The 56144-nt window shown below is 70.9% G+C and carries 54 protein-coding genes and 2 other RNA genes (1 of these 56 running past the window's edge); 38 read left to right on the top strand and 18 right to left on the bottom strand.

The window, feature by feature from the left end; translation table 11 throughout:
- Nucleotides 1-13: 13 nt before the first annotated feature.
- The 5 genes from MWM08_RS05435 to miaA form a co-directional block, all read right to left on the bottom strand.
- Nucleotides 14-643, bottom strand: a complete 630-nt coding sequence (locus MWM08_RS05435; protein WP_244458453.1) for an aspartate/glutamate racemase family protein — start codon at nucleotides 641-643, stop codon at nucleotides 14-16.
- A 57-nt stretch (nucleotides 644-700) separates the two neighbouring features.
- On the bottom strand, nucleotides 701-1717 hold the full coding sequence (gene ilvC / locus MWM08_RS05430; RefSeq protein ID WP_244458452.1) for a ketol-acid reductoisomerase: 1017 nt from the start codon (nucleotides 1715-1717) through the stop codon (nucleotides 701-703).
- 39 nt (nucleotides 1718-1756) lie between these two features.
- Nucleotides 1757-2275 carry an acetolactate synthase small subunit gene (ilvN, locus tag MWM08_RS05425; RefSeq protein WP_244458451.1) on the bottom strand — a complete coding sequence of 173 codons (519 nt, stop codon included), beginning with the start codon at nucleotides 2273-2275 and terminating at the stop codon, nucleotides 1757-1759.
- A gap of 10 nt (nucleotides 2276-2285) precedes the next feature.
- The gene (locus MWM08_RS05420; protein WP_244458450.1) at nucleotides 2286-4085 is read right to left on the bottom strand and encodes an acetolactate synthase 3 large subunit; all 1800 of its coding nucleotides are present in this window, start codon (nucleotides 4083-4085) and stop codon (nucleotides 2286-2288) included.
- Nucleotides 4086-4169: 84 nt separating this feature from the next.
- A complete protein-coding gene (gene miaA, locus MWM08_RS05415; RefSeq protein ID WP_244458449.1) occupies nucleotides 4170-5135 on the bottom strand; it encodes a tRNA (adenosine(37)-N6)-dimethylallyltransferase MiaA in 966 nt (321 codons plus the stop codon).
- 23 nt (nucleotides 5136-5158) lie between these two features.
- Between miaA and serB the strand changes: the two genes are divergently transcribed.
- Nucleotides 5159-6052, top strand: coding sequence for a phosphoserine phosphatase SerB (gene serB, locus MWM08_RS05410; RefSeq protein WP_244458448.1), 894 nt, complete (start codon nucleotides 5159-5161; stop codon nucleotides 6050-6052).
- Here serB and MWM08_RS05405 read toward each other — a convergent pair.
- The 5 genes from MWM08_RS05405 to hflK form a co-directional block, all read right to left on the bottom strand.
- Nucleotides 6022-7680, bottom strand: coding sequence for a DUF6311 domain-containing protein (locus MWM08_RS05405; RefSeq protein ID WP_244458447.1), 1659 nt, complete (start codon nucleotides 7678-7680; stop codon nucleotides 6022-6024). The genes serB and MWM08_RS05405 overlap by 31 nt on opposite strands.
- A gap of 96 nt (nucleotides 7681-7776) precedes the next feature.
- A complete protein-coding gene (locus MWM08_RS05400; protein ID WP_244458446.1) occupies nucleotides 7777-9300 on the bottom strand; it encodes a DegQ family serine endoprotease in 1524 nt (507 codons plus the stop codon).
- A 106-nt stretch (nucleotides 9301-9406) separates the two neighbouring features.
- The gene (locus MWM08_RS05395; RefSeq protein ID WP_279323235.1) at nucleotides 9407-9574 is read right to left on the bottom strand and encodes a DUF2065 domain-containing protein; all 168 of its coding nucleotides are present in this window, start codon (nucleotides 9572-9574) and stop codon (nucleotides 9407-9409) included.
- A 23-nt stretch (nucleotides 9575-9597) separates the two neighbouring features.
- Nucleotides 9598-10533: a protease modulator HflC gene (gene hflC, locus MWM08_RS05390; RefSeq protein ID WP_244458445.1), complete on the bottom strand. Its 936-nt coding sequence runs from the start codon at nucleotides 10531-10533 to the stop codon at nucleotides 9598-9600.
- A complete protein-coding gene (gene hflK, locus MWM08_RS05385; RefSeq protein WP_423816012.1) occupies nucleotides 10530-11618 on the bottom strand; it encodes an FtsH protease activity modulator HflK in 1089 nt (362 codons plus the stop codon). The genes hflC and hflK overlap by 4 nt, the downstream gene beginning before the upstream one ends.
- Before the next feature lie 325 nt (nucleotides 11619-11943).
- Here hflK and MWM08_RS05380 point away from each other — a divergent pair, with 325 nt between their 5' ends.
- Nucleotides 11944-13050, top strand: coding sequence for an Mrp/NBP35 family ATP-binding protein (locus MWM08_RS05380; RefSeq protein ID WP_244458443.1), 1107 nt, complete (start codon nucleotides 11944-11946; stop codon nucleotides 13048-13050).
- A gap of 66 nt (nucleotides 13051-13116) precedes the next feature.
- Complete coding sequence (ilvD, locus tag MWM08_RS05375; protein WP_244458442.1) at nucleotides 13117-14973, top strand: dihydroxy-acid dehydratase; 1857 nt, start codon at nucleotides 13117-13119, stop codon at nucleotides 14971-14973.
- Between the two features lie 9 nt (nucleotides 14974-14982).
- Here ilvD and MWM08_RS05370 read toward each other — a convergent pair whose 3' ends face one another.
- Nucleotides 14983-15441, bottom strand: a complete 459-nt coding sequence (locus tag MWM08_RS05370) for a hypothetical protein (RefSeq protein ID WP_244458441.1) — start codon at nucleotides 15439-15441, stop codon at nucleotides 14983-14985.
- 133 nt (nucleotides 15442-15574) lie between these two features.
- Here MWM08_RS05370 and MWM08_RS05365 point away from each other — a divergent pair, with 133 nt between their 5' ends.
- The gene (locus MWM08_RS05365) at nucleotides 15575-16771 is read left to right on the top strand and encodes a glycerate kinase family protein (protein ID WP_244458440.1); all 1197 of its coding nucleotides are present in this window, start codon (nucleotides 15575-15577) and stop codon (nucleotides 16769-16771) included.
- A 90-nt stretch (nucleotides 16772-16861) separates the two neighbouring features.
- Here the strand turns inward: MWM08_RS05365 and MWM08_RS05360 are convergent, their stop codons facing one another.
- Genes MWM08_RS05360 through thyX form a run of 3 tightly spaced genes read right to left on the bottom strand, consistent with a single transcriptional unit; the run spans nucleotide 16862 to nucleotide 18631 of the window.
- Nucleotides 16862-17098 (bottom strand): hypothetical protein, encoded by a 237-nt coding sequence (locus tag MWM08_RS05360; RefSeq protein WP_244458439.1) that lies wholly within the window; start codon nucleotides 17096-17098, stop codon nucleotides 16862-16864.
- Entirely contained in the window at nucleotides 17095-17700 is a 606-nt protein-coding gene (locus MWM08_RS05355) for an HD domain-containing protein (RefSeq protein WP_244458438.1), read from the bottom strand. The genes MWM08_RS05360 and MWM08_RS05355 overlap by 4 nt, the downstream gene beginning before the upstream one ends.
- Nucleotides 17690-18631: an FAD-dependent thymidylate synthase gene (gene thyX, locus MWM08_RS05350; protein WP_244458437.1), complete on the bottom strand. Its 942-nt coding sequence runs from the start codon at nucleotides 18629-18631 to the stop codon at nucleotides 17690-17692. The genes MWM08_RS05355 and thyX overlap by 11 nt, the downstream gene beginning before the upstream one ends.
- 210 nt (nucleotides 18632-18841) lie before the next feature.
- On the opposite strand from thyX, the gene MWM08_RS05345 reads away from it, so the two are divergent.
- From MWM08_RS05345 to MWM08_RS05270, 16 genes are all read left to right on the top strand, one after another.
- Nucleotides 18842-19420, top strand: a complete 579-nt coding sequence (locus MWM08_RS05345; RefSeq protein WP_244458436.1) for a TRAP transporter small permease — start codon at nucleotides 18842-18844, stop codon at nucleotides 19418-19420.
- Nucleotides 19420-20697 (top strand): TRAP transporter large permease, encoded by a 1278-nt coding sequence (locus MWM08_RS05340; protein WP_244458435.1) that lies wholly within the window; start codon nucleotides 19420-19422, stop codon nucleotides 20695-20697. The genes MWM08_RS05345 and MWM08_RS05340 overlap by 1 nt, the downstream gene beginning before the upstream one ends.
- 13 nt (nucleotides 20698-20710) lie before the next feature.
- Complete coding sequence (locus tag MWM08_RS05335; protein WP_244458434.1) at nucleotides 20711-21685, top strand: TRAP transporter substrate-binding protein; 975 nt, start codon at nucleotides 20711-20713, stop codon at nucleotides 21683-21685.
- A gap of 13 nt (nucleotides 21686-21698) precedes the next feature.
- Nucleotides 21699-22598 carry a TauD/TfdA dioxygenase family protein gene (locus tag MWM08_RS05330; protein ID WP_244458433.1) on the top strand — a complete coding sequence of 300 codons (900 nt, stop codon included), beginning with the start codon at nucleotides 21699-21701 and terminating at the stop codon, nucleotides 22596-22598.
- 55 nt (nucleotides 22599-22653) lie between these two features.
- Nucleotides 22654-23814: a M20 aminoacylase family protein gene (locus tag MWM08_RS05325; RefSeq protein ID WP_244458432.1), complete on the top strand. Its 1161-nt coding sequence runs from the start codon at nucleotides 22654-22656 to the stop codon at nucleotides 23812-23814.
- Between the two features lie 7 nt (nucleotides 23815-23821).
- Nucleotides 23822-24141, top strand: a transfer-messenger RNA (tmRNA) gene (ssrA, locus tag MWM08_RS05320).
- Between the two features lie 40 nt (nucleotides 24142-24181).
- On the top strand, nucleotides 24182-24691 hold the full coding sequence (locus MWM08_RS05315) for an SspB family protein (RefSeq protein ID WP_244458431.1): 510 nt from the start codon (nucleotides 24182-24184) through the stop codon (nucleotides 24689-24691).
- A 309-nt stretch (nucleotides 24692-25000) separates the two neighbouring features.
- Nucleotides 25001-26662, top strand: coding sequence for a fumarate hydratase (locus MWM08_RS05310; protein WP_244458430.1), 1662 nt, complete (start codon nucleotides 25001-25003; stop codon nucleotides 26660-26662).
- Nucleotides 26659-26895 carry a DUF2798 domain-containing protein gene (locus MWM08_RS05305; RefSeq protein ID WP_244458429.1) on the top strand — a complete coding sequence of 79 codons (237 nt, stop codon included), beginning with the start codon at nucleotides 26659-26661 and terminating at the stop codon, nucleotides 26893-26895. The genes MWM08_RS05310 and MWM08_RS05305 overlap by 4 nt, the downstream gene beginning before the upstream one ends.
- The gene (locus MWM08_RS05300; RefSeq protein ID WP_244458428.1) at nucleotides 26895-27152 is read left to right on the top strand and encodes a DUF1272 domain-containing protein; all 258 of its coding nucleotides are present in this window, start codon (nucleotides 26895-26897) and stop codon (nucleotides 27150-27152) included. Before MWM08_RS05305 ends, MWM08_RS05300 begins: the two co-directional genes overlap by 1 nt.
- A gap of 89 nt (nucleotides 27153-27241) precedes the next feature.
- Nucleotides 27242-27430 (top strand): hypothetical protein, encoded by a 189-nt coding sequence (locus MWM08_RS05295; RefSeq protein WP_244458427.1) that lies wholly within the window; start codon nucleotides 27242-27244, stop codon nucleotides 27428-27430.
- The gene (locus MWM08_RS05290) at nucleotides 27427-27813 is read left to right on the top strand and encodes a RidA family protein (RefSeq protein WP_244458426.1); all 387 of its coding nucleotides are present in this window, start codon (nucleotides 27427-27429) and stop codon (nucleotides 27811-27813) included. The genes MWM08_RS05295 and MWM08_RS05290 overlap by 4 nt, the downstream gene beginning before the upstream one ends.
- A gap of 116 nt (nucleotides 27814-27929) precedes the next feature.
- Nucleotides 27930-28247 carry a hypothetical protein gene (locus MWM08_RS05285; RefSeq protein WP_244458425.1) on the top strand — a complete coding sequence of 106 codons (318 nt, stop codon included), beginning with the start codon at nucleotides 27930-27932 and terminating at the stop codon, nucleotides 28245-28247.
- Nucleotides 28248-28424: 177 nt separating this feature from the next.
- Nucleotides 28425-28832, top strand: coding sequence for a VOC family protein (locus tag MWM08_RS05280; protein ID WP_244458424.1), 408 nt, complete (start codon nucleotides 28425-28427; stop codon nucleotides 28830-28832).
- Between the two features lie 17 nt (nucleotides 28833-28849).
- Complete coding sequence (locus tag MWM08_RS05275; RefSeq protein ID WP_244458423.1) at nucleotides 28850-30250, top strand: class II fumarate hydratase; 1401 nt, start codon at nucleotides 28850-28852, stop codon at nucleotides 30248-30250.
- The gene (locus MWM08_RS05270; RefSeq protein ID WP_244458422.1) at nucleotides 30247-30465 is read left to right on the top strand and encodes a ribbon-helix-helix domain-containing protein; all 219 of its coding nucleotides are present in this window, start codon (nucleotides 30247-30249) and stop codon (nucleotides 30463-30465) included. Before MWM08_RS05275 ends, MWM08_RS05270 begins: the two co-directional genes overlap by 4 nt.
- A gap of 170 nt (nucleotides 30466-30635) precedes the next feature.
- Here the strand turns inward: MWM08_RS05270 and MWM08_RS05265 are convergent, their stop codons facing one another.
- Nucleotides 30636-33479, bottom strand: coding sequence for an AsmA family protein (locus MWM08_RS05265; RefSeq protein ID WP_244458421.1), 2844 nt, complete (start codon nucleotides 33477-33479; stop codon nucleotides 30636-30638).
- Nucleotides 33476-37078, bottom strand: coding sequence for a hydantoinase B/oxoprolinase family protein (locus MWM08_RS05260; RefSeq protein WP_244458420.1), 3603 nt, complete (start codon nucleotides 37076-37078; stop codon nucleotides 33476-33478). The genes MWM08_RS05265 and MWM08_RS05260 overlap by 4 nt, the downstream gene beginning before the upstream one ends.
- A 122-nt stretch (nucleotides 37079-37200) precedes the next feature.
- Here MWM08_RS05260 and MWM08_RS05255 point away from each other — a divergent pair, with 122 nt between their 5' ends.
- From MWM08_RS05255 to MWM08_RS05245, 3 genes are all read left to right on the top strand, one after another.
- Nucleotides 37201-37968, top strand: coding sequence for a TerB family tellurite resistance protein (locus MWM08_RS05255; RefSeq protein ID WP_244458419.1), 768 nt, complete (start codon nucleotides 37201-37203; stop codon nucleotides 37966-37968).
- A gap of 124 nt (nucleotides 37969-38092) precedes the next feature.
- Nucleotides 38093-38719, top strand: a complete 627-nt coding sequence (locus tag MWM08_RS05250; RefSeq protein ID WP_244458418.1) for an N-acetylmuramoyl-L-alanine amidase — start codon at nucleotides 38093-38095, stop codon at nucleotides 38717-38719.
- A gap of 4 nt (nucleotides 38720-38723) precedes the next feature.
- Complete coding sequence (locus MWM08_RS05245; RefSeq protein ID WP_244458417.1) at nucleotides 38724-39278, top strand: nucleotidyltransferase family protein; 555 nt, start codon at nucleotides 38724-38726, stop codon at nucleotides 39276-39278.
- Between the two features lie 10 nt (nucleotides 39279-39288).
- On the opposite strand, the gene MWM08_RS05240 is transcribed toward MWM08_RS05245, so the two are convergent.
- Nucleotides 39289-39549: a YjiS-like domain-containing protein gene (locus tag MWM08_RS05240; RefSeq protein ID WP_244458416.1), complete on the bottom strand. Its 261-nt coding sequence runs from the start codon at nucleotides 39547-39549 to the stop codon at nucleotides 39289-39291.
- Between the two features lie 116 nt (nucleotides 39550-39665).
- On the opposite strand from MWM08_RS05240, the gene MWM08_RS05235 reads away from it, so the two are divergent.
- A complete protein-coding gene (locus tag MWM08_RS05235; protein ID WP_244458415.1) occupies nucleotides 39666-40562 on the top strand; it encodes a LysR substrate-binding domain-containing protein in 897 nt (298 codons plus the stop codon).
- 128 nt (nucleotides 40563-40690) lie between these two features.
- Here MWM08_RS05235 and MWM08_RS05230 read toward each other — a convergent pair whose 3' ends face one another.
- Nucleotides 40691-41083, bottom strand: coding sequence for a hypothetical protein (locus tag MWM08_RS05230; RefSeq protein WP_244458414.1), 393 nt, complete (start codon nucleotides 41081-41083; stop codon nucleotides 40691-40693).
- 143 nt (nucleotides 41084-41226) lie between these two features.
- On the opposite strand from MWM08_RS05230, the gene rnpB reads away from it, so the two are divergent.
- From rnpB to MWM08_RS05160, 14 genes are all read left to right on the top strand, one after another.
- Nucleotides 41227-41629, top strand: an RNA gene (gene rnpB, locus MWM08_RS05225) — RNase P RNA component class A.
- Nucleotides 41630-41943: 314 nt separating this feature from the next.
- Nucleotides 41944-42411, top strand: coding sequence for a division/cell wall cluster transcriptional repressor MraZ (locus tag MWM08_RS05220; protein ID WP_244458413.1), 468 nt, complete (start codon nucleotides 41944-41946; stop codon nucleotides 42409-42411).
- Nucleotides 42408-43346 (top strand): 16S rRNA (cytosine(1402)-N(4))-methyltransferase RsmH, encoded by a 939-nt coding sequence (gene rsmH, locus MWM08_RS05215; protein ID WP_244458412.1) that lies wholly within the window; start codon nucleotides 42408-42410, stop codon nucleotides 43344-43346. The genes MWM08_RS05220 and rsmH overlap by 4 nt, the downstream gene beginning before the upstream one ends.
- Nucleotides 43343-44116 (top strand): cell division protein FtsL, encoded by a 774-nt coding sequence (gene ftsL, locus MWM08_RS05210; protein WP_244458411.1) that lies wholly within the window; start codon nucleotides 43343-43345, stop codon nucleotides 44114-44116. Before rsmH ends, ftsL begins: the two co-directional genes overlap by 4 nt.
- A 2-nt stretch (nucleotides 44117-44118) precedes the next feature.
- A complete protein-coding gene (locus tag MWM08_RS05205) occupies nucleotides 44119-46047 on the top strand; it encodes a peptidoglycan D,D-transpeptidase FtsI family protein (protein ID WP_244458410.1) in 1929 nt (642 codons plus the stop codon).
- 1 nt (nucleotide 46048) lies between these two features.
- Nucleotides 46049-47494 carry a UDP-N-acetylmuramoyl-L-alanyl-D-glutamate--2,6-diaminopimelate ligase gene (locus MWM08_RS05200; RefSeq protein WP_244460064.1) on the top strand — a complete coding sequence of 482 codons (1446 nt, stop codon included), beginning with the start codon at nucleotides 46049-46051 and terminating at the stop codon, nucleotides 47492-47494.
- Entirely contained in the window at nucleotides 47491-48870 is a 1380-nt protein-coding gene (locus MWM08_RS05195; protein ID WP_244458409.1) for a UDP-N-acetylmuramoyl-tripeptide--D-alanyl-D-alanine ligase, read from the top strand. The genes MWM08_RS05200 and MWM08_RS05195 overlap by 4 nt, the downstream gene beginning before the upstream one ends.
- A complete protein-coding gene (gene mraY, locus MWM08_RS05190) occupies nucleotides 48867-49955 on the top strand; it encodes a phospho-N-acetylmuramoyl-pentapeptide-transferase (protein WP_244458408.1) in 1089 nt (362 codons plus the stop codon). Before MWM08_RS05195 ends, mraY begins: the two co-directional genes overlap by 4 nt.
- A complete protein-coding gene (murD, locus tag MWM08_RS05185; RefSeq protein ID WP_244458407.1) occupies nucleotides 49952-51340 on the top strand; it encodes a UDP-N-acetylmuramoyl-L-alanine--D-glutamate ligase in 1389 nt (462 codons plus the stop codon). The genes mraY and murD overlap by 4 nt, the downstream gene beginning before the upstream one ends.
- The gene (locus tag MWM08_RS05180) at nucleotides 51340-52518 is read left to right on the top strand and encodes an FtsW/RodA/SpoVE family cell cycle protein (RefSeq protein WP_244458406.1); all 1179 of its coding nucleotides are present in this window, start codon (nucleotides 51340-51342) and stop codon (nucleotides 52516-52518) included. Before murD ends, MWM08_RS05180 begins: the two co-directional genes overlap by 1 nt.
- Nucleotides 52515-53648: an undecaprenyldiphospho-muramoylpentapeptide beta-N-acetylglucosaminyltransferase gene (gene murG / locus MWM08_RS05175; RefSeq protein WP_244458405.1), complete on the top strand. Its 1134-nt coding sequence runs from the start codon at nucleotides 52515-52517 to the stop codon at nucleotides 53646-53648. Before MWM08_RS05180 ends, murG begins: the two co-directional genes overlap by 4 nt.
- Nucleotides 53648-55090 (top strand): UDP-N-acetylmuramate--L-alanine ligase, encoded by a 1443-nt coding sequence (gene murC / locus MWM08_RS05170; protein ID WP_244458404.1) that lies wholly within the window; start codon nucleotides 53648-53650, stop codon nucleotides 55088-55090. The genes murG and murC overlap by 1 nt, the downstream gene beginning before the upstream one ends.
- On the top strand, nucleotides 55087-56019 hold the full coding sequence (gene murB / locus MWM08_RS05165; protein ID WP_423816011.1) for a UDP-N-acetylmuramate dehydrogenase: 933 nt from the start codon (nucleotides 55087-55089) through the stop codon (nucleotides 56017-56019). The genes murC and murB overlap by 4 nt, the downstream gene beginning before the upstream one ends.
- Nucleotides 56016-56144 carry the start of a D-alanine--D-alanine ligase gene (locus tag MWM08_RS05160; RefSeq protein WP_244458403.1) on the top strand. 789 nt of this gene lie beyond the right edge of the window, so 129 of the gene's 918 nt are visible here — the first part of the coding sequence; it begins with the start codon at nucleotides 56016-56018; its stop codon lies beyond the right edge, outside the window. The genes murB and MWM08_RS05160 overlap by 4 nt, the downstream gene beginning before the upstream one ends.

Here is a 56144-nt window from a genome sequence, read left to right as displayed (position 1 = left end):
TGGCGCGGGGGCGTCAACGCCCCCCGGCGGCCAGCGCCGCTGCAAGACCGACCGGCGGGCTCGCCAGCGGCTTGCGGCCGCGCGCCAGCGCCACCGCACCGGACATGCTGGCCTGGGCGAGCGCGACCTCCGTCGCGCCGTCGGCGAAGGCGCCGTCGGCGGCCGCGGCGACGATGGCGTGGTAGCGGGCAGTCTCGCCGGCGCGGAAGGCAGCCCAGGCGTTCGGCACGAGCCGCACGTCGATCGTCGCGCCGGTCCGCGCGGCCGCCTCGGCGAAGATCGCGCGCGTCGGCTCGACGGTGGTCTCGACCGCGCAGAGCACGATCACCGTGCCGCCGCGCCGCGTCGCCGTATCGGCCAGCGCAGCATCCACCCGGAGCACGGGGACCGCGCCGCGCGCGATCGCAGCGCCGGGCCCGATGGTCGAGCAGGTGAGCAGAACGGCATCAATCCCGGGCGTGGCCAAGGCCTCCAGCGCGGCCGCGGTGCGCTGGGCGATCTCGGGCGTGAGGCCGCCCGAGGCCTCGGCGTCCTTGAGAAGATCCTCGCGCAGGACATGGGTCAGCTGCGCCTCCGGCGGGCAGGCCGCGTCGAAGACCGCGATGTTCCCTGCGGCCGTATGCAGGCACGCGATGGTCGTCACGCTCACACCCCCGCAAGCGCGAAGGGCGGCAGCCTGCGCCACCGCCCCCGACGTGGCTCAGTTCTTCGCCTTGTCGACCAGCTGGTTCTTGCTGATCCAGGGCATCATCGCGCGCAACTTCGCACCGACTTCCTCGATCGGGTGCTCGGCCAGGCGGCGGCGCGTCGCCTTGAAAGACGCCTGGTTCACCTTGTTCTCGAGCATCCAGTCGCGCGCGAAGCGGCCGGATTGGATGTCATCGAGCACGCGCTTCATCTCGGCCTTGGTCTCGGACGTGATGATGCGAGGGCCGGTGACGTATTCGCCGTACTCGGCGGTGTTGGAGATCGAGTAGTTCATGTTGGCGATGCCGCCCTCGTAGATCAGGTCGACGATCAGCTTCACCTCGTGCAGGCACTCGAAATACGCCATCTCGGGGGCGTAGCCGGCTTCCACCAGCGTCTCGAAGCCGGCCTTGATCAGTTCGACCAGGCCACCGCACAGGACGGTCTGCTCGCCGAACAGGTCGGTCTCGCATTCCTCCTTGAAGGTGGTCTCGATCACGCCCGAACGCCCGCCGCCGATGGCCGACGCATAGGACAGCGCGATCTCGAGCGCATTGCCCGACGGGTTCTGGTGGACGGCCACCAGGCAGGGCACGCCGCCGCCCTTCTGGTATTCGCCGCGCACCGTGTGGCCGGGGCCCTTCGGCGCGATCATGAACACGTCGATGTCCGGGCGCGGGTCGAGCAGGTTGAAGTGCACGTTGAGGCCATGCGCGAAGGCGATCGCGGCACCCGGCTTCATGTTGGCGTGCAGGTGGTCGCGGTACAGGTCGCCCTGGAGTTCGTCGGGCGTCAGCACCATCACCACGTCGGCCCAGGCCGCGGCCTCGGCCGGGGTCATCACCTTGAAGCCGGCGGCCTCCGCCTTCTTCCAGGACCCGCCCGGGCGCAGGCCGATCACCACGTCCTTCACGCCGGAATCGCGCATGTTCATCGCATGCGCATGGCCCTGGCTGCCGAAGCCGATGACCGCGACCTTCCGGGCCTTGATCAGGTTCACATCCGCATCGCGGTCGTAGTAGACGCGCATGATTGCGCTCTCCCTTCTTCTACAAATCGTCCAACAGGTTCAGTTCAGTCCGCGCGGCCCGCGCGCGATCGCCACCGCGCCGGTGCGCGACACCTCGACCAGCCCGACGGGGCGCATCAGCGCGCAGAAGGCGTCGATCTTGTCGGCATTGCCGGTCATCTCGAAGACGAAGCTCTCGGTGGTGGCGTCGACGACGCGGGCACGAAACGCGTCCGCCAGGCGCAGCGCCTCCATACGGTGCTCGCCCTTGCCCACCACCTTGATCAGCGCCAGTTCGCGCGTCAAATGCGGGCCCTCCAGCGTGAGGTCGCTGACCTTGTGCACCGGCACCAAGCGATCGAGCTGCGCCTTGATCTGGTCGATCACCATCTCGGTGCCCGACGTCACGACCGTGATGCGGCTGACGCGCCCCGTCTCGTCCACCGGCGCGACCGTCAGGCTGTCGATGTTGTAGCCGCGGCCGCTGAACAGGCCGATCACACGGGCCAGCACGCCGGCCTCGTTCTCCACCAGCACGGCGATGGTCGCCGCGCGCTGCGCGTTTCCTGCTTCCGACATGTTCGTAGCCTCAGACCAGGACCTTGCCTTCGTCGGTGACGCCCTTGACGCCACCCTCCTGCTCAGGCCCGAGGATCATCTCGTTGTGCGCGGCGCCCGACGGGATCATCGGGAAGCAGTTCTCGTCCTTCGCCACCGCGATATCGGCGATGACGGGGCCGGGATAGGCGATCATTTCGCGGATGCCGGCGTCGAGATCTGCCGCGTCGGTCACCCGGATGCCCTTGGCATGGAAGGATTCCGCCAGCTTCACAAAGTCGGGCAACGCCGAGGAATAGCTCTCGGAGTAGCGGCCGCCATGCAGCAGTTCCTGCCACTGGCGGACCATGCCCATGTATTCATTGTTCAGGATGAAGACCTTCACCGGCAGGCGGTACTGCGCGAGCGTGCCCATCTCCTGGATGTTCATCAGGATCGAGGCCTCGCCGGCGATGTCGATGCACAGCGCATCCGGATGCGCGATCTGCACGCCCATCGCCGCCGGCAAGCCATAGCCCATCGTGCCGAGCCCGCCGGAGGTCATCCAGCGGTTTGGCTTGGCGAAGCCGAAGTACTGCGCCGCCCACATCTGGTGCTGGCCGACCTCGGTGCTGATGAAGGTCTCGCGCCCGAGTTCCTGCGTGATCTCGTAGAGCCGCTTTACCGCGTGCTGCGGCTTGATGATCTTGCCTTCCTGGCGGTAGCGCAGGCAGTCCTTGGCACGCCATTCGTCGATCTGGCGCCACCAAGCGGTCAGCACATGCTTGTCCTGCGGCGCTTCTTCGGACTTCCAGCATTCGATCATCGCGGCCAGCACGCGTCCGGCATCGCCCACGATCGGCACCTCGACCGGCACGTTCTTGTTGATCGAGGACGGGTCGATATCGACGTGGATCTTCCGCGAATTCGGCGAAAAGGCATTGAGCCGCCCCGTCACGCGATCGTCGAACCGCGCACCGATGTTCAGCATGACGTCGCAGCCATGCATCGCGAGGTTCGCCTCGTAGGTCCCGTGCATGCCGAGCATGCCGACGAACAACGGATCGCCCGCCGGATAGGCGCCGAGCCCCATCAGCGTGTTCGTGCAGGGAAAACCCGTCATGCGCACGAATTCGACCAGCAGGCGCGAGGCCTCGGGCCCGGAATTGATCACGCCGCCGCCGGCATAGACGATCGGCCGCTTGGCAGCCTTCAGAAGGCGCACCGCCTTTCGCACCTGATCCATGTCGGGCTCGGTCTGCGGGCGATAGGACCGGTGCGCGGCGACCGGCGGCTCGGTGTAGGGCGCCTTGTTGATCAGGATGTCCTTGGGCAGGTCGACCACCACGGGGCCGGGCCGGCCGGACTTCGCCACATAGAAGGCCTCGTGCATGACGCGCGCGAGGTCACCCGACTTCTTGACCAGGTAGTTGTGCTTGGTGGCCGGGCGCGTGATGCCGGTGGTGTCGGCTTCCTGGAAGGCGTCGTTGCCGATCAGGTGGGTCGGCACCTGGCCGGTCAGGCAGACGATCGGGATCGAATCCATCAGCGCGTCCACCAACCCTGTCACGGCGTTGGTCGCGCCAGGGCCGGAGGTGACCAGCACGCAGCCCACCTTGCCGGTCGACCGCGCATAGCCCTCGGCCGCATGCACCGCGGCCTGCTCATGCCGCACCAGGATGTGGCGGATGGCGTTCTGCTGGAACAGCGCGTCGTAGATCGGCAATACCGCGCCGCCGGGGTAGCCGAAGATGACCTCCACGCCCTGGTCCTTCAGCGCGCGCAGTACGACCTCGGCGCCTGACATGGTCAGGGCGGCGTCGGTGCTGGCGGGCTTGATGGCGGCGGACATCGGTCGGTCATTCCTTGCAAACGGCACCGCCCGCGGGGTTCTCCCGCGGGCGTGGCGGTTCCTTAGACCCGCCGCCGAAGGGCGTCAATGCATCCGATCAACAAAAGACAAGATTCCCGCCCTATCGCTTTCCGATAATTGCGCGATGCCCGCAATCCGCGCATGGATCGTATGCACGCGCGGCGTATCGGCCAGCGGATGGTGCCGGAACCAGGTCGCCTGCCGCTTGGTGTATTGCCCGGTGTTCAGGATGGCCCGACGCGAGGCGTCCTCGGGCGTCATCCGCCCCGCCAGCATCGCCGCCAGTTCCGGCACGCCATGCGCGCGCATCGCCGGCAGGGCCGGATCCAGGCCCTGCTCCGCCAGCGCGCGGACCTCCTCGATGGCGCCTGCCGCAAGCATGGCCGCCCAGCGCGTCGCGATCGCCGCGCGCAGAGCCTCGCGCGGCGGATCGATCAGGATGGTCGCGAAGCGCCAAGGCGCCGGCCCGGTCCCGCCCCCCGCCTGCCAGGCCACGAGGCCACGCCCGGTGCCGTGCCAGACCTCATAGGCGCGGGCGACGCGCTGGCTGTCCGAAGGGCGCAGGCGAGCGGCGGTGTCGGGATCGACCTCGGCAAGCCGCGCATGCAGGGCCGCCGGGCCATGTGCGGCAAGCAACCGCCGCGCCTCCTGCCGCGCCCGTGCCGGCACCGGTGGGATGTCAGTCAGCCCCTGCACCAGGGCGGCGAAATACATCCCGGTCCCACCGCACAGGATGGGCAGGCGGCCCGCGGCGCGCGCCCGCGCCATCTCGGCCAGCGCGGCGCTGCGCCACCAGGCGACGCTTGCAGCCTCCGCCGCCGGCCGCACGCCGTAGAGGCCGTGCGGCACGCGCGCTTCTTCCTCCGGTGTCGGGCGCGCGGTCAGCACGCGCAGTTCGCGATACACCTGCATGCTGTCGGTATTGATCACCGTGCCGCCGAGACGTTCCGCCAGCGCCAGCGCCAGCGCCGACTTGCCGCTGGCGGTGGGGCCCGCGACCAGCAGGGCGGGCGGTTGATCGACGGTCATGGTGCGGGCATACCGCGGCCCGCATGGACCATGTTCTCACCCTGATCGCGCCGCCGGGCGGCATCTCCACCGCGACGCTGCACGCCGCACGGGATGCGCTGGCCGCGCTCGGCGCCGCCACCGGCACGCCGGACTGGCTGGCGCCGGACGAAGCGGCCGACCTGCCCTTCAGCGGCCTCGCGGCCGAGCAGGCGGATGCCGCCGCGCGCGTGGCACTGGCGGGTGCAGCGGTCGACATCATCGCCCAGGCCTCGGCAGGCCGGCGCAAGCGCCTGCTGATCGCCGACATGGACAGCACCATCGTCACCACCGAGACGCTGGACGAACTCGCCGGTCAGGCCGGCATCAAGGACCGCATCGCCGCCATCACGAAGCGGGCGATGAATGGCGAACTGGATTTCGAAGGCGCCCTTCGCGAACGCGTCGGCATGCTGGCCGGCCTGCCGGTCGAGGCCATGCAGCGCACCTGGGAAGAAACCGAATTGATGCCCGGGGCGCGCGAACTGGTTGCGACCATGCGGGCGAACGGCGCGCGCTGCGCGCTGGTCTCCGGCGGCTTCACCTTCTTCACCGGCCGCGTCGCGGCGCTGGTGGGTTTCCACGAACATCACTCCAACACCCTGCTGGAGGCGGAGGGCCGCCTCACCGGCCATGTCGCCGACCCGATCCTCGGGCGCAACGCGAAACTCGTGACATTGAAGCGCCTGGCGGCGGAGGAAGGCATCGGGCTCGACGCCACGTTGGCGGTAGGTGATGGCGCCAATGACCTCGACATGATCCAGGCGGCGGGTCTGGGCGTGGCGTTCAGGGCAAAGCCGGTGGTCGCGGCCGCGTCGCGCGCGCGCGTCGATCACGGCGACCTGCGCGCGCTGCTGTTCGCGCAGGGCTACCGCGTGGGTGAATTCGCCGCGGGCTGAAGCCGCCAGCCGGGGGCCAGCACCCACCGGTCGTTGAAGCGCTCCAGCAGGTCGCGCGCCGGATCCATCCCCGCACGGGCGCGTGCCAGCGCGGCATCGTCGCCCAGGACGTAGAAGGTGCGCGCTTCGTGCGCGCCGCGTTCCAGCAGGCCCGCCACGCGCGCATTCACTGCCTCCACCGCGCGCGGATCGAGCCGTGCAAGGTACACGGCATCGGTCTGCAACTCGAGCGTTGCGGCATAGACCGCGACCTCCTCCCAGTTCGGCGCCTGCATGCCGGTGGGCACAACCCGCACGAAGTCGTAGCGCCGGGCCGCCTCCAGCCAGAACGGATCGGACAGGCGCAGCGACACGGTGGGCGGCTGAACCACGAAGTAATGGTGCAGCCGCGCGAATCCCGGGCGCAGGTCGACCGCCTGCAGCATCAACCCGGCGAGCAGCACGAAACCCGCGCGTCGGCCGAGCCTGCGCACCAACGCCACCGCGGCACCGAACAGCGCGGCGTAGAGCACCGGCCAGAAGAAGCGCTCCGAGGCACGCAACGCATCGGCACGGGAGACGATCCAGTCCGGCAGCGGCAGCACCTCGAATTCCCGCCCGCCGATCGCCACGCGATGCGTCACGGCGAGCATCAGCAGCCCCGCCAGAACCAGCAGCAGCGCCCAGTGCCGCCGCAGCGCGCCGCGCGGCCCGGTCGCCCAGGCCAGCGCGCCCAATCCGATAACCGCGAGCGCGCCGAGCCCCGGATAGGAATTGCCGGCCTCGAGGTGCCCCGCGGTCTCGATGTCCGGCAGCAGCGCACCCCAGTAGCCGCGGTCGAACGGGGCAAGCAGGTCGAGTTGCATCTTCCCGTACCCGCCCCAGGTCCCCCCGAAGCCGCCCCCGAGCAGGAAGAACCCGCCCGCCCAAAGGCCCGCGATCCCGGCGGCCGGCACGCTCAGCGCCTCGGCGCCGGCCAAAGCAGCGCGCCGCCGGTCTCGATCCGCCGCGCGCGCAAGCCAATCCGCCGCCCAGAGCGCGCCCACCATGGGCAGGATATAGGCCTGCACCATCGCCGCCGCGGCCATCAGCAACGCCCAGGCAATGGCGCGGCGCACCCCCTGCCCCGGCACCACGCACAACCAAAGCCCAACCAACAACAGGAACTGCCCGCCCAGTGCGAAATGCCCACCGAGCCGGCCCAGCAGCAGCGGCTGCATCACGAACAGGCCCGCAACCGCCAGCCGCGCGAGCGGGTCCGCGGTGGCGCGCCCCATGAGCAGCCATGCCATGACCGCCTGCAGAGCGCCGCAGGCGTAGATCCACAGGCCCCAATACTGCGAGACCTCGACCAGCGGCCGCAGCGCCTTGAAGGCAAAGGCGACCAGCGGGATCGCATCCGCGTAGAAGACCGACGACGCCAGCTCCATGCCCCAGCCGGGATTGGCGCCTGGCGGGACCCGCCATTCGTCGCGCGCGAAGGCGGTCCAGCCGAGCCAGTACTGCACCGGGTCGGGCCCGATGCGGCCCGACAGCATCCAGCCCGTATCCGATGGCGGCAGGATGAAGCCGCCGAAGGCGCTGTGGATGACCAGCACCCCAAGGGCCGCTGCCGCGAAGCCGCCGATGACGGATGCGACCCGCGGCATCAGATCGGCAGGCCGAAGCCGCGCGCTTCCCCGCCCTGGCCCGACGCTTCAAGCCAAGCAGGCGCGGTCCGCGCCGGGGCCGAGCCGGAAGGCCGCTCAGCCAGGCGCGCCGCGCTCGCCGCGCAGGCGCAGCGGCACGAAGCGCTGGCCACCGGCACCCTCCACCGCGAACAGCGCGACGGCGCGGTTCTGCTGGCGCAGCCGCGCGATGCGCTCCTGCACCTCGGCGGGAGTCGCGACACGCTCCTGCTGGACCTCGACGATCACGTCGCCGGGGCGCAGTTCGCGCTCCGCCGCGGGGCTGTTCGGCGCGACCTCGACGATCACGACGCCGCGCTGCTCGGCGCGCAGGTTGAAGCGCTGGCGCAGTTCATCCGTGATGGGCGCGACGCGCAGGCCAAGGCCGGCGAGTTCCACCGGCTGCGCCGGCGCGGGCGCGGCGGGCGCCGCACCGGCGGCCTGCGCCTGCTCGGCGGGCAATTCGCCGAGCGTGATGGTCACCGTCTCCTCCTTGCCATCGCGCCACACCACGACGGGAACCTGCGTGCCCACCACGTTGTCCGCCACGATGCGCGGCAGGTTGCGCATCTCGCGAACCTCGGCGCCGTTGAAGCGCAAGATCACATCGCCGGACCTGATACCGCCCTCGGCCGCCGGCCCGCCTTCCTGCGCACGCGCCACCAGGGCGCCGCGCGCGCCGTTGGGCAGGCGCAGCGCCTCGGCGATCTCGTCCGTGACCTGCTGGATGTTCACGCCGAGCCAGCCGCGGCGCACGCGCCCGCCGTCGCGCAGCTGCGCCACGATGCGTTGGGCCAGGTTCGACGGGATCGAGAAGCCAATGCCGATCGACCCGCCTGAGGGCGAATAGATGGCCGTGTTGATGCCGATCACCTGGCCGGCCATGTTGAACAGCGGACCGCCGGAATTGCCGCGGTTGATCGCGGCGTCGGTCTGGATGAAGTCGTCGTACAGGCCCTGACGGATGTCACGCCCGCGCGCCGAGACGATGCCCGCCGTGACGGACCCGCCGAGGCCGAAGGGATTGCCGATCGCGATCACCCAGTCGCCGACCAGCGCCTCGTCCGAATTGCCCCAGGGCACGGCGGTCAGCGGCTTATCGGTGCGGATGCGCAGCACCGCGATGTCGGTGCGCGGGTCGGTGCCCAGCAGCTCGGCGCGGATCGAGGTGTTGTCGGACAGGATGACGTTGATCTCGTCCGCCCCGTCGATGACGTGGTTGTTGGTCACCACGATGCCCTGCTGCGCATCGATGATGAAGCCGGAGCCGAGCGACTGGCCGCGGCGTTGCGGGCGCTGCTGCGGTCCGGTGCCTGGGCCCGGCGGCGTCGGCGCGCCTTCCTGGCCGGGCGGACGGTTGCGGTTGAAGAAGTCGCGGAAGAATTCCTCGAAGGGGCTGCCCGGCGGCGCCTGCGGCACGTCCGGGGCATCCGGGCGGCCGGGGCGCGCCTGGACCGCCTGGGTGGTCGAGATGTTGACCACGGCCGGGAGAAGCTGGCGCGCGAGCGGCGCGAAGCTCTCGGGCGCGCGTTGCGCGACGGCATCGGTTGCGAGAGGAGCGACCGCCAGGACGGCGGCGAAGGCAAGGACGGCGAAGCGCACGGCGGAGCACCTCAAGAAACGGGACTTCGGGACATGTGGCACCCGCAGCGGCGGGCGTAAGCGGGCATCATGCAACTTATCGGCCGGCGGCGCACCCCGAACCGGGTCACAGCCCGTTCAACAGCCAGGCGACCGACACGCCGACCAACGCCGCAACCAGACCACCGATCCGAAGCCGTTGCTCCGAGGCCTGGATCAGGACGACCAGGCCGCGGCGCATCGCCTCCGGCGCCAGCGCGTAGGCAATGCCCTCCAGGGCGAGCACGACGGCCACGCCCTGGAGGAGGCCCGTGAAGGTCACTGCGGCGTCGCAGCGGGTGCCGTCGTCGGCGTCGGGGGCGTCACGGGCGTGCCGGGCAGCGGCTGCAGGCGGCCGCCGCTGTCGCGGAAGAAGCGGAAAAATTCCGATTCCGGCGTCATGACCATGCGCGTATTGCCCTCGGAGAAGGCCTCCCGATACGCCTGCATCGAGCGCCAGAACTGGAAGAAGTCGAGGTCCTTGCTGAAGGCTTCCGCGACGATGCGGATGGCTTCCTGCTCGCCCTGACCACGCAGGATGTCGGACTGGGCCTGCGCCTCCGCGATCAGCACGGTGCGTTCGCGCTCGGCGCCGGCGCGCACGCGTTGGCCGATTTCGGCACCCTCGGCGCGGGCTTCGCGGGCCACGCGCTCACGCTCCGACTGCATGCGCGACAGGATCGCCTGGGTGTTCTCCTCCGGCAGGTCGGCGCGGCGGATGCGCACGTCCACGACCTCGATGCCGAACTGACGCGCTTCGGTGTTCACCTGGTTGCGGATTTCGCCCATGATCCGCGTGCGGTCGGTGGACAGCACCGACAGCAGCGGCTCGTTGCCGAGCACACGACGCAGCGACGACGAGACGATCGAATTCAGCCGGCCGCGAATGCCGCCCTCGGTCGCACCGACCGTCCGGTAGAATTCCAGCGGGTCGGTGATGCGATAGCGGGTGAAGCTGTCCACGATCAGGCGGCGCTGGTCGCCCAGGATCACTTCCTCGCCGGGCGCGTCGAAGTCGAGCAGCCGGCGGTCGAAGGTGATGACCGACTGGATGAACGGCAGCTTGTAGTGCAGCCCGGGCTCGTTGATGACGCGGATCGGCTGGCCGAACTGCGTGATGAGCACCTGCTGCGTCTGCTGCACGGTGAACAGCGTGGAGGCCGCCGTCACGACGATGACGGCGAGCGCCGCGATCGCGGCAATGGTGCGGTTCATCGCGGCACTCCCTGCGAGCGGCTTTGCACGACGCCCGGGCCCTGAGGCACCGCGGGCAGCGGCTGCGGCCGCGTGTTCGGCAACCCGCCGCCCTGCGCAGGCCTCGGAATCGCAGCGCCATCGCCGAGCGGCAGGAAGGGTACGATCCCCTGCAGGCGGTCATCCACCAGGATGGTCGGGTTGCGCCGCAGGATCTCCTCCATGGTTTCGAGGTACATGCGCCGGACAGTCACGTCGCCCGCGGCCTGGTAGGCGGCGAGCACCGAATTGAACCGCGCCGCCTCACCGCGGGCGCGAGCGATCTGGCTTTCGCGGAAGCCCTGGGCTTCCTGGACCACGCGCTCGGCTTCGCCGCGGGCGCGGGGGATGATGTCGTTCCGGAAGGATTCCGCCTCGTTGCGGGCACGCTCGCGGTCGGCATTGGCGCGCTGCACGTCACGGAAGGCGTCGATCACCTGGGACGGCGGGTCGACCTTCTGCAGCTGCACCTGCACGATCTCGATGCCGGCGCGGTACTGGTCCATGATGGCCTGGGTGCCGCGGCGCACATCCTGTTCGATCTGCGCGCGCGCCTCGGTCAGGGCGGGCTGGATCGGGGTGCGGCCGATCACCTCGCGCATCACTGATTCGGCGGCCGACTTCACGGTGCTTTCCGGATTGCGGGTGTTGAACAGGAATTCCTCGGCATCGCGGATGCGCCAGAACACCGCGACGTCGATGTCGATGATGTTTTCGTCGCCGGTCAGCATCAGGGACTCGGCCAGCACGTCGCGCGCCGGCGGCACACGGCCGGTCACGATTGGCGCATCGGCGGCGCCCACGAAGCCGATATCGACGCGGTTGATGCGCGTCACGCGCGGCGTCGTTGCGGATTCGATCGGCCACGGGATGTGGTAATTCAGGCCCGGCGGCACCGCGCGGTCGAAGGCGCCGAAGCGCATCACGACGCCCTGTTCGTCCGGCTGCACCCGGAAGAACCCGGACGCGGCCCACACCAGCACCAGCACCAGGCCGAGCAGCGCCGCGCCCTTCCCGCCGCCGCGCGGCAGGTAGCGGCGCACCGCGTCCTGCGCCTGGCGGATCATGTCATCGAGGTCGGGGCCCCTGCCGCTACCGCCGGGACCGGTCGGTCCGCCACCGCCACCGGGCGGCGGGGGCGATCCCCACGGCCCACCCGGCCGCGGGTTCCCCCAGGGACTCTGTCCGCCACTGTTATTCCAGGGCATGCGACGATCGGCCTCCAACACGTGAACCAGTGGTGACGTCTTGCCCGTCGCCTGCCATTGAAGGATGCAGGAAGGGCGGCGCCCGACCATATGGACGCTGGCCGGGCACCGGGGAAGTCGCCTTGTTCTGGGGCACCCTCGCCGGCCGGTCGGATATTGTCCAGGAACGAGGGCTTTTCAAGCGATGGGTGACTCTCTGGCGGCAGCGGTTTCCGCCGCGCTGCGTGCGGTGAAGGACCCGGCGACGGGCAAGGACGTGGTCTCGGCCGGCATGGTGCAGGGCCTGGTGGCGCGCGACGGGCTGGTGCAATTCAGCTTGGAGGTGCCGCGCGAACGCGCTGCGCAGATGGAACCGCTGCGCGCCGCAGCCCAGGCCGCGGCCGCCGCGGTGCCCGGCGTGCTGAACGCGACCGCCGTGCTGACCGCGCACCGCACCGCGGCACCGCAGCCGGCCACGCCGCGCCAGGCGGCGCGCGCGCCCTCCGGCCAAGGCCCGATGCTGCTGCCGGAAGTCGGCGCCATCGTCGCCGTCGCTTCCGGCAAGGGCGGCGTGGGCAAGTCCACCACCGCGGTGAACCTCGCGGTGGCGCTGGCCATGCAGGGGCTACGCGTCGGGCTGCTGGACGCCGACATCTACGGCCCCTCCCTGCCGCAGATGCTCGGCACGCGGGAGAAGCCGCGTGCCAGCGGGAACATCATCACGCCACTGTCGCGCTGGGGCCTCAAGGCCATGTCGATCGGCTTCCTGGTCGATGAGGAGACGCCGATGATCTGGCGCGGTCCCATGGTGATGGGCGCGCTCGAGCAGATGATGGGCCAGGTGGAGTGGGGCGCGCTCGACATCATGGTGGTGGACATGCCGCCGGGCACCGGCGATGCGCAGCTGACCATGTCCCAGCGCGTGCCGCTGGCGGGTGCGGTGATCGTGAGCACGCCGCAGGACGTGGCGCTGCTGGATGCCCGCCGCGGCGTGCGGATGTTCGAGAAGGTGAACGTGCCCGTGCTCGGCGTGATCGAGAACATGTCCTACTTCTGCTGCCCGAACTGCAACCACCGCACGGACATGTTCGGCCACGGTGGCGCCAGGCGCGAGGCTGAACGCCTGGGTGTGGAGTTCCTCGGCGAACTGCCCCTGAAGCTCGAGATCCGCGAACTGGCGGATGCCGGCACGCCGATCGTCACCGCCCGCCCGGACAGCCCTGAAGCCGCAGAATACCGACGCATCGCGGCCCGCGTCTGGGAGAAGGCGCGTGCCGCGACGCAGGCCGCACCGGCCATCGTGGTCGACTGACTCCCGCTTTCGCGTCCGCCGACAACCGCGCTAAACCGACCCGCCCCGCGACCAGGAAACGACCCGATGCCGCAATATCGCTCCCGCACCACCACCCATGGCCGCAACATGGCCGGCGCGCGCGGGCTGTGGCGCGCCACCGGCATGAAGGACGGGGATTTCGGCAAGCCGATCATCGCCATCGCCAATTCCTTCACCCAGTTCGTCCCCGGCCATGTCCACCTGAAGGACCTTGGCCAGCTGGTCGCGCGGGAGATCGAGAAGGCCGGCGGCGTGGCCAAGGAATTCAACACCATCGCGGTGGATGACGGCATCGCCATGGGCCATGACGGGATGCTGTATTCCCTGCCCTCGCGCGAACTTATCGCCGATGCGGTGGAATACATGGTCAACGCGCATTGCGCCGATGCGCTGGTCTGCATCTCGAACTGCGACAAGATCACGCCGGGCATGCTGATGGCGGCGATGCGGCTCAACATCCCGACCGTCTTCGTCTCGGGCGGGCCGATGGAAGCGGGCAAGGTCGTGCATCGCGGCGTGAAGCGCAGCGTGGACCTGATCGATGCCATGATCGTGGCTGCGGATGCGTCCGTGACCGATGAAGAAGTGGCGGTGATCGAACGCTCCGCCTGCCCCACCTGCGGGTCGTGCTCGGGCATGTTCACCGCCAATTCCATGAACTGCTTGACCGAGGCCCTGGGCCTGGCGCTGCCCGGCAACGGCACCGTCGTCGCGACCCATGCCGACCGCGAGCGCCTGTTCCTCGAAGCCGGCCGCCGCATCGTCGAGATCACGCGCCGCCACTATGAGACGGACGATTTCTCCGTGCTGCCGCGCTCCATCGCGACTTTTACGGCCTTCGAGAACGCCATGACGCTCGACATCGCCATGGGTGGGTCGACCAACACCGTGCTGCACCTGCTGGCCGCCGCGCAGGAAGGCGAGGTGCCCTTCTCCATGGCCGACATCGACCGCCTGTCGCGCCGCGTGCCGGTGCTGTGCAAGGTCGCGCCCTCGGTCATCAACGTGCATGTCGAGGACGTGCACCGCGCCGGCGGCATCATGGGCATCCTGGGCGAGCTGGATCGCGCCGGGCTGATCGACACCTCCGTCTCGCGCATCGATGCGCCGACGCTGGCGGAAGCGCTGGCCGAGTGGGACGTGAAGCGCAGCCCGTCCGAGGCGGTGCAGACCTTCTTCCGCGCCGCCCCCGGCGGCATCCCGACCACCGTCGCCTTCAGCCAGGCGGCGCGCTGGGAGGAGCTCGACACCGACCGCGCCGGCGGCGTGATCCGCGACATGGAGCATGCCTTCTCGAAGGATGGCGGCCTCGCGGTGCTCTTCGGGAACATCGCCGAAGAAGGCTGCATCGTGAAGACGGCGGGCGTCGATGCCTCGATCCTGACCTTCACCGGGCCGGCGCGCGTCTTCGAAAGCCAGGATGCGTCTGTGGACGCCATCCTGGGCGGTTCGGTTAAGCCTGGCGACGTGGTGCTGGTGCGGTACGAAGGCCCGCGCGGTGGGCCGGGCATGCAGGAAATGCTGTACCCGACCAGCTATCTGAAGTCGAAGGGCCTCGGGAAGGCCTGCGCGCTGGTGACCGATGGGCGTTTCTCGGGCGGCTCGTCGGGGCTGTCGATCGGGCATTGCTCGCCGGAAGCCGCCGAGGGCGGGCTGATCGGCCTGGTCGAGGATGGCGACATCATCGAGATCGACATCCCCAACCGTCGCCTGCACCTGGCGGTTTCGGACGAGGTCCTGGCGCAGCGCCGCGCCGCGATGGAAGCCAAGGGCGCCGATGCCTGGCAGCCGGCCGCGCCGCGCAAGCGCAACGTGACCACGGCGCTGAAGGCCTATGCGGCGCTCACCACCAGCGCGTCGCGCGGTGCGGTGCGCGACGTCTCGGGCATTCGCCGCCGCTGACCCCCGCCGTCAGGCGGCCCGCGCGCCGGGCAGCCTGAGCCCGAACCGCGCCGCCATCGCCAGGATCTCCTGGCGATGGGCGAAGGCGACGAAGGCGCCCATCAGCCAGGTGAAGATCGCTTCCTTGAACAGCTTCCCGCCATCGCCGTAGGGGTCGATGCCGATCGGGCCGATGGTGTGGAAGAAGATCGCGCCCGACATGATGCCGATGGTCAGCAACCCACCCCAGGCGCGCGTCCGAGGCAGCAGCACCAGGATCGAGGCTAGGATCTCCATGCTCGCCACGCCGAGGCGGAACGGCTTCTCGTAGGCGGAAATCCCGAACCAGTCGGCCAACGGTTGGAAGATGAAGTCGACCGACCCAGGATGCCCGGTCAGCTTGTACTGCTGGTACCAGGTGAATTCGTAGACGATCCAGATCGCCGCCGGCCAGGCGAGCAGGCGGAGGATGCGGTCGGTGCGGGTCATGGCGGTGGTCCTGCGTCTCGTGTCCCAGTCTTCGCCGCAGCCCCCGCGGGGGGTTACGCACCGTCATCGTGATCGCGGGAAGAATTCCGCCGCCCGCCGCGTTGCATCCCTGCACCCTGGCAAGGATGACCGCATGACCCCGCTCAAGATCCTCGTCGCGCCGTCCGGCTTCAAGGAATGCCTGCAGGCCGATGCCGTGGCCGAGGCGATCGCGACCGGCCTCGGCCGCGCATGTCCCGCCGCGCGGATCACCCGGCGGCCTGTTACCGACGGCGGCGAAGGCTTCGCCCGTGCCATCGCGACCGGCGCCGGCGGGCATGTCGAACCGGTCACCGTCACCGGGCCCGTAGGACGGCCCGTCACGGCGCATATCGGCTGGGCGGGCGGCGCGCTGGCCGGGACGGCGATCATCGAGATGGCCTCGGCCGCGGGCCTGCGCCTGGTGCCGCGCGACATGCGCGATCCGCTCGCCACCAGCACGCGCGGGGTGGGTGAGCTGATCCGTGCGGCGCTCGATCGCGGCGCGCGCCGACTGTTGATCGGCTGCGGCGACAGCGGGACCAACGACGCCGGTGCAGGGATGGCGCAGGCCCTGGGCTATCGCATGCTGGATGCCGCAGGGGACGAACTCCAGCCCGGTGGCGCGGCGCTCGCGTGGCTGGAACGGATCGACGCGACGGGGCGCGACCGGCGGCTCGATGGGTTGCCCGTGATGGTCGCGTGCAACACGCGGGTGATGCTGACCGGATCGGATGGCGTGGCGCGGCGCTTCGGCCCGCAGAAGGGTGCGAGCCCCGAAGCGGTGCGCCGTCTCGAAGCTGGGCTCGCGACGTTCGCGGCGGTGGCGGCGCGCGACCTCGGGGTGCGGGGACTGCCGGCGCTGCCGGGCGCCGGTGCGTCTGGTGGGCTCGGAGCCGGTCTGCATGCGCTGCTCGGCGCGCGGCTGCGTCCCTGGCAGGAGGTGGTGCTGGACGGCCTCGCCCTCGATCGCGAGATCGCCGCGGCCAACCTGGTGGTCACGGCGGAGGGCGGCATCGATGAGCAGACCGTGCAGGGCAAGGTGCCGGGAATCGTGGCGGTGCGGGCGCGCGCACATGGCGTGCCCGTGATCGCGCTCGCCGGGTCGGTCGGCGCAGGCTACGAGGCGGTGCATGCGGCCGGGATCGATGCCGTGGCATCAACGCTCGGCCAAGCGGTGCCGCTCGACGAGGCGATCGCGCGCGCGCCCGCCGACATCGCCCGGACGGCGGAACAGGCGATGCGCACGGTGATGGTCGGGATGTCGATGGCGGGCCGGTGCAGGGACAGCCAGTCGCGCTGCGCCGCCTAGAGCGGCATTGGCTCGCAGCAACGGCGCTGGCCTTCTGCTTCCGCGAGCATCTTCACCCGATCAGATGAGTCCATCTGATCCGGATCTGGTCTAACGCTTCAGCGTCATCCGCCCGACAACGAAGCCGAAGGCGAAGGTGCCGAGCAGTATGGCGCCGATATCCCCCACCATCGCATGCGCCAGCGGCAGCCCGACCAACAGCGCGAGGGTGAAGCCGCCGATGAAGACCCAGCGCCGCGCCGCCGGGCCCATCGATGCCCAGCGGCCGCCCTTGCGCGCGCGGCCGGCCTTGGCGGGGCGCGCCTTCGCGCCCGCACGGCCACTCACGGCGCCGGGCCGAGCAGCCCGCCGGCCTCCGCGCGTTCGTACAGACGGCCGATCAGCGTGGCGAAGGCAGGGTCCACGGCGATCGCCGGGTCCATGCGTGGTGCGGTGTCGGCGCGGGTGACGCCGTGCTCGCGCCAGGCGATGCCGCCGGACAGCACGTTCTGCAGGAAGCCCTGCATGCGGTCGCAGGCCATGGCGAAACGGGATTCGGGTGTCTCCCCGGCCTCGAATTCCTCCCACAGCGCGCGCAGACGGGCGCCGAGGTCGGGCGGCAGCAGGGAAAACACCGTCTCGGCGGCCGCGGCCTCGCGCGCGGCCTGGGTGGCGCGACCGGCGGCGTCGTAGGCGAAGGTGTCGCCGGCCTCGATCTCCACCAGGTCGTGGATCGCCACCATCATCAGCGCGCGGCCGAGGTCGAGCGGCCCTGCCACATCCTGGTGCAGCAACGTGGCGATCAGCGCGAGGGACCAGCAATGCTCCGCGCTGTTCTCGCGCCGCGTCGCGCCATCGGGCAGCACCACGCGCCCACGGCGTTCGACCGACTTCAGCCGGTCGGCGAGTGCGAGGAAGCCCAGGATCGCGTCGGCGCGCTCAGCCTGCATCGCGGCCCAGCGTCTGCATCAATTCGCGCCATTCGCGCTTCGACATGCCGGAGGCTTCCTGCGTCACCGCCTCGCCGGCCATCATGCGCCTGACGATGCCCATCATCTGCGCTGAGAGCGTGACGGCCCCCAGCCGGTAGTCGCGGAACGCCTCATAGGCGATCGGGCACCAGGCCTTCACGCTCTCCAGCATCGCCTCGGCATAGACGCGGATCTCGTACTGCGCGTGCGCATCGGCGCGCAGCGACAAAAAGTGCAGCAGGTTGTGCAGGTCGGTCTTCCAGTACCACTGCGTATAGGCGTTGAGCGTGAGGTTCATGCGCGCCAGTTCGCGCGCCAGGCCCTGGCGGGACGGGTCGCGCGGCGTGCCCTGGTCGTCCTCGTTCAGCATCTCGAGGTAGTGGTCGTAGTTGCGCGTCGCGTCCTCGCGCAGCAGGTCGAGCACGCGCGCGGCCTCGGCCCCTTCCAGGATGTCGCCGCGGCCCTGGCGGTTCACCACCGCCTGCGCGGCGAGCTGGTCGGGAGCGGGGATGTAGAATTCGCGGTCGAGGATCGAATAGCGCGCGGAATACTCGTTCACGTTGGCGGTGCGATGGCGGATCCACTGACGCGCCACGAAGATCGGCAGCTTCACGTGGTACTTGATCTCGCACATCTCGAAGGGCGTGGAGTGGCGGTGCCGCATCAGGTAGCGGATCAGCCCGCGATCCTCGTTCGCCGCGCGGGTGCCGCGGCCGTAGCTGACGCGGGCCGCCTGCACGATGGCGGCATCGTCGCCCATGTAGTCGACCACGCGCACGAATCCGTGGTCGAGCACGGGCAGGGCTTCGAACAGCATGGCCTCGAGCGCGGGCACGCTCGGGCGGCGCGTGCGGCCCTCGGCGGCGCGTGCGGCCGCGATGTCCTGCTGCTGTTCGCTGGTCAGCGCCATGCATCCCCCGTCGCGACTCGTGGCCGCCGTGACTCCGTTCCCGCCGGCTATAGGCGGGGCGGGCGGCGCATTCCATAGGCCCGGGCCGCGCCCAAGGCAGGGGCAGAACGCCCGCAAACTGGGCGACGCAAGGCCGCCGACAGCCTGGCCCATGCGAATTCAGGCAATCACGGGCTTGAGCCCTGCATTCCACGGGCTCAGCGTGACTGCATGAGTGAAACATCCGCCGCGGGCCCGGCCGGCCCAGCCGCCGGCCAGCAGGTACCCAGCGGCCCGCTACCGAGGCTGCTCGGCCTGCCGCTCGCGCTGCTGCGCCGCGGCGTGGAGATCATCCTGATCCTGCTTCTGGCGGCGATGTTCGGCTCGGTGCTGGCGCAGATCGCCGGGCGCTACGCGTTCAACTTCTCGATCGCCTGGGCCACCGAATTCGCCAGCTACGCGCAGATCTGGATGGTGCTGCTGGGGGCCGGGTACGCCATGCGGACAAGGCTGCATGTGTCGATCGACACGCTGGTGGCGGCATTGCCGCCGCTGCTCGGCCGCCTGGTCATGGTGCCGATCCTCGGCTTGTGCCTGTGGTTCCTGTGGGTGGTGTGGGAAGGCGGGTGGCTGCTGCTGGAGATCGGGCAGATCCAGACCAGTGCCGGGCTCGGCGTGCCGATGACCGTGCCCTATGCGGCGCTGCCGGCGAGTGCGGCCTACCTCGCGCTCGAGACGCTGATCGCCATGGGGGGCGTCATCATCGGGCGCGCGCCGGTCGCGACCGGTGGCGGCGTGAGGCTCGACTGATGGCGCTCACCTTCGGATCCTTCCTGTTTCTGCTCCTGGCCGGCGCACCGATGGTCTTCGTGCTGGGGGTGGCCGGCGCGCTGACCCTCGCGATCGACGGCACCACGCCGCTGGTCGTGGTGGCGCAGCGGCTGTTCAACGGGCTCGATTCCTTCCCGCTGCTGGCCATTCCCTTCTTCGTGCTGGCCGGCATCATCATGGAACAGGGCGGCATAGCGCGCGCCATCGTGGAACTCGCCACCGCGCTGGTCGGCTGGATTCGCGGCAGCCTGTTGATGGTCGCCACCGTCACGGCCACGGGGCTGTCGGCCATATCGGGGTCGGGCAGCGCGGATACCGCAGCCATCTCCTCCATCCTGATGCCGGAGATGAAGCGGCGCGGCTACGACCTGGACTATGCGACCGTCACGGTGGCCTCGGCCGGCGCGCTCGGGCCGATCATCCCGCCTTCGATCATCATGGTGGTGCTGGCGATGATCTCCGACCTGTCGGTCGGCGCGATGTTCCTGGGCGGCGTCATCCCCGGACTGATCGCCGCGGCGGGGCTGCTGCTCGGGCATTGGCTCTATACCGGGCGCGAGCCGGCGCGCTACGCGGATGCGGAGCCCTTCCGCTGGCCGCGCCTCGGCGCCGCCTTCCGCCAGGCGCTGCCGGCGTTGTCGATGCCGGTGATCGTCGCCGGCGGCATCATAGGCGGCGTCGTGACGCCGACCGAGGCGGCCGCGCTCGCGGTGCTGGCCGGGCTTCTGATCGGCGGCTTCGTGTATCGCGAACTGCGCTGGCGCGACCTGCCGGCGATGATGCTCAAGACCGCCGGCATCTCGGCCGCGGTGATGATCATCATCGGCACCGCGTCGATCTTCTCCTGGCTGGTCGCCATCCAGAACGTACCGGCGATGCTGGCAGACTGGTTCCAGGGCCATGTCGGATCGGCATGGGCCTTCCTGCTGCTGGTGAACGTCCTGCTGCTGGTGGTGGGGATGTTCATGGAGAGCATCTCCGCGATCCTCATCCTGATGCCGGTGCTGATGCCGATCGCGACCTCGCTCGGCATCGACCCGCTGCATTTCGGCATCGTGGTCACGCTGAACCTGTCGATCGGGCTCATCACGCCGCCTTATGGCATCTGCCTGTTCGTCGCCTGCACCGTGGCAGGCCGCAACGTGATGCAGGCGGCGCGGCTGGTCTGGATCCCGCTGATTCCGCTGATCCTGATGCTGCTGCTGTGCACCTACGTGCCGGAGGTCGTGCTCTGGCTCCCCCGCGCCCTGCTGTGAAGGAACCACACCCATGATGCTGCGCCGACGCCACCTGCCGCTGCTCGCGACCCCGTTCATCGCCAACGCCGCCCATGCGCAGACCGTTACGCTGCGCGCCGCCCACACCAATGCGGTGGGCGAGGTGCAGGACGAGGGCCTGAAGGTGATGGATCGCCGCCTGCGCGAACTCACCTCGGGCCGGCTGGGCCTCCAGATCTTCCCGAACGGTCAGCTCGGCAACGAATTGCCGATGATCGAGGGCGTGGCACTCGGCACCATCGACCTGGCGGTACCCTCGCACGCCGCCTTCGCGAACTTCATCAAGGAATTTCAGCTTTTCGACATGCCCTACCTGGTGCGGGACTATGCGCACCTCGAAAAGATCGCGACCACCGCACCGCTGATGGAGGAACTGGGCGTCGCATCGCGCGCGCGGAACTTCCGCTTCCTGTCGCTGTATTCCTCCGGCATTCGTCACCTGATGACGCGCACGGCGGTGCCGGACATGGCCGCGCTGCGCGGCAAGAAGATCCGCACCCAGCAGAACCCGGTGCATGTCGCCGCCTTCAACGCCTTCGGGGCGAACGCCACGCCGTTGGCCTATGGCGAATTGTACGGCGCGCTGCAGACCGGCGTGGTGGATGGCGCCGAGGCCGCCTACACGAACTTCGTCGGCCAGAAATTCTATGAAGTGGCGCCGAACTTCACCCTGGTCGGCTGGCTGGCGCTGACCGCGCCGGTCGTGATGTCGGAACGGCGCTACCAGGCGTTGGCGCCGGACCTCCGCGCGGCGGTGGACCGGGCCGCAATGGAATCCGCTGTCTTCGAGCGCAACCTGGTGGTCGAGGGCGAAGCCACGCTCCACGCCCAGGCCGAGCGCGCCGGTGCCAAGATCAGCACGCCCGACAAGGCGCCCTTCCAGCAGGCGGCACAGCCGCTCTATGCGCGCTTCCTGTCGACCGACGCGGACCGCCGGCGCCTCGCTGCCGTGCAGGCCCTGACCTGAAGGAGGCACCCCCATGGCCAACAGTATGATGGCCTGGCGCGCCGCGGCCGCCAGGCGCGGGTTGACGGTGCGGGACCTCGCCCCCGCCATCGGTGTCGAGATCGGCGGCATCGACCTGACCGCGCCGGAGGATGCGGAAATCACCGCCATCATCCGCGCCGCCTGCGTCGATCGCACACTGCTACTGCTGCGCGACCAGCAGGCGCTGACCACGGCGGGCTATGTCGATTTCACGCGTCGCTTCGGCACCAACCTCGACATCCATTCGCGCCAGGACCTGTGCGTGCCGGGCCATCCGGAGATCTTCGTGGTCGGCAACGTGGTCGAGGGCGGCCGGGCGGCCGGTGCCGTCAAGGTCGGCATGAACTGGCACACCGACCACTATCACCTCGAACACCCTGGCCTGTTCACATTCCTGCATGCCATCGAGATCCCGCCCACCGCCGGCGAGACCAGCTACGCCAACGGCATCGCCGCCTGGGACGCGATGCCCGAAGCCCTGCGCGCACGCATCGACGGCCTTCAGGTGTTGCACAGCCGGAAGCGCCTGTTCCGCGAACTGTTCCCCGACGCCACCGAGGCACAGGTCGAGGCGGAGGGGGAAAAGTACCCCGACGTGATCCACCCCCTGGTCCGCACGCATCCGGAATCCGGCCGGCGCGGCCTGTTCCTCGGCGGCGAATGGGGCTCGATCATCCAGGGCCTGCCGGAGGCAGACGCGCGGGCGGTGTTCGAGGAGGTCCTGGCCCACCTCATCCGCCCGGACTTCGTCTACAAGCACGCCTGGCGGCCAGGCGACCTGCTGATGAGCGACAACCGCTGCAGCCTGCATCGCGCCTCGGAATGGGACGAGAGCCAGCACAAGCGCCGCCTGCACCGCATCATCCTGGTGGACGACACCCGCCCGGTCTGACTTCGCGCCGGGCGCGTCCCGGTGCAGCATGGCGGCATCCAGCCCCGGAGCCGCCATGTCCGCCCTCGACGCCATCCGCCGCCACCACGCAGCCCTCGCCGAGATCCGCCGCGACCTGCATGCGCACCCGGAACTCGGCATGGCGGAGCACCGGACGGCCGAGGTCGTGGCGCGCGAATTGGAATCGCTGGGCATCGAGGTGCATCGCGGCGTGGGCGGCACCGGCGTGGTGGGCGTGCTCCGCAACGGTTCCGGCAACCGTGCCATCGGCCTGCGCGCCGACATGGACGCGCTGCCGATCCAGGAACCCGCTGACATGCCGTTCCGCAGCACCACGCCCGGCGTGATGCATGCCTGCGGTCATGACGGGCACACGACCATGCTCCTGGGTGCGGCGCGCTACCTGGCCGAGACGAAGAACTTCGACGGCATCGTCCACTTCATCTTCCAGCCTGGCGAGGAAGGCTGCGGTGGCGCGCTGGCCATGCTGGCGGATGGGCTGTTCGAACGCTTCCCCTGCGATGCCATCTTCGGCATGCACAACCGCCCCGGCATGCCGATCGGCCAGTACGGCATCCGCCCGGGGCCGACCGCAGCCGGCGGCGCCTTCTTCGACATCGCGGTGTCCGGCAAGGGCGCGCACGGTGCGCGCCCGGAAGCGAGCATCGACCCGGTGCTGGCCGCCTGCCACATCACGAGCGCGCTGCAATCCATCGTCAGCCGCACGCTCAGCCCGCGCGACCCTGCGGTGGTCAGCGTGACCAAGGTGATCGGCGGCGAGGCCTACAACGTCATCCCCGAGACCGCGACCATCTCCGGCACCGCGCGCTTCTTCACCCGCGAGGTCGGCACCCAGATCGAGGCCGCGATGCGTCGCGTGGCCGAGGGTGTCGCCGCCGGCTTCGGCGCCACCGCCACCACCGACTGGCGCCTGATCTTCGCGCCCACCATCAACGACCCCGCGCAGACCGAAGCCTATGCCGAGGCTGCCGCCGACCTGGTCGGGGCCGACAAGGTGGCCCGCGACAACCCGCCCGGCATGGGCTCCGAGGACTTCTCCTTCATGATGGAGCGCGTCCCGGGCGCCTATATCCATGTCGGCAACGGCGATGGCGCGATGCCCCACAACCCGCGTTACGCCTTCAATGACGACGCAATCCCCTATGGTGCCGCGCTCTATGCCCGCGTGGTCGAACGCGGCCTGTCGCGCGGGTGACGCGATACCCCTCGATATCCCGCGCGCGGCGCGCTATATGTGCTGTGTCACCTCGGTGACTATGGCGATAAACGGCGTATGGAATAAGTGTTGCGGACCCGGGGGCGGTACCCGGCGCCTCCACCAATCACCCGCCTTATCAGCGGCCGATGGGGGCGAAACAGGCTCGACGCGCACGGTAAAGATCCGTCTTTTGCCCGGCATGGTACCGCCGTCATCGGACCAAATCACAAGTGCCAACGATAACGGTCGCGAGACCGTGGCGCTCGCTGCCTAGAGATAGGTAAGCGCGGTCCGGGGGGCACCGGGCAACAGAAGCCCCCCACTTCTCCTTGGCAATCCGCCTATCCCTGCGTAGATGGCAGCCATGAGCGACGATGCAGCCCCGCCAGAAAGCCTGATGCCCTACGATTCCTGGGCGGAGGAAGCATTGCGCGAGGTGGCGATCCGTGCCCTGGAACACGCTGCCGCCCACGGCCTGCCCGGCGAACACCATTTCTACCTGACCTTCCGCACGGACCATCCGGGTACGACGGTCCCGGGGCACCTCAAGGCGCGCTATCCGCAGGAGATCACGATCGTCCTGCAACACCAGTTCGAGGACCTGCTGATCGACCGCGCCGCGCAGCGCTTCGCGGTGACCCTGTTCTTCGGCGGCGTGCCGTCCCGCCTGGTGGTGCCCTTCGGCGCGCTGACCATGTTCCACGACCCGCAGGTGCGCTTCGGCCTGCGCTTCCCGGTGACCGGCGCCGACCTTCCCGCCTTCGTCGACGACGCCGCCGACGAGGAAGCGCCCGCGCCGGAACCCGAGGCCCCGCCCGTCCCCGCGGCGCCGGCGCAGGTCGTCAGCCTCGACGCCTTCCGCCGCAAGACGTAGGTCTGGACCCAGGCGCCGGGGGCCGAGGCTTTCGGTCGCCTACAAGGCTGGAGCCCCCCGAAGCACGGTCCTGTGTCCGTCGAGCGTTGCGCTGCCGGCCCGCAGCTCGGATTTGCGCATCCTGACAGCCTCCGTTCGAGCAGACCTCGTCCGGGTGCATGTGGATGCTCGACAACGCCACGGGCTGGAGCCTGCGCATCGAGCCTTCGCGAACGGAACAGGATCGGCGCGTGGTGGCGGTTGGCGCGCTCCGCTTGGCTGCGCTAGATGCCCGCATGCGCGCCGGTTCGGCGCGCCCGGAGACCGCGCATGACCCCGCCGCTCGATGATGCCGCGCCCGCCCGCCCCGAGGGCTTCGCCTTCCGCACCATGTTCCCGCTCGGCGAGGACACCGCGCCGTACCGCCGCCTCGACATCGGCGGCGTCTCCACCATCGAGGTGGACGGCAAGCGCGTGCTTAAGGTGAAGCCCGAGACACTGACGGAGCTCGCCCGCGCCGCCTGCCGGGACGTCTCCCACCTGCTGCGCCCGGGCCATCTGCAGCAGCTGGCAAAAATCCTGAAGGACCCCGAGGCATCCGCGAACGACCGCTTCGTCGCGCTCGACCTGCTGAAGAACGCGAACATCGCCGCCGGCGGCGTGCTGCCCATGTGCCAGGATACCGGCAACGCGATCGTCTTTGGCAAGAAGGGCCAGCGCGTCTGGGTCGAGGGCGACGAGGAGGAGGCGCTCTCCTTCGGCGTGGCCCGCACTTACACCGAGACCAACCTGCGCTATTCCATGATGGCGCCGGTCGGCATGTTCGACGAGGTAAATTCCGGCAACAACATGCCGGTCGAATTCTCGATCATGGCGCAGCCCGGCGAGCACCACGCCGACGAGATGCACCTGATGTTCATCCTCAAGGGCGGCGGATCGGCCAACAAGACCTTCCTGTTCCAGCAGACCCGCGCGGTGCTGAACAAGCCGAAGCTGCTCGCGTTCCTGGAAGAAAAGATCAAGACGCTCGGCACCTCCGCCTGCCCGCCCTATCACCTGTCGATCGTGATCGGCGGCACCTCGGCCGAGATGAACCTCAAGACCGTGAAGCTGGGGTCCACGCGCTGGCTCGATGCGCTGCCCACGCGCGGCGACAAGTCCGGCCACGCCATCCGAGACCCGGAGCTGGAAGCCGAGATCCACAAGCTTACGCAGAACCTCGGCATCGGCGCGCAGTTCGGCGGCAAGTATTTCTGCCACGACGTGCGCGTGATCCGCCTGGCGCGCCACGGCGCCTCGCTGCCCATCGGCATTGGCGTGTCGTGCTCCGCCGACCGGCAGATCAAGGCGAAGATCACGGCCGAGGGCGTGTTCCTGGAAGAACTGGAACGCGACCCCGCGCAGTACCTGCCCGAGCACACCGAGGACATCCTGGGCGGCGAGATGGTGAAGATCGACCTCAACCAGCCGATGGACCAGATCCGCGCGACGCTCTCGCGCTACCCGGTGAAGACCCGCGTCTCGCTGACCGGCACCATGGTCGTTGCTCGCGACATCGCGCATGCCAAGCTGCAGGAACGCCTCGATGCCGGGCAGGGCCTGCCGCAATACATCAAGGACCACCCGGTCTATTACGCCGGCCCGGCGAAGACGCCGGCGGGCTATGCCACGGGCTCCTTCGGCCCGACCACGGCCGGGCGCATGGACAGCTACGTCGAGGCCTTCCAGGCCGCCGGCGGGTCCTTCGTGATGCTGGCCAAGGGCAACCGATCGAGGGCCGTGCTGAACGCCTGCAAGAAATACGGCGGCTTCTACCTGGGATCGGTCGGCGGGCCCGCTGCGCGGCTCGCGCAGGACTGCATCCGCAAGGTCGAGGTGCTGGAATACCCGGAGCTCGGCATGGAGGCGGTGTGGCGCATCGAGGTCGAGGATTTCCCCGCCTTCATCGTGGTGGATGACAAGGGCAACGATTTCTACGAAGGCCTGGAATGAGCGGCCGGCTGCCCGCGCGCTTCGCGCTGCCGGTCACCGGCTTCATCCTGTCCGGGATCATGACGATCATCATCTCCGGCGTGTCGACCTTCATGGCGTTGGGCTTTTCGCTCATGGCGCTGGGCGCCTGGCCGATCGCCTGGATCAGCTCTTGGATCATCGCCTTCCCCACCGTGCTGGTGGTGCTGCCGATCGTGCGGCGCATGGTCTCGCGCATCGTGGCGACACCCTGATGCTGGCGCTGCGCCCCAACTGCGAATGCTGCGGGTGCGACCTGCCGCCCGACAGCCGCGCGGCGCTGATCTGCTCCTTCGAATGCACCTGGTGCACCGATTGCGCGTCCACGCGCCTGCCCGGCGGGCTGTGCCCCAATTGCGGCGGCAACCTGGTGCCGCGGCCGATCCGTCCGGCCGCCAAGCTGGAGAAGTTCCCGGCCAGCACGGAGCGTATCCACCGCCCCGACCGCTGCGGCGGCGCCACCATCGCCTGACGGCAGCGCCGTGCCGGAACACATCCGCCTGATCGGCGTCGGCGCCAATGGCGCCCTCGGCATCATCTTCGGCTTCTTCACCCGTCTTCATGCTCGCCGAGGGACGGGTGGCGGTCGCGATCTTCTTCGCGCTGATCACCGCAACCGCCACGTTCAGCTCCTACGTGATCCGCAAATCGGCCGAAATCATCGCCCTGCAGGTGTCGCAGCAGGCCGATCTGCAACGCCAGCTCGCGGCATCGCAACCGCCTCCGGACCAGCAGGAACCACCGCCATGACCGAACGCCGCCTCATCTCCTCCGGCTCGAAGTTCGAGGACCAGATCGGCTACTCCCGCGCCGTCGTCATCGGCGACGACATCTGGGTCTCGGGCACTACCGGCTACGACTACGCCACGATGACCATCCAACCGGACGTCGTGGCGCAATGCGATCAGACGTTCCGAAACATTGCAGCCGCGCTTGACCAGGCCGGCGCCAGGCTCGACGACGTGGTCCGAGTGTTGTTCATCGTGCCGGACCGCGCCGACTGGGAACCCTGCTGGCCGGTGGTGAAGCGCTACCTGGGTCGCGCCAAGCCTGCCTCCACCCTAATCCACGCCGGGCTGCAGACCGACGCGATGAAGATCGAGATCGAGGTCACAGCCCGCCGCCGCGGGTGAGGCAACCCGGCCAATCACGCGGCGTTACCCTTCGCGGCAATCCTGCCCCACCACGGCCGCAAGTCGTGGCGAGGGTCGGTGCGACGGGCCTCCCGGCCCTGAGAAGGAGACTGCACATGACGACACGCCGCGGCCTTTTCACCCTGCTCGCCGGTCTCGGCGCGACGGCGGCCGGCTTTGCCCTGCCCAGCCCCGCCGCGGCGCAGAGCATCACGTTGAATATCGGCCCGCCCCCGCCGCCCGCCTATGCCCGCCGCCCGCCGCCGCCGCGCCGCGGGCGTGTCTGGGTGGACGGCCATTACCGCTGGAACGGCCGGCGCTATGTCTGGCGGGAGGGCTACTGGCAGCGCAGCCGCCAGGGGCGCTCCTATGCCCAACCGCGCTGGGACCAGGATGGCGACCGCTGGCGCTACAGCCCCGGGCGCTGGAACTGACACGATCGGCGCGGGTGACATCCCGCGCCGCGGGCGCTCCCGCCTCCTCCGCTCGCCCTGGCACGCGGCCACACCTCTAGCCTTTTGTTTTCGCGAGCATCTTCAGCGGATCAGATGATTCCATCCGATCGGGAATTGCTCTAGACGGCGGCAGACCCCCTCCTGCCCGGAGCTGACATGCGCTTTGCCGTGGATCGACTCGACCACCTCGTCGTCACCTGCCGGGACGTCACCATCTCGGCCTCCTGGTACCAGCGCGTGCTGGGCATGGAGGTCGAGGAATTCGGCCCGCACAACCGCACCGCGCTGAAGTTCGGCGGCCAGAAGATCAACCTCCGCCCAGTCGAGGCCACACAGCAGGAGTGGTGGACGGGCACCGCCGGCGGCATCCCAGGCACCGCGGACCTCTGCTTCATCGTCACCGTGGATGCCGAGCAGGTGGCCGCGCACCTGCAACGCTGCGGCGTCGCCATCGCCCAGGGCCCGGTCGCCAAGGACGGCGCGCTCGGCCCCATCACCTCGGTCTATTGCCGCGACCCGGACGGCAACCTGATCGAGATCGCCACCTACGGGCAGGCGCCCTGACGCCCCATATCGGTGGCATGACCGCCACGCGCACGGAAACCGACAGCCTCGGCACCATCGAGATCCCGGCCGACCGCTATTGGGGCCCGCAGACCGAACGCGCCCGGCGGCTGTTCCGCATCGGCCAGGACCGCTTCCTGCCCGGCGTGATCCGCGCGCAGGGCCTGCAGAAGTGGTGCGCGGCGGAAGCCAACCGTCGCCTCGGCGAATTGCCCGACGACATCGCCGCCGCCATCAAGGCCGCCGCGGCCGAGGTCGAATTCGGCACGCGCGACGCCGACTTCCCGCTGCCCATCTGGCAGACCGGCAGCGGCACCCAGACCAACATGAACGCAAACGAGGTCATCGCGAACCGCGCGAACGAGATGCTGGGCCAGCCGCTCGGCAGCCGCGCACCTGTGCATCCGAACGACCACGTGAACCGCGGCCAGTCCTCGAACGACAGCTTCCCCACCGTCATGCACCTCGCCGCGATCGAGGCCATGGAACGCGACCTCAAGCCCGGCCTCGCAGCGTTGCGCGCCTCGCTCGAAACGCGCGCCGCGGCCTGGGCCGGCATCGTGAAGGTCGGCCGCACGCACATGATGGATGCGGTGCCGGTCACCCTCGGGGGCGAATTCGCCACCTGGGCGCGCCAGGTGGCCAACGGCCGGCACCGGGTGCGCGACACCATGCCGCGAATGCGCCTCCTGCCGCAGGGCGGCACCGCCGCCGGCACGGGCCTCAACCGCCATCCCGACTTCGACCGGCTGTTCTGCGAGATCGCATCCGAGCGGGCCGGCACCCGCGTCAGCCCCAACCCCGACAAATCGGAGGGCATGGCCGCGCACGACGCCTTCGTGGAACTCCACGGCGCGCTCAACACCATCGCCGTGTCGCTGATGAAGATCGCCAACGACATCCGCCTGTTGGGCAGCGGCCCGCGCGCCGGGATCGCGGAACTGGTCATCCCCGCCGATGGCCTGTCGAGCAGCATCATGCCGGGCAAGACCAACCCGACCCAGGCCGAGGCCCTGACCATGGTCTGCGCCCGCGTCATGGGCAACCAGACCACCGTCACCATCGCCGGCAGCCAGGGCCACCTGGAACTGAACGTCTACAAGCCGGTGATCCTGCACGCCGTGCTGGAAAGCTGCGTGCTGCTGGGCCAGGCGGCACGGTCCTTCGCCGTGAACCTCGTGGACCTGCTCGAACCCAATACGGCGCGCATCGCCGACAACCTCGCGAAGTCGCTGATGCTGGTGACGGCGCTGAACCCGCATATCGGCTACGACCGCGCGGTGCAGGTGGCGAAGCTTGCCCTGGCGGAGGACCTCACGCTGCGCGACGCGGCCGCGCGGCTCGGCTTCGTGACACCCGAGGATTTCGACCGCTGGGTACGGCCCGAGGCCATGCTGCACCCCGGCGGCGGCGCATGAAGCCACATCTCGCGAAGCGATCCTTCAGCCTCGCGGGGCACCGCACCTCGGTCGCGCTGGAACCCGCCTTCTGGGCCGCCTTGACCGCGGCCGCTGCGAACCGCGGGCTCAGCCTCGCCGCGCTGGTGGCGGAACTGGACGCGAACCGCGCGCCGGGCACGCCGCTCGCAAGCACGCTGCGCGTCTTCGCACTGGGCGCGCATCGCGCGGGCTGACGCCAACGGCACGAGCGTCTGACTCGCGCCAAGCATCCGCATGGCCGCCGCGCGCAGTCGCTCAAGCCCAGAAACCTGGCGGTTTCCGCGTCACGCCGCAGGAGTGTCTCCGGCATGACGCATCCGACGGCCGGCAAAGCCGATACGAACTCGGCCGCCGGCATGATGTACTACCGCTCCGCCATCCAGCGCGCCCAGGCCGCGGTCTCGGGCTGACGGCGGGGCGTGTCGGCAGGCCCGGTGACGCGCAGGCCGATCGGCGGCGCCTCGGCCGGCCCGGGCTGCACCAGGAAGCGCAAATCCACCGCGCCTCGGGCCACATCCAGACTGCCTTCGATGCTGCCCGTCGCCCCACCCTCGGCCACCACGCGCACGCCATCCAGCGTCACCACGCCGCCGCTGGCGCGCCAGCCGCCTTCCAGCCTGTCGACCTCGGTGGCACCGCCGCCCAGCGCCTCGCGCAGCGCCACCTCGCCGGCGGCGGTATCGTCGCGCGCGGCGGCGCTGGCGGCGGCCCCCAGCGCGACGCCCGCCAGGACGCCATCCGCGATCGCGAAGCGCCCTTCGCCCGCCAGCGTCGCGAGCAGCGCCGCCGGCGCATTGCCATTGGCGGAAAAGCGCCCCTGCGCCTCGATTGTGCCGGAGGCGATGTCGAAGGGCGTGCCGAACAGCGGCCCGGCCAGCGCCGCGCCCGCGATGCCGAGCGCGCCCGAGACCACCGGCGGAGCCGCCGCCGCATCCACCGCGATGCGCCCGTCGAGCCGTCCGCCGCTCCAGACGGCACGGATCTCCTCGAGCCCGAGCCGCCCCTCGGTCAGCAGGAGGCGGGTCGCCAGGTCCCGCAGCACCGGCAGGTCCGGTACCACCACCTCGCCGGCCTCGAGCGCGAGTTCCGCATCGAAGGTCCCCAGCGCGCCGAAGGGCAGCAGGTCGGTCCCGCGCAGCGCCAGGCCGGGCAGCGGCAGGCGCTCGGCCGCGATGCGCCCGGCAATCCGCGGCCGCGCGCCACCCAGCGCCAGCGCCAGGCTGCCGCGCGCGCGCAGCCCGCCCGCGACCAGGTCGAGGCTGTCGGCCGTGATCCCCGCCCCGCCCGCGGTGGCCGTGGTGATCAGCGAGAAGGACCCCTCCCCGAGCCAGGCCGGCGGCGCCTGCGCGCCCAGCAGCATCAGCAACCGCGGCGCACCGGGATGGCGCAGCGTGACATTCCCGGTCATCTGCGCCAGCGCCGCGTTCAGGCTGCCCTGCCCTTCGGCGCGCAATTCGCCCAACTCGCCCTCGGCCGTCAGCGCCAGCGCATCGAGCGGCCCGCCGCCGGCCACGCGCAGGCGCAGCGGCAGCGCGGCCAGCCCCTGCGGCAAGGCCGGCGTGACCAACGCCGCAAGCCCGGTCGCCGTGGCCGCGGTGACCTCGAGGCTCATATCCGCCAGGCGCGGCGCGGCACCGAGAACGACACCACCGGCCAGGCTGACATCCGCCCCGCCGACGCGCGCGGCCGCGCGGCGCAGGCCGATGCGCCCGCCTTCCACCACGGCGTCGATCGCCGCGCGTTCCGCCGTGCCGCCGCCCCAGTCCAGCACGTCGGCCGCGATGCGCAGGTTGGCATCGAAGGCGGGTGGGGCGCGCAGCGCCTCGGTCCAGCCGCCGGCCGGCGGCGCCAGCATATCGAGGTCAATGCGGTCGAAGGTGAGGCCAAGCCCCAGCGCCGGCCGCGCGCCGAAGCGCAGCACGCCCGCGCCGCTGACGCGCGCGTTGCCGACCGTCGCCGCAAGTTCCGGCACGCTCACCTGTGCGGCATCCAGTTCGACCCGCGCATGGCCCTCGAAGGCGCGCAGCGCCGCGGCGCCGAAGCGCTCGACCGGCAGGCCGAAGGCGCCGGCGCTGGCCCGCAGGCTGGGTCCCGCGAAGCGCAGCGCGAGGTCGAGCCGCTGGCCCTGCGTGGCACCCGACCCTTCGACCTGCGCGTCGCCGGGCAACAGCGCCGCGAGGTCGGTCAGCGTCAGGCGCGGCCCTTCGCGGAACACGCCGCCCCGCAGGCGCCGCAGCGTCTGCCCGGCGAAGGACGCCGCGTCGGCGGAGATGTCGAGCCCCATCGGCAGCGGCGGCGCCGCGGCACTGCGCAGCGCGGCGATCCAGGCATCGAGGTCGAGCCGCGCCAGCGCCAGCGCCATGTCGAGCCGCGGCACCGGCGCGAAGCGGAAGGTCGCCGCCGCCCGCCCGGTCACGCCCGCGAGGTCGAGCGCGAGGTCGTCCGCCGCCGCCAGTTCCGCCGTCACCACCAGGCGCCCCGTCGCGCGGAAAGGCCCGGGTGCCGAGGCGATCAGCACCGCGAGATCCGGCCCCGCCGCCTCGACCCGTCCTTCGAAGCCGCCCTCGGCCACCACCACGCCGCGCGCTGTGGCCCCGGCCCCCTGCAGCGCAAGCGTGACATCGAGCGTCGCCGCGCCATCGAAGCCGGGGCGGCCCAGCACCGCCTCGAAGCGCACCGGGGCACCCTGCCAGGTGAAGCTGCCCTCGGTACGCACGGCATCGAGCGGCCCCGGCGCGGCGAGGCGCGCCGCCACGCCCTCGAACACGGCCCCGCCGATCGCGACGCGGCTGTTCTCGATGCGCGCGTCGAAGTCGACCAGCCAGGGCGGCGGGCGCAGCGCGCCGATGCTCGCCGGCGGCCAGGGCAAGCGGATATCGGCGCCGACCAGCACCAGGTCGCGCGGTTCCAGGCGGCCCACCAGCAGCGGCAGCAGCCCCAGCCGGAGCCGGAGCGCGCGCGCCGAGACGCCGATCGCATCGCCCTCGGTCGCATCGATCTGCACGGCCGCGGCCTCGACCATCGGCTGCGGCAACAGCGTCAGGCGCAGCGGCCCGCCCAGCGTCACGCTGCGGCCGAGCCGCGCCGAGGCGATCGCGGCGACACGCTCACGCTGCGCCTCGCCATCGATCAGTCGTGGACCGACCCAGGCCAGGGCGACCAGCGCCAGCGGCAGCAGGAGCAGCGCGAAGGCAGCGCGGCGCGTCACGCGGTGGGCGCGCCCCAGCCACCGCCGCCCGGCGTCTCGAGGCCAAAGACATCCCCAGGCTGCAGGCTGGCGCGGTCGCTCCCGCGCAGCACCTGTACGCCGCCGTCGACGCGCTCCACCCATTGCCGGCCGGCGGCGCCGTCGGCGCCACCCTGCAATCCATGCGGCGCGACGGTGCGACGGGAAGCGACGATGACGGCCTCCATCGGCCGCAGAAAGCGGATGCGCCGGCGCGACCCATCCCCGCCGCGCCATGCGCCCGCGCCGCCGGAGCCGCGGCGAATGGCGAATTCCTCGAGCCGCACGGGGTAGCGCAGTTCCAGGATCTCCGGGTCGGTCATGCGCGTGTTGGTCATGTGTGTCTGGATCGGGCCGGCACCGTTGAAGCCGGGGCCGGCCCCCACGCCGCCGCAAATGGTCTCGTAGTATTGATAGGTGGCATCGCCGAACAGCAGGTTGTTCATCGTGGCCTGGGCGGAGGCGCAGGCGCCCAGGGCAGCGAGCAGCGCGTTGCAGGTCATCTGCGAGACTTCCGTGTTGCCCGCGACGACCGCCGCGCCGGGACGCGGCGACAGGAAGGTGCCATCCGGGATGACGATCTCGAGCGGCTTGAGGCAGCCATCGTTCAGCGGGATGTCCTCGCCCACCAGGCAGCGGAAGCAATAGAGCACCACGGCGCGACAGACCGCCGATGGCGCGTTGAAATTGTCGGGCCGCTGCGGGCCGGTGCCGGTGAAGTCGATCACGGCGCGGCGGTTCGCATGGTCCACGCGCACCGCGACGCGCAGCGGCGTGCCGTCGTCGATGGTGGTGGCGAAGGCGCCGTCGGGCAGGCGCTCCAGCACGCGGCGGACGCTTTCCTCGGCATTGTCCATGACGTGCTTCATGTAGGCGCTCACGGTGGGCAGGCCGAATTCGCCGACGGCGCGCTGCAGTTCCTGCACGGCCTTCTCGTTCGACGCCACCTGCGCCTTGATGTCCGCCACGTTCACGTCGGGACTGCGCGCGGGATACTTCGCGCCGGCCAGCAGGGCGCGGAATTCCGCCTCGCGGAAGCGGCCGCCATCGACCAGCAGGAAGTCGTCGATGACGACGCCTTCCTCCTCCAGCGTCTTGGACCCCGGCGGCGTCGAGCCGGGCGTCAGCCCGCCGATATCGGCGTGATGCCCGCGGGAGCCCACGAAGAACAGCACCTCCCGCCCCGCGGCGTCGAAGACCGGCGTGATGACCGTGACATCGGGCAGGTGCGTGCCGCCATTCGATGGATTGTTCAGCGCCACCACGTCGCCGGGCTTGAGCGTGGCGCTGCGCGAGCGGATCACCGTTCGCACGCTCTCGCCCATCGCGCCCAGGTGCACGGGAACGTGCGGCGCATTCGCCACCAGCGCGCCGGTCGCGTCGAAGATGGCGCAGGAGAAATCGAGCCGTTCCTTGATGTTCACGCTGAGCGACGTGTTCTGCAGCACAGCGCCTGCCTGCTCGGCCACGTTCATGAACAGGTTGTTGAACAGTTCCAGCATCACCGGGTCGGGCCGGTCGGTGGTGGCGGCCAGCGCCGCGGCACGCGGCGAGGTGCGGCGCAGCACCAAGTGGTCCAGCGCCGTCAGTTCCGCCGTCCAGCCAGGTTCCACCACGGTGGTCGCGATCGCCTCGCGGATCAGCGCGGGGCCGGGGATGCGGTCGCCGGCCAGGAGCGCAGCACGGTCATGCAGCGGCGCGGCGTGCGTGGTGCCCTCGCAGAACATCTCGACCGTGTCGATCGGCGCGGGGGCGCCGGCCCCGCGCCGTTCCAGGGCCGGTTCCGCCACCTGTTCGCCGGGCATGGTGACCTCGGCGATGCAGGCTTCCACCACCACCTGGCGCTCCGGCGTGGCGAAGCCGAAGCGGCGGCGATGCGCCTCGGTAAAGGCGTCCAGCACCGCCGCGTGGTCGCCGAAGGGCACGGGCAGGAAGGCGTCGGTGCCGGCGTAGCGCAGGTGCAGCCGACGCGCGACGACCAGTCGCGACGGGTCGGCGCCCTGGCGTGCCAGCTCCGTGCGCCCGTCATCGGCCAGGGCGTCGAGCCGTGCGGCGAGCCCATCCATGCCTTCGGGCGACAGCGGCGCTTCGACCGCGCCTTCGCGGATCGCCGCCTGGTCCGCCAGGCCCATGCCATAGGCCGAGAGCACGCCGGCGAAGGGGTGGATGAACACCGTCTCCATGCCCAGCGCATCGGCCACCAGGCAGGCATGCTGGCCGCCCGCGCCGCCGAAGCATTGCAGGGCGAAGCGCGTGGCGTCGTGCCCCTTCTGGATGGACACCTGCTTGATCGCGTTGGCCATGTTGGCGACGGCGATGCGCAGGAAGCCCTCGGCCACCTCGCGCGGGTCGCGGCGCGTGCCGGTGGCGGCGGCGATCTCATCGGCCAGGGCCGCGAACTTCTCGTGCACGATCGCGGCATCCAGCGGCTGGTCGCCATCCGGGCCGAAGATCGCCGGGAAATGCCGCGGCTGGATCTTGCCGACCATGACATTCGCGTCGGTCACCGCGAGCGGTCCGCCGCGGCGATAGCAGGCCGGACCCGGCACCGCGCCGGCGGAGTCCGGCCCGACGCGCATGCGCGCGCCGTCGAAATGCAGGATCGATCCGCCGCCGGCCGCCACCGTGTTGATCGCCATCATGGGCGCGCGCATGCGCACGCCGGCGACCTCGGTTTCGAAGGCACGCTCGAATTCGCCTGCGTAGAGCGCGACGTCGGTGCTGGTGCCGCCCATGTCGAAGCCGATGATGCGGTCAAACCCGCCCATCGCCGCGGTGCGCGCAGCCCCCACGATGCCGCCGGCGGGGCCGGACAGGATCGCATCCTTGCCCTGGAACCGTCCGGCCTCGGTCAGCCCGCCATTGGACTGCATGAAATACAGCCGCACGCCCGGCAGTTCGGACGCCACCTGGTCCACGTAGCGGCGCAGCACCGGTGACAGGTAGGCATCGACCACCGTGGTGTCGCCGCGCGGGACGATACGCGGCAGCGGGCTTGCCTGGTGGCTCAGCGAGACCTGGGGAAAGCCTTCCTGCCGCGCAATCTCGCCCAGGCGAAGTTCATGCGCTGGATGCGCCCAGGCATGCATCAGCACGATGGCGACGGCGCGGATGCCATCGGCAAAGCCGGCGCGGAGCGCGGTGCGGGCGGCGGCCTCGTCGAGCGGCTCGATTTCGGTGCCGTCCACGGCGACGCGGCCGCCGATCTCGGCCACGCGTTCGTGCAGCAACTCCGGCAGCTTCACGTCGAGGTCGAACAGCCGCGGCCGCGCCTGGTTGCCGATCCGCAGCATGTCGGCGAAGCCGCGGTTCACCAGCAGCAGCACACGCTCGCCCTTGCGCTCGAGCAGCGCATTGGTGGCGACGGTTGTGCCCATCTTCACGGCATCGACGGTACCGGCGGGGACGGGCGCGCCCGGCGCCAGGCCCAGCGCCTCGCGGATGCCGGCCACGGCGGCGTCGCGATAGCGCTCGGGGTTTTCCGACAGCAGCTTGCGGGTGGACAGCCGCCCGTCCGGGTCGCGCGCGACGATGTCGGTGAAGGTGCCGCCGCGATCGATCCAGAACTGCCAGCCGGCCATGCAACCATCCCTTCCGAGGGCCCGGCGCGTCGCCGCCAGACACACTCCGCAATAAGTCCCCGCCCCGGGAGGGGCAAGGCGCGCCTGACGCGCGACGCGCTCTGTGCTAGCACGCCCGTCAGATGAGTTTCTGGGGCAAGATCCTGGGCAGCATGGCAGGCTTCGCCATGGGGGGCCCCTTCGGCGCCATGGTTGGCGCGGCGGTCGGCCATGCGGCCGACCAGGGCGCCGTGCCGGGCTCGGGGCGCATCCCACCAAGCGCGGCCGATATGGTGCACATGCTGGGCGGCAAGGAGAACCTGTTCTCCTTCGCCATCGTCGTGCTGTCGGCCAAGCTCGCGAAAGTCGACGGCCCGGTGAAGCGGGCCGAGATCGAGGCCTTCCGCACCATGTTCCGCGTGCCGGAGGAATCGCTGCGCGATGTCGGGCGGCTGTTCGACCAGGCGCGCGAGACCGCCGAGGGCTGGGAACCCTTCGCGGAAAAGCTCGGCGAGGCCTTCGCCGACAACAAGGCGATGCTGGAGGACGTGCTGGCCGCGCTGGTGCGGATCGCCCGCGCCGATGGGCCGGTCACGAAATACGAAGGCGACATGCTGCGCGGCATCCATGCGCGCTTCGGCCTGGATGCCGGCGCCTGGCAGCGCGCAAAGGGCGGCAACCCGCGCGGCATCAGTGCGCAGCAGATGGAAGACCCCTACCCGGTGCTCGGCCTGACGCGCGAAGCCTCGGACGAGCAGGTCCGCGCCGCCTGGAAGCAGCTGATGCGGGAAAACCACCCGGACAGCCTGGCCTCGCGCGGCGTGCCGGAGGAATTCGTCAAGCGCGCCACGGGCAAGGTGGCAGAGATCAACGCGGCCTGGGACCGGATCAAGCGCGAGCGCGGGCTGTGACGCACGCCGCGCCGGCCCAGGCTGCTGTCACCGAACGGCAGCGCCAGTCTGGCCTCGGGAGCGGGTCCTGACGCTCGCGGTCATCGAGGCACCGAGCCCCAACCAGGACGACCGCCCGGACGGGATGCCGATCGATATGCTCGTGCTGCACTACACCGGCATGCGCTCCGGCGCCGAGGCCATAGAACGCCTGCGCGACCCGGCCGCAAAGGTGTCGTCGCACTACGTTGTGGAGGAAGACGGCGCCATCTTCCGCCTGGTCCCGGACCACCGTCGCGCCGCGCATGCCGGCATCTCCCACTGGCGCGGCCACACCGCACTGAACGCACGTTCGATCGGCATCGAGATCGTCAATCCCGGCCATGAGTGGGGCTACCGCGCCTTCCCCGCACTGCAGATGGCGGCGGTCTGCGACCTCTGCCTCGATATCCTCGCGCGCCATCCCATCCCGCCGCGCAACGTGGTCGCGCACAGCGACATCGCGCCGGACCGCAAGCAGGACCCGGGCGAGTTGTTCGACTGGGAAGGCCTGGCACGCAACGGCGTCGGGCTGTGGCCTGGCGCGGACCCGCCGGCACCGGACAAAGGCGCCACGCTGCCGCTGCTCGGCGCCATCGGCTACCGCACCGACCTGTCGCTGCCCGTGCTGGTCACGGCCTTTCAGCGTCATTGGCTGCCCGGACGCGCCGATGGCATCGCCGATGACGCCACGCGCGCCCGCATCGCCGCCGTGGCCGCGTTGTGCCGCTGAGGCGGTGCGCGACGCCGCCGACATCGCGCGCTTCGTTGACCGCCGCCCGGAGATCCGTACTGCGCTCGCCACGGTGGCGGCGCATGGCCCGCCCGGCGGCTGGATCGGCGCGGGCGTGCTGCGCAATGCGGTGTGGGATGCGCTGAGCGGGCGCGACCCGGCCGCGATCCCGCCCTCCGATATCGACGTGGTGTTCCATCACGCGGCCGATGCGTCGCCGGCCCGCGACCGCCTTGCGCAGGCGCGGCTGGTGCTCGCCACACCCGGCCTGCCGTGGTCGGTCACGAACCAGGCCCGCATGGCGCCGCGCAACGGCCATGCACCCTATGCCGGCCTGGCCGAGGCGATCGCGCATTGGCCGGAGACCGCGACCGCCTTCGCCGCGCGGCTTGGCCCCGGCGGGGTAGAGATCCTTGCCCCGCATGGCCTGGACGACCTGCTGGCCATGATCCTGCGCCCGACGCCGGCCCATGCCGTGGACCCGGCGGCGATGCATGCCCGTATCGCCGCCAAGGGATGGCTCAGCCGCTGGCCGCGCCTTCAGTTCGCGGCGCCGTAGCGGGCGTCGGTCAGGTGTTCCACCACGGCATGGCCCGCGGCGCTTCGTCCCGCCCCTCGCGGATCGCCTTCGTCGCGTTGCCGCGATGGATCCCAATGTCGCGCAGCATGCGGTCGTCCATCTCCCCGACCAGTTTCGCCGCGCGGCGGCGCTCCACCGCCTCCACCGCCGCCACCCACAGGCGCATCAGCGGGCCGGGCGCATCGGTGACGACGCGCTGGGCCGGGCGCGCTGCGGTCCGGAGGGGGTTGGCGATGGGTTCGACGGACATGGTCTGCTCCTGCGGTGCGGGGTTGCGTGATGCACCGTGCTGGGGAGAGTGCGCCGCATGGCCCGGCGTGCAGAAGCGCCTCGCGCTCACGACGGGTGTGAGGAATACTCACGCCCATGCGCCCGACCCGCCTGCCCAGCATGGAACAGCTCCGCGCCCTGGATGCCGCGCTGCGTGCCGGCAGCTTCGGCCAGGCCGGGGAGGCGCTCGGCCTCACGCATGGCGCGATCAGCCGGCACGTCGCGGCGCTGGAGGCGATGCTGGGCGCGCCGCTGTTCCGGCGCGGGCCGAAGGGGGCCGAGCCGACCGCGCTGGCGCGGCGCTACCACGGGGAAGTCGCGCCGCTGCTGGCGGGCATCGAGGACGCCACGCGCCGCGCCGCCACGCGCCGCCGCCGCGCGCAGGATGCCGGCGGCGAGGTCCGCATCGGCGTGGTGCCGACCTTCGCCGCGCGCTGGCTGCTGCCGCGCCTGCCGGAGTTCAACGCCGCGCATCCGGCCATCCGCGTCGATGTGGTGGCGACGACGGAATTGCAGGACCCGCAGCGCCAGGGCCTCGATTTCCTGGTGCGGCACGGCATCCCGCCCTGGCCGGGGCTCGAGGCCGAGTTGCTGCTGCCCGAGACGCTGCGGCCGGTGCGATCGCCGGACTTCAAGCTGCGCGGCACGCCCTCGATCAAGGCCATCGCCGAACGCATCCCGCTGATCTTCGACGTCAACCGTGACCATTGGGCGGCCTGGCTGGCGGCCGCCGGCTGGCGCGGCGCGCCGCCCACCAACGGGCCGGTGTTCAGCGATTTCGGCCTGACGCTGGAGGCCGCGGCGGCGGGGCTCGGCCTGGCGCTGGCGCGCGGGGACCTGGCGGACCGGGAGATCGCCTCCGGGCGGCTGGTCTATGCGCATCCCTTCGCTGCGCCGGGGCCGCGTGCGCACCACCTGGCGAGGCCCGCCGGCCACCTGCGCCGCCCGGCGCAGGTCTTGTGGGACTGGATGCGGGCGCGCGCCTCGGCCTGATGCCGCCGGTATCCGCTTTTCGCGGGCCCGCGATCGCCTTGTGCCAGCAGCATGCCGCCGGGCGGCCGGCGCGCCGCAGTCGCGACGGCGGCACATGGCCACGCCGCGGGCCGCGGGCCGGGCGCGCGTCAGCGCAGCAGCGCGGCGTAGCGGTCGCGATAGGCGAACAGCAGCATCGCCGTCAGCACCGCCAGGATGCCCGCAATCGGCAACCCGCCCGGGTTCAGCACCAGGTGGAACAGGATGATCACGGTGATGATCGGCAGCAACATCAGCAGCCCCAGCGCCGGCGCGCGGTTGAACAGCAGCATCAGCCCGGCCACCAGGTCGATCGTCTTCATCATCGGCCAGAGGAAGCCGCTGTCGCGCAGCGCGGCTTCGAAGCGCAGGCCGGCATCCGAAGTGGGCGGATGGATCAGGTCGTGGCCGGTGATCATCCAGACGAAGCCGTTGGCGGCGCCGATCAGGAACAGCAGGGCGAGCAGGATACGCGGGATATCGGTGGTGACGATGCGGAACATGAGACTCTCGAAAGATGCGGCGGCGCTTGGTGAAGCACGAACGGCGTGGGCCGACGAGGACCGCCGGGGTCGCGGTGTGAAGCACGTCACGGGTCGCGCACGCTTGACGCGCAGCGCCCCGACGGCGCACACCCGCGGCGGCGTCAGACGGCCGGGCGGCCGCTGGTCCGCGAGCGATCGTGGGCTGGAGGAAAGTCCGGGCTCCACGGGACTACGGTGCCGGCTAATGGCCGGCGGGGGCGACCCCAGGGAAAGTGCCACAGAGAACAGACCGCCCGGACGCCGCGAGGCTTCCGGGCAAGGGTGAAACGGTGGGGCAAGAGCCCACCGCGCTTCCGGCAACGGCGGCGGCACGGCAAACCCCACCGGGAGCAAGGCCGAATAGGGGCGGACGGCGTAGCGCGGCAACGCGTTGACGCAGGGGCGGTCCCGCCCTTCCGCCCGGGTTGGCCGCGCGAAGCCCGCAGCGATGCGGGTTCCAGAGGAATGGCCGTCCGTGCCCGGCAACGGGTGCGACAGAACCCGGCTTACAGGCCGTCTGGCGCCGCCTTCGCGAGGCCGTCGCGAAAAACCCTTCGTGTTTCCTCAACAATTCGGGCAGCCTCACCGCGCAACCGGCGGTAAACATAGTGTTTTTCGTGCAACAGCACGCAGCCGCAAGATTCTTTCTCCCTTGCTGTCCCGTCTTTTCCCGTGTTATCCCATGTCATCCCATGAGGATCCCAGCAAGCTCGGGGGGGCGAGCGGGATCCGGAGCGGGATGGTCGGGCGAGCCGGCGGGGTCGGGGGGCCTCGCCGGCCGCTGACCCGGGCCGGAACAGCAATCTTGAGCGGCCCCGACGGGCCGCACGCGGGGGGCGATGACCCGGTTCCTGGGCACGCACAAGGGGAAGTTGGACAAGAAGGGGCGCATCTCCGTGCCCGCCAGCTTCCGCAGCGCGCTTGCGGGGCTCGGCGAACACGAGATGGTCTTCTTCCCATCCTACACGCAACCCTGCATCGAATGCTGGCCCGCACGCGTCTTCGACGACGCGACCGCCGGCCATGACGATCTCGACCTGTTCTCCAAGGATGCCGACGACCTCGCCGGCGCGGTCTTCGCCCAGGCGGCGCAGATGCGCCCCGATGGCGAGGGGCGCGTCTCGCTCGAGGAACGCCACATCGCCGCGGCCGGCCTGACCGAGGCGATCCTGTTCATCGGCGTGCGCCGCCGCTTCCAGATCTGGGATGCCGAGCGCGGCGAAGCCTTCCTGCGCGATTCCATCGCCAACGCCCGCGACAAGGGGCTGACGCTGGCCGCCAGCACCCGCACGGGGGCGCAGCCATGACCGGGCACCTGCCCGTCATGCTGGCCGAGGTGCTGGCCAGCCTGGCCCCGCGCGACGATGCCGCCTACCTCGACTGTACCTTCGGCGGCGGCGGCTATGCCGCGGCTATCCTCGACTCCGCGCCGCGCTGCACGCTGTTCGCAATGGACCGTGATCCCGATGCGATCGCCCGCGGTGCCGACCTCGTCGCGCGCCATGCCCCCCGGCTGCAGCTCATCGAAGGCCGTTTCGGCGACATGCTGGACCTGCTGGCCGCCCGCGGTGTGACCGCGCTGGACGGCGTGGTGATGGACCTCGGCGTGTCGTCCTTCCAGCTCGACCAGGCGGAGCGCGGCTTCTCCTTCCGCGCCGACGGGCCGCTCGACATGCGCATGGAACGGCACGGGCCGTCCGCCGCCGACCTGGTGAACACGCTGCCCGAGGCCGAACTGGCCGACATCCTGTACCGATTAGGCGAGGAACGCTTCTCCCGCCGCATTGCCCGCGCCATCGTCGCGCGCCGGGCCGAACAACCCTTCGCGACCACCGGCGACCTCGCGGCGCTGGTGCGTTCCAAGGTGCCGCGCGACCCCTCCGGCATCGACGGCGCCACGCGGTCCTTCCAGGCGCTGCGCCTCGCGGTGAACGACGAACTCGGCGAGGTCGAGCGCGGGATTGCCGCCGCTGCGCAGCTGCTCGCCCCCGGCGGGCGACTGGTGGTGGTGGCGTTCCATTCGCTGGAGGACCGCATCGCCAAGCGCTTCATGGCCGAGGCCGCGGGCCGCGGCACCGGCGCCTCCCGCCACGACCCCGGCGCGCTGACCCGCCGCACCGCTCCGCGCTTCCGCCTGCTGACACCGCGCGCGCTCAGGCCCAGCGAGGCCGAGACACGCGACAACCCGCGCGCGCGCTCCGCCCGCCTGCGCGCGCTGGAACGCCTCGAGGAGGCCGCATGATCCGCCCCTTCACGCTGCTTAGCATGGTCGCCGCCGCAGGGGCGGGCCTGTACCTTTATCAGGTCAAGCATTCCGTCGCGCAGCTCGACCGCGAGCTGCGCGGCATCAACCGCCAGACCGAACAGGCGCGTGAACGCACCCAGGTGCTGCGCGCCGAATGGGCGCTGCTGAACGAACCCGACCGGCTGCGCCAGGTGGCGCAGCGGCATCTGGCGCTCGAGGCGATGACGCCCGCGCAGTTCGTTCGGCCCGCCGAGATGGAACGCCGCCTGCCCCCGCCGCGGCAATTCGCCGGCGTGCCGTCCCTGTTCGCGCCGGTGGAACCTGCCGGCGATGGCAGCGCGACCGCGATCGCCCTGGCCGCGGCGGCGCCGCGCGCACCCGTCGCACCCGCCCCCGCCCCGCCCGTGGCGGTCGCCGCCGCGCCCGCGGCAGCCGCACCCCCACCCGCCGCACCCGCGCCCGCCGCCGCAGCGCCACGCCCGGCGGCGGCCGAACCCGCGCCCGCGCCGGTTGCCCTCGCCGCCGCCGAGACGCCCCGCCCGGCCCCACGCCCCGCGGCGCCGCGCCCTGCACCGCCGCCGGCGCCGGTGCGTGCGGCCATGCATGTCGAACGCCCCACCGCGACACCCGCCGTGGCGCCGCAGCGCGTGGCAGCCCCCATCGCCGCGCCGACCGTGGTCTCGGCTCTGGGCGGCAGCGGGCCGGCCCTCGCGCCGCCGGTGCCGATCGCACGCGCCGCCGCGGCCACGCTCCCCGGCGCGCGCTAGGCATGACCCACATCCCCCCACCCATCAGCATGCGCCCGCCCGAGCCCGGCGCGGCGCCGGCCAGCAGCCAGATGCTGCGGCGCGCCGCGACGACCGAGGCACCGCCCCGCGCCGTGGTGCGCGTGACGCAGCCGGACCTGATGCGCCGCGCCATCCTGGAGCGCACGCGGGGGCGCCTAGTGATCGCGGCCTTCGGCTTCGCCGGGCTGTTCGGCGCGGTGGCGCTGAAGCTCGCCTTCGCGACGGTGATCGCGCCGGCGGAACCGCGCCGCGCGGCTGCGCTGTCGCGCCCGCCTGCCCCGGCGGCCGAGGCGCCCGTCGCCCGTGCGACCGTCACCGACCGCAATGGTGAGATCCTGGCGGTCTCGCTGCCGCTCACCGCGCTCTATGCCAACCCGCGGCAAATCGACAATCCGGGCGAGGTAGCCGACAGGCTGCGCCGCGTGCTGCCGCAGCTCGACCGCGAACGCCTGGTGCAGCGGCTGTCGGGCGAACGGCAATTCGCCTACATCGCGCGCGCGCTGACGCCGCGGGAGGTGGCGCAGGTCAATGCGCTCGGCATCCCCGGCCTGCATTTCGAGGAAGCCGAGCGCCGCTACTTCCCGCAGGGCCGCACCGCCGCGCACATCATCGGCGGCGTGGACGTGGACGGCCACGGCATCGCCGGCGTCGAGCGCTTCCACGATACGCGCCTGCGTGAACAGGCGAACGAACGCCTGCGCCTGTCGCTCGACATCCGCGTGCAGCTGGCGCTGCGCGACGCCGTGCAGCGCGGCATCACCGAATTCAACGGCATCGGCGGCGCCGGTGTGGTGATGGACGTGCAGACCGGCGAGGTGCTGGCCATGGTCAGCTTGCCGGACTACGACGCGAACGACGTGGGGGCGGCCACGGTCGACCAGCGCTTCAACCGCGTCACCGTCGGCGTCTACGAACCGGGCTCCACCTTCAAGCTGCTGACCGCGGCGATGGCGCTGGACTACGGCACCATCCAGCCCTGGGGCGGCTACGACGCCTCGCGCCCGATCCGCGTCGGGCGATTCGAGATCAACGACTACCGCGGCAAGAACCGGTGGCTCGCGCTGCCGGAGATCCTCGCCTACTCCTCGAACCTGGCCTCGGCGCACATGGCCGCGGCGGTGGGCGTGACCCGGCACCGCGAATTCATGCAGCGCATGGGCATGACCTCGCGCCTGCGCATCGAGATCCCGGAGACCGCGCTACCGCTGGTGCCGGGTCAGCGGACTTGGCGCGAATTGAACACCATGACGATCGGCTTCGGCCACGGCATTTCCGTAACACCGCTGCATGTCGCGACGGCGGGCGCCACCATCGTGAATGGCGGCATCCTGCGCCAGCCGACCATCCTGTGGCAGCAGCCCGGCGTCGAGCGCGAGGGCGTGCGCGTGCTGAGCGAACGCACCTCAGACCTGATGCGCCGCTTCATGCGCCTGGTGGTGACCGACGGGTCGGGCCGTTCGGCCGAAGTTCCGGGGTATTTCGTCGGCGGCAAGACCGGCACTGCGCAGAAGACCGGCCCGCGCGGCGGCTACCTCGAGAACAAGCGCATCGCCGCCTTCGTCGGCGCCTTCCCGATGCATGCGCCGCGGTACGCGGTCTATGTGATGGTCGACGAACCGAAGCCGAACGCGCGCAGCCATGGCTTCGCCACCGCGGGCTGGGTTGCCGCGCCGGCGGCGGGCATGGTGATCCAGCGCATCGCGCCGATCCTGGGCATGCTGCCCGAACCCGCCACGCCCGAGATCCAGCGCGCGCTGGCCGCGCCGATGAACGGGCGCGGCATCCCGGGCATCGCGGTGCCCGCCGCGGCGCCGCCACGCCCCGCCGCGCGCCCCGCCGTGCAGCGCCCCGGCCCCACGCCCGCCGCCGCTGCCGAACCGCAGCGGGAGGCCGGCCTTGCGCCTCGGTGACATGATGCACCGCGCCGGCCTGCCCGCGCTGTCGGAGGATGCGGCGATCGTCGGCCTCACCGCCGACAGCCGCGCCGTCGGCCCCGGCATGGTCTTCGCGGCCCTGCCGGGTGCGCGGGCCGATGGCCGCGCCTTCATCGCTGATGCGGTGGACCGTGGCGCGGCCGCGGTGATCGCACCGGCCGGCACCGAATGGCCGCCCGGCGTGCCGGTGCGCCCGATGATCACCAGCGCCGACCCGCGCCGCACCCTCGCACTGATGGCCGCTGCCTTCCATGGCGCGCAGCCGCGCAGCGTGGTGGCGGTGACGGGCACCAACGGCAAGACCAGCACGGTCGATTTCCTGCGCCAGATCTGGACCGCGTGCGGTGAACGCGCGGCCTCGCTCGGCACGCTCGGCCTGGTGGCGGAGGGATTTCCGCCCGGCCCCACGCTGACCACGCCGGATCCCGTGGCGCTGCACGCAACGCTCGCCGCGCTCGCGCGCGCGGGCTTCGGTGCGGCGGCGATGGAGGCGTCCTCGCACGGCATTGACCAGCGGCGGCTCGATGGCGTGGTGCTGGCGGCGGCGGGGTTCAGCAACCTCACGCGCGACCACTTGGACTACCACGGGTCGATGGAGGCGTATCGCGCCGCCAAGCTGCGACTGTTCGACACGCTGCTGCCGGTCGGGGCTGCGGCCGTCGCCTGCACCGGCATGGATGCCGCGACGCTCGATGCGCTGCAGGCCATTGCGCGAAACCGCCGGCTGCGTTTGCTGACGGTGGGCGAGGCCGGCGACGCGGTGCGCCTGCTCTCGGCGCAACCGCTACCGGATGGCCAGGCGCTGGCCATCGAAGCCTTCGGCGCGCGCCATGACCTCGTGCTGCCGCTGCCAGGGCGCTTCCAGGCCGACAACGCCCTGCTCGCGGCCGCGCTCGCCGTCAGCGCCGGCCTTCCGGCCGACCAGGTCTTCGCCGCGCTGCCGCACCTCGCAGGCGTGCGTGGTCGGATGGAGCGTGCCGCAGTGCTGGCGAACGGCGCGGCGGTCTATGTCGACTATGCGCATACGCCCGATGCACTGGCGCGGCTGCTCGCCGCGCTCCGCCCGCATACCGCGCAGCGGCTGCATGTCCTGTTCGGTGCGGGCGGGGATCGCGACCCGGGCAAGCGACCATTGATGGGCGCGGCCGCCGCCGACGGCGCGGACCGCGTCTGGGTCACCGACGACAATCCGCGCAGCGAGGACCCTGCCACGATCCGCGCCGCCGTGCTGGCCGGCGCGCCGGGCGCGATCGATGCCGGTGAGCGGGAGGCGGCGATCGCCGCCGCGCTGGCGGACCTCGACCCGGGCGACGTGCTCGCGGTGGCCGGCAAGGGGCACGAGAGCGGGCAGGAGATCGCCGGCGTCGTGCACCCCTTCGACGACGTGGCTGTGGTGCGCCGCCTCCTGGGTGTCGAACCATGACCGCGCTGTGGACCAGCGCCGAACTGCGTGCCGCGACCGGCGGGACGTTGGCGCGCGAGGTCGCGGTGACGGGCATTTCCATCGATACGCGGTCCATCGTGCCCGGCGACCTATTCGTGGCCTTGCGCGATGCGCGCGACGGGCACGACTTCGTCGCCCAGGCGCTCGGGAAAGGCGCGGCGGCCGCGCTGGTCGACCGCGACCCGCCCGGTGTCGACGCCGATGCGCCACTGCTGCGCGTGGCCGACACGCTGGCGGGCCTCACCGCACTCGGCGCCGCGGGGCGTGCCCGCAGCGTGGCGCGCGTGGTGGGCGTGACCGGGTCGGTCGGCAAGACCACCACCAAGGAGATGCTGCGCGTTGCACTCTCCGCCTTCGGTCCCACGCATGCCTCGGCGGCATCCTTCAACAACCATTGGGGCGTGCCGATCACGCTGGCGCGGCTGCCGCGCGACGCCGCCTTCGCCGTGGTCGAGATGGGCATGAACAACCGCGGCGAGATCGCGCCGCTGTCGCGTCTGGCGCGCCCGCATGTCGCGCTCATCACCAACATCGGCACCGCACATATTGGGCGGCTGGGCAGCGAGGACGCGATCGCCGAGGAAAAGGGCGACATCATCGCCGGAGTCGCACCCGGCGGGACCCTGGTGCTGCCCGCGGATAGCCGCTTCGCCGCGACGGTCGCGCAGCGCGCGCACGGCGTGGGCCTGGCCGTGCTGACGCATGGCGAAACACCTGGCGCCGATGCGCGGCTGGTCGGCTACGAGGGCGACAGCGAAGGCGGGCGGGCGGAGATCATCCTGCGCGGCGAGCGCATCGGCGTGATGCTCGCGACACCCGGCCGCCATGTGGCCCTGAATGCCTGCGCGGCGCTGGCCGCGATCGCCGCGCTGGGGTTGAACGCACGCACCGGCGCCGCAGCCCTGCCCGCCTTCGGCGCGCCGGCCGGACGTGGGCGGCGCAGTCGCATCACGGTCGCCGACGGCGAGGCGCTGCTGATCGACGATTCCTACAACGCATCGCCGCCTTCGATCCGCGCGGGGCTTTCCGTACTCGCGGCACAGGCGGCGGCGCGGCGCATCGCCGCACTCGGCGACATGCTCGAACTCGGCGCGGATGGTGCGGCGATCCATGCCTCCCTCGCGCCGGATGCGGCGGCCGCCTGCGACCTGGTCTTCTGCTGCGGGGAAATGATGGGGCATCTCTATCGCGCGCTGCCTGACGCCAGGCGCGGCGCGCATCTGCCGGACTCGACGGCGCTGGCGCCCGTGCTGCGCGATGCGCTGCGCGCGGGGGATGCGGTCTTGGTGAAGGGATCGCTCGGGTCGCGCATGAAGGTCGTGGTCGATGCGCTGACCGCTGGGGAACGCGCATGATCTACACCTTCCTCACGCCCTTCGCGGACGACTTCCAGCTGTTCAACCTGGCGCGCTACCACACCTTCCGCGCCGGCGCGGCGGCCATGACGGCGCTCGTGATCTGCCTGGTGTTCGGCAACAGCATCATCGCCTGGCTGCGGTCCTTCCAGCGCGGCGGCCAGCCGATCCGCGACGACGGCCCCGAGCGCCACCTGATCGAAAAGAAGGGCACGCCCACCATGGGTGGCGTGATGATCCTGGGCGCGCTGGTGGTCTCCACGCTCCTGTGGGCCGACCTGCGGTCCGGCATGGTGTGGGCGGTGCTGGTCGTGACGGTGGGCTACGGCGCGCTCGGCTTTGCCGATGACTGGCTGAAGGTGACCAAGCGCAACACCAAGGGCGTGTCGGGTCGCATGAAGCTGGCCGTGCAGGCGGGGCTCGGCCTGCTCGCGGCGGTCTGGATCACGTGGCTGATGCCCGGGCCGCTGTCGACCACGCTGGCGGTGCCGTTCCTCAAGGAATTGCTGGTGCCCTTCGGCCTGCTGTTCCCGCTGGTTGGCATGCTGGTAATGATGGGCGCGTCGAACGCGGTGAACCTGACCGACGGGCTCGATGGACTCGCGATCGTGCCGGTGATGATCGCGGCGGCGGTCTTCGCGCTGATCGCGTATCTCGTCGGCAACCGCATCTTCGCCGACTACCTTCAGTTGCACTACGTGCCGGGCACCGGTGAGCTCGCGGTCTTCGCCTCGGCGCTGATCGGCGCGGCGCTCGGCTTCCTGTGGTTCAACGCGCCACCGGCGGCGGTGTTCATGGGCGATACGGGGTCGCTCGCACTCGGTGGCGCACTGGGTGCGCTGGCGGTGGCGACCAAGCACGAGATCGTTCTCGCGATCGTGGGCGGCCTGTTCGTGGTCGAGACGGTGTCGGTCATCATCCAGGTGTTCTGGTTCAAGCGCACAGGGCGGCGCGTCTTCCTGATGGCGCCGCTGCACCACCACTTCGAAAAGAAGGGCTGGGCGGAGCCCACCATCGTCATCCGCTTCTGGATCATCGCGATGATCCTGGCACTCGTCGGCCTCAGCACGCTGAAGATCCGATGAACGCACCCTCGCCTCCCTTCACCCCTTTCCTTGGCGCGCGGATCGCCGTGGTTGGGCTCGGCCGTGCCGGGTTGCCGGCGGCGCTGCGCCTGGTCGAATGGGGTGCGGAGGTCGAGGCCTGGGACGATGGCGAAGCGCAGCGCGCCGCCGCCACGGTGGCGGGGCTGACGCTGCGCGACCCCAGCGAGGGGCGCTTTCGTGCCGATGCGCTGCTGCTCTCACCGGGTATCCCGCATCTGCTGCCGCGCGCGCATCCCGCCGCCGAAGCAGCGCGCGCGGCCGGCGCGCCGGTCCTGTGCGACGTGGAGTTTCTCTATCGCGCCGTGCTCGCCGCGCAGTCCCGAGCACGCTTCGTCGGCGTCACCGGGACCAACGGGAAATCGACCACGACGGCGCTGATCCACCACGTCCTCACGAAGGCGGGACGCGTCGCGCAGGTCGGTGGCAATCTCGGCCCGCCGGCCCTGTCTCTCAACATCTTGGGGTCGGAGGGGGTCTATACCCTCGAAATGTCGTCCTACATGTTGGAGCGAATCGCGACGCTGCGCTTCAACGTGGCTGTCATGCTGAACCTCAGCCCAGATCACCTCGACCGTCATGGCGACATGGCCGGCTATGCCGCTGCGAAGGCGAGGATCTTCGCGCGGCAGTCGCATGAGGATGTCGCGGTACTGGGCCAGGATGACGCCATCACGGCCGCGATGGCCGCGGGCCTGGCCGCGCGGATCGTGCCGATCTCGGCCGACACGGCGCAGCCCGGCGGCATCTGGGCCGAAGGACCGGTGCTGCGCGACGACGATGGCCCGATCGCTGACCTGCGCGACGCGCGCGCACTGCCTGGCAGCCACAATGCGCAGAATGCGGCTGCGGCAGCGGCAGCCTGCCGCGCCCTCGGCGTGGCGCGCGCCGACATCGCCGCGGGGATCGCGACCTTCGCCGGCCTGCAGCATCGGCTCGAGCGCGTGGGCGAGGCGCGCGGCGTGGTCTTCGTGAACGACAGCAAGGCGACCAACGCCGACAGCGCAGCGCGCGCGCTCGCCTCCTACGACCGCGTCGTCTGGATTGCCGGCGGCGAGGCGAAGGAAGGCGGCATCGAGAGCCTCGTGCCGTACTTCCCGCGCATCGCGCACGCGGTCCTCATCGGGCGCGACGCGGCGGTGCTGGCGCGCACGCTCGCCGCGCATGGCATCCCGCATGAGGTCGCCGGCACGCTCGATGCCGCTGTGCCGGCCGCGGCGGCAGCGGCCTTTGCGGGCGCGGCGCCGGTGGTGCTGCTCTCGCCGGCCTGTGCGTCGTGGGACCAGTTCAGCGGCTTCGATGAGCGCGGGGACAGCTTCCGCGACCTGGCACGATCGATCGCCGCCACGCATGGAAGGGCCGCCTGATGGCGTTCTCGCGCGCCGATACCTCCGTGCTGGGCCGCTGGTGGTGGACGGTCGACCGCTGGACGCTTGCGGCGCTGATGACGCTGATCGCCTTCGGCTATGTGATGATGCTGGCGGCCTCGCCGGCGGTGGCGGAACGCATCGGTGCGTCGTCGCGGCACATGTTCTTCATCAAGCAGGTCGCGTACCTCGCGATGGCCGCCGCGTTGATGGTCGCGGTCTCGCTGCTCTCCGTGAAGGGTGTGCGACGCTTCGCGCTGCTGGGCTTCGCCGCCGCGCTGGTGCTCACCGCGGCTACGCTCGTTGTCGGTGTCGAGATCAAGGGCGCGCGCCGCTGGCTGCCGATCCCCGGGCTGTCCCTGCAGCCCTCGGAATTCCTCAAGCCGTTCTTCGCCGTGGTCGCCGGCTGGCTGATCGCCGAGGGCAAGCTGCCGGGGTCGAAGGTCTGGGGGGCCACCATCGCGGTCGTGCTGTTCCTGATGGTGGCCGCCATCCTGAAGGGGCAGCCGGATATCGGGATGCTTCTCGTGGTCTGCGCGGTATTCTTCGCGCAGTTCTTCGTGGCGGGCATGAACCTGTTCCTGGTCGGTGCGGTGGGTGGCCTCGGCATCGCGGGCGCGGTTGGCGCCTACATGATCTTTCCGCACGTGCAGTCACGCGTGCATCGCTTCCTCGACCCGTCCTCGGGCGATTCCTTCCAGGTGAGCGTGGCGCTCGAGGCCTTCGCGAATGGCGGGCTGCTCGGCCGCGGCCCGGGCGAGGGGCGCGTCAAGAACGTGCTGCCCGACGCGCATGCCGACTTCGTCTTCGCCGTGGCGGGCGAGGAGTTCGGCATGGTGCTGTGTCTGGTCATCCTCGCGATCTTCGCCTTCATCGTGGTGCGCGGCTTGATGCGCCTGCTGGGCGAGACCGACCTGTTCATCATGCTGGCGGGCACGGGCCTGCTCACGCAGTTCGGCCTGCAGGCCTTCGTCAACATGGCCTCCACGCTGCACCTGATCCCGACCAAGGGCATGACGCTGCCCTTCGTGTCCTATGGCGGGTCGTCGGTGCTGGCCATCGCAATGGGCATGGGGATGCTGCTTGCGCTCACGCGCCGGCGAACGGGATCGCGCGCAGGGGCCGATGCCGAACCCGCACACGCCCCCGTCGCGATGGCGGCGGGAGGGGCGCGGTGAGGGGCCCCGCGGTGCGCCCCATCATCATCGCCGCCGGCGGCACGGGCGGGCACCTGTTCCCGGCCGAGGCACTGGCGGCTGAGCTGCTGCGCCGCGGCGAACGCATCGCGCTGATGACCGATGCGCGTTCCGCCGCCTATGACAGCGCCGCCTTCGCCAATGCCGAGCGCTTCGTGCTGCGCGGCGGGGGGCTGTCCGGGCGCGGGCTGCGCGGCGCGGCCTCGGGCGCGATGGCGCTGGTCGCGGGTACCGCGCAGGCGCGCCGGCATCTCGCGGCGCTGCAGCCATCCGCGGTGGTGGGCTTCGGCGGTTACGCGTCCTTCCCGCCACTCGCCGCGGCTCGGCTGATGGCGCCCGCGCGACGTCCGGCGATCGTGCTGCATGAGCAGAACGCTGTGCTCGGGCGCGCGAACCGGCTGATGGCACGCGTGGCCGACCTGCTGGCGCTGTCCTTCCCCAACACCTCGCAGGTGCCGGCGGGCGCCACGGTCGCCATGGTTGGCAATCCGGTGCGTCCCGCACTCGCGGCATTGGCCGGGCAGCCCTATCCTCTCCCACCCGACGGCGGCGCGCTGCGGCTGCTGGTGACGGGCGGGAGCCAGGGCGCGCGCATCTTCGCCGATGTCGTGCCGCCCGCGATCGCCGCACTGCCCGAAGCGATCCGCGCGCGGTTGCTGGTGACGCAGCAATGCCGCGCGGAAGACCTCGCGCGCACCGAGACGGCCTATCGCGATGCTGGCGTGGTCGCGGACCTCGCGCCATTCTTTCCGGATATCGCCGGTCGGCTCGCGACGGCGCACCTGGTCATCGCGCGCGCAGGTGCCTCCACGATTTCCGAACTGGAATGCGCGGGGCGTCCATCGATCCTGGTGCCGCTGCCATCGGCGATCGACGACCATCAGAACGCCAATGCGCGCGCGCTGGCCGAAGCGGATGCGGCCTGGGTCTACCCGCAGACGGCCTTCACGCCGGGCGCGCTCGCCGAACGCCTCGTCGCGCTATTTGCGTTTCCGGCGCGGCTGCAATCCGCGGCGGTCGCGGCGTCCGCGTTGGCACGCCCGCATGCGGCGCGCGATCTTGCGGACCGCGTGCTCGCCCTTGTCCGCCAGCCAGCCATGGGGGCCGCCTGATGCGCGCGCTGCCGCTCAATATCGGCGCCATCCACTTCGTGGGCATCGGCGGCATCGGCATGTCCGGCATCGCGGAGGTGCTGCACACGCTGGGCTACCAGGTGCAGGGCAGCGATCTCAACGACGGTGCCAATGTGCAGCGCCTGCGCGCGGTCGGCATTCCCGTCGCGGTTGGGCACGACGCGGCGAATCTCGGTGATGCGCAGGTGGTGGTCGTCTCGACCGCGGTGAAGCGCGACAACCCCGAGGTCGTGGCCGCACGCAAGCGACTGATCCCGGTGGTGCGCCGCGCCGAGATGCTGGCCGAACTGATGCGCCTCAAGTGGTCCATCGCCATCGGCGGCACGCACGGCAAGACCACGACAACGTCGCTGGTCGCCGCGGTGCTCGAAGCCGCGCGGCTCGACCCGACCGTGATCAACGGCGGGATCATCAACGCCTATGGCACCAACACGCGCATGGGTGCGGGCGACTGGATGGTGGTGGAGGCAGATGAATCCGACGGGTCCTTCCTCAAGCTGCCCGCCGTCGTCGCCGTAGTCACCAACATGGACCCGGAGCACCTCGACCACTGGGGCACCGGGGAGGCGATGAAGGAAGGCTACGCGCAGTTCGTCGGCAACATCCCCTTCTACGGCTTCGCCGTGCTGTGCATGGACCATCCGGAAGTGCAGGCGATGATCCCGCGCCTGTCCGACCGGCGCATCGTGACCTACGGCTTCTCGCCCCAGGCCGATGTACGCGCCGAGCGAATCATCACCGACCGCATGGGCGCGACCTTCGAGGTCACGGTGACCGACCGCGCCACCGGGCGCGTGCGGTCCATGAAGCCCTTCCGCCTGCCGATGCTGGGCCAGCACAATGTGCAGAACGCGCTGGCCGCCATCGCGATCGGCGTCGAGATGGAGGTGGACGAGGGCACCATCCGCTCCGCGCTGGCCGGCTTCAAGGGCGTGAAGCGCCGCTTCACTCGCACGGGTGAAGCGGGCGGCATCACCGTGATCGACGACTACGGCCACCACCCGGTCGAGATCGCAGCCGTGCTCAAGGCCGCGCGCCAGGCCGGCGCGCGCGACGTGGTCGCGGTGGTGCAACCGCACCGCTATTCGCGCCTCGCCTCGCTCTTCGAGGATTTCTGTACGTGCATGAACGATGCCGGCACGGTGATCGTGGCGGATGTCTATGCGGCGGGTGAACAGCCCATCGAAGGCATGGACAAGGACGCGCTTGTGGAAGGCCTGCGCGCGCGCGGCCACCGGTCGGTCGTGCCGCTCCCCGGGCCGGACAGCCTGCCGGAGATGATCCACGCCATCGCACGGTCGGGCGACTACGTCGTTTGCCTGGGCGCAGGAAACATCACGTCCTGGGCGCATGCACTGCCGGGGCAGCTCAACGACCTGCAGCAGCGCGCGCGTGGGCGGCTCGCGGGGGCGATGAAATGATGGCCGCGACGGCGCATCGCCCGGATCGCCTGGTGCCGCCGCCCGATGGCGTACCGGCGCTACGCGGGCGCGTGACGCGCGATGCGCCGCTTGGTGGCTCCACCTGGTTCCGTGTCGGCGGCGCGGCGGATGTGCTGGTACGCCCGGCCGATGCCGAGGATCTGGTCGCGCTGCTGCGCGACTTACCGGCGACCACGCCGCTGACGGTACTCGGCGCGGCATCGAACCTCATCATCCGCGATGGCGGGATCGCGGGTGTCACGCTGCGCCTCGCACGCGGCTTCGGCGATGTTACGGTGGAGGCCGGCGGCATCGTCGCCGGTGCGGCCGCACTCGACGTGACGGTGGCGGAGACCGCGGCGGCGCATGCGCTGGGCGGCCTCGAATTCCTGGTCGGCATTCCAGGCACGATCGGCGGCGCGGTGGCGATGAATGCCGGCGCCTACGGGGCCGAAGTGAAGGACGTGCTCGACTGGGCGGAGGTCGCAACCGGCACCGGCATCATCCGCATGTCGGCCGCTGATCTGCACTTCGCTTATCGCCGCGCCGTGCTGCCGCCGCGCAGCGTCGTCATCCGCGCCAGGCTGCGTGCCACACCCGGCGATGCCGCGGCCATCGCCGCGCGGCTCAACGACATCCGCACGGCGCGCGAGGCGACGCAGCCCGTGCGTGCGCGCACCGGCGGTTCCACCTTCAAGAACCCGCCGGGCGACCGCAAGGCCTGGCAGTTGATCGACGCCGCCGGCTGTCGCGGCCTGACCCTCGGCGCCGCGCAGGTCAGCGAGAAGCACTGCAACTTCCTCATCAACACCGGCGGCGCCACCGCCGCGCAGATCGAGGCGCTGGGCGAGGACGTTCGCGCCCGCGTACGCGCCGCCACCGGCGTCGATCTGGAATGGGAAATCCGCCGCATCGGGAGGCCTGCATGACTCAGCACGTCGCGGTCCTGTATGGCGGCATCTCGGCCGAACGCGAGGTCTCGCTCTCCTCCGGGAAACAATGCATCGCGGCGCTGCGCGAAGCGGGCTTCACCGTGACGCCGATCGACGTCACC

Origin of the sequence: Roseomonas fluvialis, from assembly GCF_022846615.1 — a bacterium.
Taxonomy (GTDB): domain Bacteria; phylum Pseudomonadota; class Alphaproteobacteria; order Acetobacterales; family Acetobacteraceae; genus Neoroseomonas; species Neoroseomonas fluvialis.
Note: the sequence above shows the minus strand (reverse complement) of the source record. Positions and strands in the feature narration are given on the sequence as shown.

Coding starts and splice junctions, on each gene's coding strand:
- ilvC (WP_244458452.1), bottom strand. CDS start 1,717: ATGCGCGTCTACTACGACCGCGATGCGGATGTGAACCTGATCAAGGCC.
- ilvN (WP_244458451.1), bottom strand. CDS start 2,275: ATGTCGGAAGCAGGAAACGCGCAGCGCGCGGCGACCATCGCCGTGCTG.
- MWM08_RS05420 (WP_244458450.1), bottom strand. CDS start 4,085: ATGTCCGCCGCCATCAAGCCCGCCAGCACCGACGCCGCCCTGACCATG.
- miaA (WP_244458449.1), bottom strand. CDS start 5,135: ATGACCGTCGATCAACCGCCCGCCCTGCTGGTCGCGGGCCCCACCGCC.
- serB (WP_244458448.1), top strand. CDS start 5,159: ATGGACCATGTTCTCACCCTGATCGCGCCGCCGGGCGGCATCTCCACC.
- MWM08_RS05405 (WP_244458447.1), bottom strand. CDS start 7,680: ATGCCGCGGGTCGCATCCGTCATCGGCGGCTTCGCGGCAGCGGCCCTT.
- hflC (WP_244458445.1), bottom strand. CDS start 10,533: ATGAACCGCACCATTGCCGCGATCGCGGCGCTCGCCGTCATCGTCGTG.
- hflK (WP_423816012.1), bottom strand. CDS start 11,618: ATGATCCGCCAGGCGCAGGACGCGGTGCGCCGCTACCTGCCGCGCGGC.
- MWM08_RS05380 (WP_244458443.1), top strand. CDS start 11,944: ATGGGTGACTCTCTGGCGGCAGCGGTTTCCGCCGCGCTGCGTGCGGTG.
- ilvD (WP_244458442.1), top strand. CDS start 13,117: ATGCCGCAATATCGCTCCCGCACCACCACCCATGGCCGCAACATGGCC.
- MWM08_RS05370 (WP_244458441.1), bottom strand. CDS start 15,441: ATGACCCGCACCGACCGCATCCTCCGCCTGCTCGCCTGGCCGGCGGCG.
- MWM08_RS05365 (WP_244458440.1), top strand. CDS start 15,575: ATGACCCCGCTCAAGATCCTCGTCGCGCCGTCCGGCTTCAAGGAATGC.
- MWM08_RS05355 (WP_244458438.1), bottom strand. CDS start 17,700: ATGCAGGCTGAGCGCGCCGACGCGATCCTGGGCTTCCTCGCACTCGCC.
- thyX (WP_244458437.1), bottom strand. CDS start 18,631: ATGGCGCTGACCAGCGAACAGCAGCAGGACATCGCGGCCGCACGCGCC.
- MWM08_RS05345 (WP_244458436.1), top strand. CDS start 18,842: ATGAGTGAAACATCCGCCGCGGGCCCGGCCGGCCCAGCCGCCGGCCAG.
- MWM08_RS05340 (WP_244458435.1), top strand. CDS start 19,420: ATGGCGCTCACCTTCGGATCCTTCCTGTTTCTGCTCCTGGCCGGCGCA.
- MWM08_RS05335 (WP_244458434.1), top strand. CDS start 20,711: ATGATGCTGCGCCGACGCCACCTGCCGCTGCTCGCGACCCCGTTCATC.
- MWM08_RS05330 (WP_244458433.1), top strand. CDS start 21,699: ATGGCCAACAGTATGATGGCCTGGCGCGCCGCGGCCGCCAGGCGCGGG.
- MWM08_RS05325 (WP_244458432.1), top strand. CDS start 22,654: ATGTCCGCCCTCGACGCCATCCGCCGCCACCACGCAGCCCTCGCCGAG.
- MWM08_RS05315 (WP_244458431.1), top strand. CDS start 24,182: ATGAGCGACGATGCAGCCCCGCCAGAAAGCCTGATGCCCTACGATTCC.
- MWM08_RS05310 (WP_244458430.1), top strand. CDS start 25,001: ATGACCCCGCCGCTCGATGATGCCGCGCCCGCCCGCCCCGAGGGCTTC.
- MWM08_RS05305 (WP_244458429.1), top strand. CDS start 26,659: ATGAGCGGCCGGCTGCCCGCGCGCTTCGCGCTGCCGGTCACCGGCTTC.
- MWM08_RS05300 (WP_244458428.1), top strand. CDS start 26,895: ATGCTGGCGCTGCGCCCCAACTGCGAATGCTGCGGGTGCGACCTGCCG.
- MWM08_RS05295 (WP_244458427.1), top strand. CDS start 27,242: ATGCTCGCCGAGGGACGGGTGGCGGTCGCGATCTTCTTCGCGCTGATC.
- MWM08_RS05290 (WP_244458426.1), top strand. CDS start 27,427: ATGACCGAACGCCGCCTCATCTCCTCCGGCTCGAAGTTCGAGGACCAG.
- MWM08_RS05285 (WP_244458425.1), top strand. CDS start 27,930: ATGACGACACGCCGCGGCCTTTTCACCCTGCTCGCCGGTCTCGGCGCG.
- MWM08_RS05280 (WP_244458424.1), top strand. CDS start 28,425: ATGCGCTTTGCCGTGGATCGACTCGACCACCTCGTCGTCACCTGCCGG.
- MWM08_RS05275 (WP_244458423.1), top strand. CDS start 28,850: ATGACCGCCACGCGCACGGAAACCGACAGCCTCGGCACCATCGAGATC.
- MWM08_RS05270 (WP_244458422.1), top strand. CDS start 30,247: ATGAAGCCACATCTCGCGAAGCGATCCTTCAGCCTCGCGGGGCACCGC.
- MWM08_RS05260 (WP_244458420.1), bottom strand. CDS start 37,078: ATGGCCGGCTGGCAGTTCTGGATCGATCGCGGCGGCACCTTCACCGAC.
- MWM08_RS05255 (WP_244458419.1), top strand. CDS start 37,201: ATGAGTTTCTGGGGCAAGATCCTGGGCAGCATGGCAGGCTTCGCCATG.
- MWM08_RS05250 (WP_244458418.1), top strand. CDS start 38,093: ATGCCGATCGATATGCTCGTGCTGCACTACACCGGCATGCGCTCCGGC.
- MWM08_RS05240 (WP_244458416.1), bottom strand. CDS start 39,549: ATGTCCGTCGAACCCATCGCCAACCCCCTCCGGACCGCAGCGCGCCCG.
- MWM08_RS05235 (WP_244458415.1), top strand. CDS start 39,666: ATGCGCCCGACCCGCCTGCCCAGCATGGAACAGCTCCGCGCCCTGGAT.
- MWM08_RS05230 (WP_244458414.1), bottom strand. CDS start 41,083: ATGTTCCGCATCGTCACCACCGATATCCCGCGTATCCTGCTCGCCCTG.
- MWM08_RS05220 (WP_244458413.1), top strand. CDS start 41,944: ATGACCCGGTTCCTGGGCACGCACAAGGGGAAGTTGGACAAGAAGGGG.
- rsmH (WP_244458412.1), top strand. CDS start 42,408: ATGACCGGGCACCTGCCCGTCATGCTGGCCGAGGTGCTGGCCAGCCTG.
- ftsL (WP_244458411.1), top strand. CDS start 43,343: ATGATCCGCCCCTTCACGCTGCTTAGCATGGTCGCCGCCGCAGGGGCG.
- MWM08_RS05205 (WP_244458410.1), top strand. CDS start 44,119: ATGACCCACATCCCCCCACCCATCAGCATGCGCCCGCCCGAGCCCGGC.
- MWM08_RS05200 (WP_244460064.1), top strand. CDS start 46,049: ATGATGCACCGCGCCGGCCTGCCCGCGCTGTCGGAGGATGCGGCGATC.
- MWM08_RS05195 (WP_244458409.1), top strand. CDS start 47,491: ATGACCGCGCTGTGGACCAGCGCCGAACTGCGTGCCGCGACCGGCGGG.
- mraY (WP_244458408.1), top strand. CDS start 48,867: ATGATCTACACCTTCCTCACGCCCTTCGCGGACGACTTCCAGCTGTTC.
- murD (WP_244458407.1), top strand. CDS start 49,952: ATGAACGCACCCTCGCCTCCCTTCACCCCTTTCCTTGGCGCGCGGATC.
- MWM08_RS05180 (WP_244458406.1), top strand. CDS start 51,340: ATGGCGTTCTCGCGCGCCGATACCTCCGTGCTGGGCCGCTGGTGGTGG.
- murC (WP_244458404.1), top strand. CDS start 53,648: ATGCGCGCGCTGCCGCTCAATATCGGCGCCATCCACTTCGTGGGCATC.
- murB (WP_423816011.1), top strand. CDS start 55,087: ATGATGGCCGCGACGGCGCATCGCCCGGATCGCCTGGTGCCGCCGCCC.